This is a genomic window from Streptomyces sp. NPDC048269, assembly GCF_040652395.1.
Taxonomy (GTDB): Bacteria; Actinomycetota; Actinomycetes; order Streptomycetales; family Streptomycetaceae; genus Streptomyces.
The window spans coordinates 1-57137 of the sequence record NZ_JBEZLW010000036.1; the positions used below are offsets into that span (position 1 = coordinate 1).

The 57137-nt window shown below is 71.9% G+C and carries 46 protein-coding genes, 2 tRNA genes and 4 pseudogenes; 30 read left to right on the plus strand and 22 right to left on the minus strand.

The features are described from left to right. Positions 1–149: 149 nt before the first annotated feature. The gene (locus AB0D48_RS28510; RefSeq protein WP_362402987.1) at positions 150–515 is read left to right on the plus strand and encodes an MmcQ/YjbR family DNA-binding protein; all 366 of its coding nucleotides are present in this window, start codon (positions 150–152) and stop codon (positions 513–515) included. 64 nt (positions 516–579) lie between these two features. Here the strand turns inward: AB0D48_RS28510 and AB0D48_RS28515 are convergent, their stop codons facing one another. Together AB0D48_RS28515 and AB0D48_RS28520 are read right to left on the minus strand one after the other, a co-directional pair. Then, positions 580–1497 carry a transketolase gene (locus tag AB0D48_RS28515; protein WP_362402990.1) on the minus strand — a complete coding sequence of 306 codons (918 nt, stop codon included), beginning with the start codon at positions 1495–1497 and terminating at the stop codon, positions 580–582. 14 nt (positions 1498–1511) lie between these two features. Continuing rightward, a pseudogene (locus AB0D48_RS28520) lies at positions 1512–2215 on the minus strand (transketolase). 147 nt (positions 2216–2362) lie between these two features. Here AB0D48_RS28520 and AB0D48_RS28525 point away from each other — a divergent pair. The 6 genes from AB0D48_RS28525 (at position 2363) to AB0D48_RS28550 (ending at position 9772) form a co-directional block, all read left to right on the plus strand. Then, positions 2363–2436 (plus strand) — tRNA-Pro (locus AB0D48_RS28525). A gap of 261 nt (positions 2437–2697) precedes the next feature. Continuing rightward, positions 2698–3039 (plus strand): CU044_2847 family protein, encoded by a 342-nt coding sequence (locus AB0D48_RS28530; RefSeq protein ID WP_362402993.1) that lies wholly within the window; start codon positions 2698–2700, stop codon positions 3037–3039. Then, complete coding sequence (locus AB0D48_RS28535) at positions 3039–4790, plus strand: trypsin-like peptidase domain-containing protein (RefSeq protein WP_362402996.1); 1752 nt, start codon at positions 3039–3041, stop codon at positions 4788–4790. Before AB0D48_RS28530 ends, AB0D48_RS28535 begins: the two co-directional genes overlap by 1 nt. A 29-nt stretch (positions 4791–4819) precedes the next feature. Further along, positions 4820–5848 carry a MoxR family ATPase gene (locus AB0D48_RS28540; protein ID WP_362402999.1) on the plus strand — a complete coding sequence of 343 codons (1029 nt, stop codon included), beginning with the start codon at positions 4820–4822 and terminating at the stop codon, positions 5846–5848. Further along, on the plus strand, positions 5838–9161 hold the full coding sequence (locus AB0D48_RS28545; RefSeq protein ID WP_362403002.1) for a NaeI family type II restriction endonuclease: 3324 nt from the start codon (positions 5838–5840) through the stop codon (positions 9159–9161). Before AB0D48_RS28540 ends, AB0D48_RS28545 begins: the two co-directional genes overlap by 11 nt. Before the next feature lie 275 nt (positions 9162–9436). Beyond that, positions 9437–9772 carry a hypothetical protein gene (locus AB0D48_RS28550; RefSeq protein ID WP_362403005.1) on the plus strand — a complete coding sequence of 112 codons (336 nt, stop codon included), beginning with the start codon at positions 9437–9439 and terminating at the stop codon, positions 9770–9772. A 74-nt stretch (positions 9773–9846) separates the two neighbouring features. Here the strand turns inward: AB0D48_RS28550 and AB0D48_RS28555 are convergent, their stop codons facing one another. After that, complete coding sequence (locus tag AB0D48_RS28555; RefSeq protein WP_362403008.1) at positions 9847–10893, minus strand: NUDIX hydrolase; 1047 nt, start codon at positions 10891–10893, stop codon at positions 9847–9849. A gap of 76 nt (positions 10894–10969) precedes the next feature. Continuing rightward, positions 10970–11593 (minus strand): LysE/ArgO family amino acid transporter, encoded by a 624-nt coding sequence (locus AB0D48_RS28560; RefSeq protein ID WP_362403011.1) that lies wholly within the window; start codon positions 11591–11593, stop codon positions 10970–10972. A gap of 69 nt (positions 11594–11662) precedes the next feature. Between AB0D48_RS28560 and AB0D48_RS28565 the strand changes: the two genes are divergently transcribed. From AB0D48_RS28565 to AB0D48_RS28595, 7 genes are all read left to right on the plus strand, one after another. Next, entirely contained in the window at positions 11663–12580 is a 918-nt protein-coding gene (locus AB0D48_RS28565; protein WP_362403014.1) for a LysR family transcriptional regulator ArgP, read from the plus strand. A 196-nt stretch (positions 12581–12776) separates the two neighbouring features. Then, positions 12777–13859: a magnesium/cobalt transporter CorA gene (corA, locus tag AB0D48_RS28570; RefSeq protein ID WP_362403017.1), complete on the plus strand. Its 1083-nt coding sequence runs from the start codon at positions 12777–12779 to the stop codon at positions 13857–13859. Between the two features lie 61 nt (positions 13860–13920). Next, complete coding sequence (locus tag AB0D48_RS28575; RefSeq protein WP_362403020.1) at positions 13921–14196, plus strand: GNAT family protein; 276 nt, start codon at positions 13921–13923, stop codon at positions 14194–14196. A gap of 71 nt (positions 14197–14267) precedes the next feature. After that, on the plus strand, positions 14268–15107 hold the full coding sequence (locus AB0D48_RS28580) for a chitosanase (protein ID WP_362403023.1): 840 nt from the start codon (positions 14268–14270) through the stop codon (positions 15105–15107). Between the two features lie 114 nt (positions 15108–15221). Next, on the plus strand, positions 15222–15617 hold the full coding sequence (locus AB0D48_RS28585; RefSeq protein WP_362403127.1) for a DUF805 domain-containing protein: 396 nt from the start codon (positions 15222–15224) through the stop codon (positions 15615–15617). 194 nt (positions 15618–15811) lie between these two features. Beyond that, positions 15812–18034 carry an NADP-dependent isocitrate dehydrogenase gene (locus AB0D48_RS28590; protein WP_362403026.1) on the plus strand — a complete coding sequence of 741 codons (2223 nt, stop codon included), beginning with the start codon at positions 15812–15814 and terminating at the stop codon, positions 18032–18034. Positions 18035–18246: 212 nt separating this feature from the next. Further along, on the plus strand, positions 18247–19023 hold the full coding sequence (locus AB0D48_RS28595; protein ID WP_362403029.1) for a hypothetical protein: 777 nt from the start codon (positions 18247–18249) through the stop codon (positions 19021–19023). 18 nt (positions 19024–19041) lie between these two features. Here the strand turns inward: AB0D48_RS28595 and AB0D48_RS28600 are convergent, their stop codons facing one another. From AB0D48_RS28600 to AB0D48_RS28615, 4 genes are all read right to left on the minus strand, one after another. After that, the gene (locus AB0D48_RS28600; RefSeq protein WP_362403032.1) at positions 19042–19512 is read right to left on the minus strand and encodes a hypothetical protein; all 471 of its coding nucleotides are present in this window, start codon (positions 19510–19512) and stop codon (positions 19042–19044) included. A 157-nt stretch (positions 19513–19669) separates the two neighbouring features. Beyond that, positions 19670–21982, minus strand: coding sequence for a germacradienol/geosmin synthase (locus AB0D48_RS28605; RefSeq protein ID WP_362403035.1), 2313 nt, complete (start codon positions 21980–21982; stop codon positions 19670–19672). 14 nt (positions 21983–21996) lie between these two features. Further along, complete coding sequence (locus AB0D48_RS28610) at positions 21997–23409, minus strand: family 2B encapsulin nanocompartment shell protein (RefSeq protein WP_362403038.1); 1413 nt, start codon at positions 23407–23409, stop codon at positions 21997–21999. Between the two features lie 139 nt (positions 23410–23548). After that, positions 23549–24574, minus strand: coding sequence for a polyprenyl synthetase family protein (locus tag AB0D48_RS28615; protein ID WP_362403041.1), 1026 nt, complete (start codon positions 24572–24574; stop codon positions 23549–23551). Positions 24575–24830: 256 nt separating this feature from the next. On the opposite strand from AB0D48_RS28615, the gene AB0D48_RS28620 reads away from it, so the two are divergent. Next, positions 24831–26168 carry a hypothetical protein gene (locus tag AB0D48_RS28620; RefSeq protein ID WP_362403044.1) on the plus strand — a complete coding sequence of 446 codons (1338 nt, stop codon included), beginning with the start codon at positions 24831–24833 and terminating at the stop codon, positions 26166–26168. A gap of 16 nt (positions 26169–26184) precedes the next feature. Here AB0D48_RS28620 and AB0D48_RS28625 read toward each other — a convergent pair whose 3' ends face one another. Beyond that, positions 26185–27354: a family 2 encapsulin nanocompartment cargo protein terpene cyclase gene (locus AB0D48_RS28625; RefSeq protein WP_362403047.1), complete on the minus strand. Its 1170-nt coding sequence runs from the start codon at positions 27352–27354 to the stop codon at positions 26185–26187. Between the two features lie 274 nt (positions 27355–27628). Between AB0D48_RS28625 and AB0D48_RS28630 the strand changes: the two genes are divergently transcribed. From AB0D48_RS28630 to AB0D48_RS28640, 3 genes are all read left to right on the plus strand, one after another. Beyond that, positions 27629–29047: a family 2B encapsulin nanocompartment shell protein gene (locus AB0D48_RS28630; RefSeq protein ID WP_362403050.1), complete on the plus strand. Its 1419-nt coding sequence runs from the start codon at positions 27629–27631 to the stop codon at positions 29045–29047. Positions 29048–29187: 140 nt separating this feature from the next. Beyond that, a complete protein-coding gene (locus AB0D48_RS28635; protein WP_362403054.1) occupies positions 29188–30900 on the plus strand; it encodes an endo-1,3-alpha-glucanase family glycosylhydrolase in 1713 nt (570 codons plus the stop codon). Between the two features lie 111 nt (positions 30901–31011). Continuing rightward, positions 31012–32157, plus strand: coding sequence for an aminotransferase class V-fold PLP-dependent enzyme (locus AB0D48_RS28640; RefSeq protein WP_362403057.1), 1146 nt, complete (start codon positions 31012–31014; stop codon positions 32155–32157). A 6-nt stretch (positions 32158–32163) separates the two neighbouring features. Here AB0D48_RS28640 and cobF read toward each other — a convergent pair whose 3' ends face one another. Next, on the minus strand, positions 32164–32916 hold the full coding sequence (gene cobF / locus AB0D48_RS28645; protein ID WP_362403059.1) for a precorrin-6A synthase (deacetylating): 753 nt from the start codon (positions 32914–32916) through the stop codon (positions 32164–32166). Between the two features lie 18 nt (positions 32917–32934). Here cobF and AB0D48_RS28650 point away from each other — a divergent pair, with 18 nt between their 5' ends. Genes AB0D48_RS28650 through AB0D48_RS28665 form a run of 4 tightly spaced genes read left to right on the plus strand, consistent with a single transcriptional unit; the run spans position 32935 to position 36197 of the window. Further along, entirely contained in the window at positions 32935–33690 is a 756-nt protein-coding gene (locus AB0D48_RS28650; protein WP_362403061.1) for a (Fe-S)-binding protein, read from the plus strand. After that, the gene (locus AB0D48_RS28655) at positions 33687–35171 is read left to right on the plus strand and encodes a lactate utilization protein B (RefSeq protein ID WP_362403064.1); all 1485 of its coding nucleotides are present in this window, start codon (positions 33687–33689) and stop codon (positions 35169–35171) included. The genes AB0D48_RS28650 and AB0D48_RS28655 overlap by 4 nt, the downstream gene beginning before the upstream one ends. Beyond that, positions 35168–35800 (plus strand): LUD domain-containing protein, encoded by a 633-nt coding sequence (locus AB0D48_RS28660; protein WP_362403067.1) that lies wholly within the window; start codon positions 35168–35170, stop codon positions 35798–35800. The genes AB0D48_RS28655 and AB0D48_RS28660 overlap by 4 nt, the downstream gene beginning before the upstream one ends. A 4-nt stretch (positions 35801–35804) precedes the next feature. Next, complete coding sequence (locus tag AB0D48_RS28665; RefSeq protein WP_362403070.1) at positions 35805–36197, plus strand: VOC family protein; 393 nt, start codon at positions 35805–35807, stop codon at positions 36195–36197. On the opposite strand, the gene AB0D48_RS28670 is transcribed toward AB0D48_RS28665, so the two are convergent. Then, positions 36177–36659, minus strand: a complete 483-nt coding sequence (locus AB0D48_RS28670; RefSeq protein WP_362403073.1) for a DUF309 domain-containing protein — start codon at positions 36657–36659, stop codon at positions 36177–36179. The genes AB0D48_RS28665 and AB0D48_RS28670 overlap by 21 nt on opposite strands. A gap of 118 nt (positions 36660–36777) precedes the next feature. Here AB0D48_RS28670 and AB0D48_RS28675 point away from each other — a divergent pair. Further along, positions 36778–36854 (plus strand) — tRNA-Pro (locus AB0D48_RS28675). A 28-nt stretch (positions 36855–36882) separates the two neighbouring features. On the opposite strand, the gene AB0D48_RS28680 is transcribed toward AB0D48_RS28675, so the two are convergent. Next, the gene (locus AB0D48_RS28680; protein ID WP_362403076.1) at positions 36883–38286 is read right to left on the minus strand and encodes a site-specific integrase; all 1404 of its coding nucleotides are present in this window, start codon (positions 38284–38286) and stop codon (positions 36883–36885) included. A gap of 498 nt (positions 38287–38784) precedes the next feature. Here AB0D48_RS28680 and AB0D48_RS28685 point away from each other — a divergent pair, with 498 nt between their 5' ends. Then, positions 38785–39561, plus strand: coding sequence for an alpha/beta hydrolase (locus tag AB0D48_RS28685; protein ID WP_362403078.1), 777 nt, complete (start codon positions 38785–38787; stop codon positions 39559–39561). A gap of 684 nt (positions 39562–40245) precedes the next feature. Beyond that, positions 40246–41046, plus strand: coding sequence for a class I SAM-dependent methyltransferase (locus tag AB0D48_RS28690; RefSeq protein WP_362403081.1), 801 nt, complete (start codon positions 40246–40248; stop codon positions 41044–41046). Positions 41047–41348: 302 nt separating this feature from the next. Here AB0D48_RS28690 and AB0D48_RS28695 read toward each other — a convergent pair whose 3' ends face one another. From AB0D48_RS28695 to AB0D48_RS28710, 4 genes are all read right to left on the minus strand, one after another. Then, complete coding sequence (locus AB0D48_RS28695; RefSeq protein WP_362403083.1) at positions 41349–41711, minus strand: hypothetical protein; 363 nt, start codon at positions 41709–41711, stop codon at positions 41349–41351. Between the two features lie 20 nt (positions 41712–41731). Next, on the minus strand, positions 41732–43240 hold the full coding sequence (locus tag AB0D48_RS28700) for an amidase (protein ID WP_362403086.1): 1509 nt from the start codon (positions 43238–43240) through the stop codon (positions 41732–41734). Beyond that, positions 43237–44238, minus strand: a complete 1002-nt coding sequence (locus AB0D48_RS28705) for a nitronate monooxygenase (protein WP_362403089.1) — start codon at positions 44236–44238, stop codon at positions 43237–43239. The genes AB0D48_RS28700 and AB0D48_RS28705 overlap by 4 nt, the downstream gene beginning before the upstream one ends. Positions 44239–44316: 78 nt before the next feature. Next, positions 44317–45600, minus strand: coding sequence for an NAD(P)/FAD-dependent oxidoreductase (locus tag AB0D48_RS28710; protein ID WP_362403091.1), 1284 nt, complete (start codon positions 45598–45600; stop codon positions 44317–44319). 118 nt (positions 45601–45718) lie between these two features. On the opposite strand from AB0D48_RS28710, the gene AB0D48_RS28715 reads away from it, so the two are divergent. Beyond that, complete coding sequence (locus AB0D48_RS28715; RefSeq protein WP_362403094.1) at positions 45719–48373, plus strand: AAA family ATPase; 2655 nt, start codon at positions 45719–45721, stop codon at positions 48371–48373. Between the two features lie 312 nt (positions 48374–48685). Here the strand turns inward: AB0D48_RS28715 and AB0D48_RS28720 are convergent, their stop codons facing one another. Next, complete coding sequence (locus AB0D48_RS28720) at positions 48686–49552, minus strand: NmrA family NAD(P)-binding protein (RefSeq protein ID WP_362403097.1); 867 nt, start codon at positions 49550–49552, stop codon at positions 48686–48688. A gap of 373 nt (positions 49553–49925) precedes the next feature. Between AB0D48_RS28720 and AB0D48_RS28725 the strand changes: the two genes are divergently transcribed. Continuing rightward, positions 49926–52031, plus strand: coding sequence for a SpoIIE family protein phosphatase (locus tag AB0D48_RS28725; protein WP_362403100.1), 2106 nt, complete (start codon positions 49926–49928; stop codon positions 52029–52031). Between the two features lie 126 nt (positions 52032–52157). Here the strand turns inward: AB0D48_RS28725 and AB0D48_RS28730 are convergent, their stop codons facing one another. The 3 genes and pseudogenes from AB0D48_RS28730 to AB0D48_RS28740 form a co-directional block, all read right to left on the minus strand. Then, positions 52158–52433, minus strand: a complete 276-nt coding sequence (locus tag AB0D48_RS28730) for a hypothetical protein (protein ID WP_362403103.1) — start codon at positions 52431–52433, stop codon at positions 52158–52160. A gap of 338 nt (positions 52434–52771) precedes the next feature. Beyond that, positions 52772–52931, minus strand: a pseudogene (locus AB0D48_RS28735) (serine hydrolase); the annotation flags it as partial. A gap of 84 nt (positions 52932–53015) precedes the next feature. After that, a pseudogene (locus AB0D48_RS28740) lies at positions 53016–53801 on the minus strand (NAD-dependent epimerase/dehydratase family protein); the annotation flags it as partial. A gap of 20 nt (positions 53802–53821) precedes the next feature. Between AB0D48_RS28740 and AB0D48_RS28745 the strand changes: the two are divergent. Further along, entirely contained in the window at positions 53822–54391 is a 570-nt protein-coding gene (locus AB0D48_RS28745; RefSeq protein ID WP_362403130.1) for a CGNR zinc finger domain-containing protein, read from the plus strand. A gap of 14 nt (positions 54392–54405) precedes the next feature. Next, on the plus strand, positions 54406–54849 hold the full coding sequence (locus tag AB0D48_RS28750) for an SRPBCC family protein (RefSeq protein WP_362403106.1): 444 nt from the start codon (positions 54406–54408) through the stop codon (positions 54847–54849). A gap of 9 nt (positions 54850–54858) precedes the next feature. Here AB0D48_RS28750 and AB0D48_RS28755 read toward each other — a convergent pair whose 3' ends face one another. Beyond that, on the minus strand, positions 54859–55140 hold the full coding sequence (locus tag AB0D48_RS28755) for a TfoX/Sxy family protein (protein ID WP_362403109.1): 282 nt from the start codon (positions 55138–55140) through the stop codon (positions 54859–54861). Positions 55141–55499: 359 nt separating this feature from the next. On the opposite strand from AB0D48_RS28755, the pseudogene AB0D48_RS28760 reads away from it, so the two are divergent. Then, a pseudogene (locus tag AB0D48_RS28760) lies at positions 55500–56731 on the plus strand (SulP family inorganic anion transporter). Positions 56732–56762: 31 nt separating this feature from the next. Here AB0D48_RS28760 and AB0D48_RS28765 read toward each other — a convergent pair. After that, positions 56763–56960, minus strand: a complete 198-nt coding sequence (locus tag AB0D48_RS28765; protein WP_362403112.1) for a hypothetical protein — start codon at positions 56958–56960, stop codon at positions 56763–56765. Positions 56961–57137: the final 177 nt, after the last annotated feature.

The following is a 57137-nucleotide window of genomic DNA, read 5'->3' on the forward strand; positions in this document are numbered from 1 at the left end:
AGCCGGACGGTACAACGGGAAGACAGCCCAGCAGGGCGTCAGTCAGTGGCAGAGCCACGACCACCGGAACCCGCTACGAGTATCAATGTCAGTGGCGGGGTCTACGGTCGTGGACGAGGGTTCACCGGTGGCCGGAGAGGAGTCGCGGGATGGGCACCACCGCGCAGGACGTCCGTACGATCGCCCTGTCGCTGCCGGACAGCAGCGAGAAGCTCGCCTGGGGCATGCCCACCTTCCGGGTGGGCGGGAAGGTCTTCGCCGCGCTGGGCGACGACGACACCTCCATAGGGGTGAAGTGCCCCAAAGAGGACAGGGCCGAGCTGATCGCTGCGGAGCCGGAGAAGTTCTTCGTGCGCGAGGGCCACGACGACAACTACGCCTGGCTGCGGGTCCGCCTCGAGGCGGTGGAGGACGAAGGCGAACTGCGCTCGATCCTCATCGACTCCTGGCTCCAGGCCGCCCCGAAACGGGTGGCGGCGGCCCATCCGGAGCTGTCCGAGGGCGGCGCGGGCTGAACGCGCGCGGCGGCACGGAGATCGTGCCGCCGCGGGTGGGCGGGCGGGAGGCAGGCCGCGGTGTTCAGTTCGGCGTCCGGAACCCCGTGATGCGTTCCCGCAGGGACCGCGGGTCCAGGCCGTGCGCCGCCGTGTGCTCGTCGATGGTGCCGTAGCGGCGCAGTTCGGCCCGTGTCACGCCCAGGCCCAGCACCCGGTGGGGGGTGTCGGCCAGGGCGTCGTTGGCCGCGGCCGTGGACGTGCCCGCCAGATAGGGCTCGACGAGGACCACGTCGGCCGCGGCGCGGCCGGTCGGCCCGCGCAGGGCCGCCGCGCGCAGGCCGGCGTCGTCGAAGGGGCGCACGGTGGGGGCGTACAACACCGTCAGGTCCAGGCCCTCGGTCGCCGCCAGGACGTTGTCGAGCAGCGGGCCGACGGCGACCACCACACCCGCCCGTCCTTCCCGTACGGTCTGGAACCGCAGGCCATCCACCGGACGCGGGGCCGTGTTCGACTGCTGGGAGAGCCGGACGTACACCTTGTCGTCACCGGCGGCGTACGCGTGGCGGAGCAGCGCCTCCGCCTCGTCCGGATGGCCCGGGACGTGCACCGTCCAGCCGTCGAGGGTGTCGAGCAGGGCCACGTCGCCCGGCGCCATGTGTGTGAATCCGCCGGCCGGCCAGTCGTAGCTGGCGCTCGCGCTGACGAGCACGCCGCCCGTGCCCTGGTGCCCGAAATCCAGCTTGACCTGCTCGAACGGCCGCTCCACGAGGAAGCTGGCGAAGGTGTGGACGACCGGTCGCAGGCCGGTGAGGGCCAGGCCGCCGCCGACGCCGACGAGGAGCTGCTCCCTGATCCCGACGTTGATCACCCGGTCCGGATGCCGCTGCTGGGCGGGGCGGAAGCCGTCCATGGTGATCTCGGCGAGCACCAGGGCCAGCCGGGGATCCTCGTCGAGAAGGTCCGACGTGACCGAGATGAAGCGTTCCCGCATGGTGTCCATGGCTCTCCCCGCCCTCAGAACTTCTTCTCGACCCGGGCGACCACGACATGCGGCCGGCCGGGATGCGGCTCGGTGAACGCGGCGTGCAGCGCGGCGTGGTCCCGTCCGTCCACGGTTGCCGCGGACCAGCCGGCCGCCTCGAAGCGGGCCGCTATCCCGCCGGGCCAGCCGTGCGTCGCGGAGTCGTTGTCGATCACCACCGTGTGCAGCCGCTCCAGCCCGGCGGAGCCCGCGTAGGCGAGCGCCTCGTGGTTGCTGCCCTCGTCCAGCTCGGCATCGCCGATCAGCACCCACACCGCCGGCTCGTCCAGCCCCTGGGCGCGCAGCCCGAGCGCGCTGCCCACGGCGAGCGGCAGCCCGTGCCCCAGGGACCCGCTGCCGATCTCCACGCCGGGGATGAGGGTGCGGTCCGGGTGGTGCCCGAGCGGCGAGTCGTACGAGCCGAAGCCGGGCAGCCACTCGGCCGGGAAGAAGCCCTTGGCGGCGAGGACGGCGTAGTACGCCATCGGCCCGTGCCCCTTGGACAGCAGGAACCGGTCCCGCCCGGCGTCCTCGGCGGTCCCGGGCGCCACCCGCAGTACCCGGTCGTAGAGCACCCACAGCACGTCGAGCGTGGAGGTGGCGGCGGGCCCCCGTGTTTCTCGGCCCCGGTCATGAGGCCGATGAGCCGGCCCAGATCCTCGTAGCGGAATCCCGTGTCCGCGATTGCCTGCGTCATGCATGGATCATGCAACCTCAAGTGCGGTCGAGGTCAAGAAGCTGCCCGCCCCGTGCCGGGGAGCGAAAGGTGCGCGCGACCACCCCGCGAAGTGCGGTATTGTTCTCCTGCGCGTTCAGCCAGGGTAAACCCCAGGTCAGCGCGCATCGGGACGTGGCGCAGCTTGGTAGCGCACTTGACTGGGGGTCAAGGGGTCGCAGGTTCAAATCCTGTCGTCCCGACTCGAAAGAGTCGCAGGTCAGAAGCCGTGTTGGAGAAATCCGACACGGCTTTTGGCCGTTTCTGGGGGCCGGGTGGGACCAGAGTCCCGTGTCGGCGGGTGTCCGCTTGTCAGGGAGGGGTTCAGCACCGCGTCGACGCAGGTGTCGTGGCCCGGGTGGGCGCCGTGGAGGTGGGAGCCGGCCGTGACGAGGAGGCGTGAGCCGGGGGTTGGCGGGGTCATAGAATGATGTTGCTGTTTCGAGGTTAGTGCGGGGGGACATGTGGACGAATTGCTCGAGTTCAAGACGGACAGTGGCGCTTCGGTCGTGGTTGCCGTCGACGAAGAGAGCCGCGGCGCCCGGCCCGTGTCCCGCGGGGACGGTGTGCTGCGGCAGGCGGGGCAGACCTTCAACGGCGCGCTGGAGAGCATCCACACCGCGGCCGAGTCGGCGCTGCGCGTCTTCCGCGACGGACAGCTCAAGCCCGACGCAGTCGAGATCGAGTTCGGCGTGAAGCTCACCGCCGAGGCCGGGGCGGTCATCGCCAAGACCTCCATGGAGGGGCATCTCGTGGTGAAACTCAGCTGGACGCCAGGCGCCGATGGGGGAACCCCGGCCGGCTGATGGGCTCGCAGTCCTGGCAGGTGCAGGTTTGTGCGGGCGGTATCGGCTCCGGGTTTCTGGTGACCGACCGTCATGTGATGACCTGCGCACACGTTGTGGACGGCGCGGAGCGCGCCCAGGTGAGGTTCGCCCAGCACCCGGACCTCGGCGCGCTCGAAGCAACCGTGATCGCCGGAGGCCATTGGCCCAGGGCGGACCAGGCCCGGGGCGATGTCGCGGTGCTGGAACTCGATCGGCCGGTGAGCGTGACGCCGGCCCGGTTCGCCGCCGTCGACGCGGCGTACACGCATCCGGTGACCAAGCTGACCGCGTACGGCTTTCCCCGCGGCTACGACGAGGGGATCCTCGGCGAGTTCCGGAGCACCAGCGACCAGCTGATCGCGGGGGAGTGGCTCCAGCTGGAGGCCTGGACGGGCCACGGCCAGCCCTTGGAGCAGGGATTCAGCGGAGCAGCGGTCGTGCGGGAGGACACCGGCGAGGTGGTGGGCATGGTCACCGCCAGGTACCCGGCGGGAGGGGGAGGAAGGATGCTCCCCTCCCGGGCGCTCGTCCGGCACTGGCCAGGTGCAGCAGGACTGGTGCCCGTGCCCGGTCACGCTCCCGAGGCGGTGGCCCGGCTGCGTGACCTCGTCGAGGGGTGCGCGGACGACTGCGCCCCGGAGGCCGCGTACCGGAGCGTCATGGAACCGCTGACCCCGTTGCCGCCGCTCCCGCCCGCCGGCGGGTTCCTGTCCTTGTGGGACGTCGCCTGGTTCCTGCTGACAGAGGTCAGCCCCGTCCCGGGGACCTCGCCCTGGGCGGACCTCGCCGCGTTCCTCGCCGACCGAGCCCAGGACCTGGCCGTCCGCCGTGCGCTGTACACGTGGGCGGGAGACCACCTGAAGGGAACGGCGCCGCAAAAACCGAAGCCCCGCCCGGTGGAGGACTCGGACGTGAAGTGGTCCCCGGTCCTGGTCGAGATCGAACGCAGCGGCGCCGACCACGACGCGTACCTCGTCTCGATCTACGCGATCCGCGACGGGCGCGCGCAACTCGTGGCCACCAACACCCTCGCCAGGCGGTACGTGCAGGAGTACGTGAGGGAACGCCTCGACCATGCCTTCCGGCAGATCGATCGCAGCGGGGACGAGCTCATAGCCTTCGCGCTTCCCGGAGACTGGCTCGGCGAGCCCGTCGACGAGTGGCACACGAGCGCAGACGACCCGACTCCGCTGGGATGTTCTTCGCCCGTCGTGGTGATGGATGTCGGCCGACGCCGGCAGTCCAGGCTCCAGTTCAAGCTGGAGAAGGTCTGGCAGACCCTCGACCGGCGTGCAGGCACCGCGTGGCACCGGGTCGAGTGCGGGAGCCTCGAGGACCCCGCCAAGCTCACCGTCCGGCTCAGGGGGCAGCACACGGCCGTGGGATACGGGTCGCCCCCCGACACCGATCAGGCGCGGAGTCTGCTGCAGGCGGGCCTGAACGCGGCGGTGCCCGTCATCGTCTGGCCGCGGTCGGTCTGTACGTGCCGACGCGACGGGGGTCCCACGGCTGAACACTTCTGCGCCGGTACCCGGTTCCTTGATTCCCTGGAGGAGCGTCTGGCTTCGCTGCCCCCGGCAGACCTCCCCCGTCACGTTCGTGAGTTGCGGAGCGAGGCGTACATGGCCGAGGAGTCCGAACCGCACTGGGCCGCCGGCCTCACCCTCGTCTGGGAGGATCCGCGGTGCTTCCCGGAGGCGAACATCTACCCGCAGTCCCCGGTCAGTTGAGCGACAGCCGAGCGATCTGGAGAACTCCCATGTCCACGTGGCCCGTGTACACCGGTACGGAAGAGCCACACGACGGCGTGTCCCGCCTGCCCGGCCCCCCGCCCTGGCGGGCCTTCGACGGCGGACCGGCGCTGCCCCTTCCTCTGCAGGAGGACGACTCCGCATCCCCCGACCGGAAGCACCGGGCGAGCACGTACCGGGCCACGCGGGAAAGCATCGAACTGGTGAACGCGGCCCTGGTCCTGCGCAGGCCGCTGCTGATCTCCGGGCCGCCCGGCAGTGGCAAGTCGTCCCTGCCCTATGCCGTGGCCAGGGAACTGAAGCTGGGGCCCGTGCTGCGCTGGAACGTCACCAGCCGCAGCACCCTCCAGGACGGCCTGTACCAGTACGACCCGATGGCCCGCCTCTACGCCGCCAGCAAGGCTGCGGGGCGGGTGCGGCCGGCGGAGTCCGGCGACGGGGACCCCGCGGGCGACGCCATCGAGGACCACCTGCGGCTCGGACCCCTGGGGACCGCCCTGCTCCCCTACGAGCGGCCCCGCGTGCTGCTCATCGACGAGATCGACAAGAGCGACCTCGACCTGCCGAACGACTTGCTCAACGTGCTGGAGGAGGGGCAGTACGAGATCCCGGAGCTGGTTCGTGCCGCCCGGCACACGCCCACGGCGCGGCTGATGGTCTCGGGCAGCGAAAGCCGTGTCGCCGTCGACCGGGGGCGCGTGCGCTGCCGCGCCTTCCCGTTCATCGTGCTGACCAGCAACGGCGAGCGGGAGTTCCCGCCCGCGTTCCTGCGCCGGTGCGTGCCTCTGCACCTCCGCCGGCCCGAGCCGGACCATCTGGAAGCGATCGTGCGGGCGCATCTCGGGGAAGGGGACGGGGAGACGAAGCGGATGATCGAGACGTTCCTGGAGCGCAGCAGCACGGGTGAACTGGCCACCGACCAGCTGCTCAACGCCATCTACCTCTCCAGGATCCCCGGTTTGGAGGCCGAGTCGCGCCAGGCCCTGGCCGCCAGCCTCATGACCCATCTCGGCCCGGCGGAGTTCCATGACTTCTGAGCCGGCTCAGCCGTCCGCCTCTGAACTGAAGCGGCTCCTCGACGTCCTCGAACGGGCGGGCGGGCGCGGCGCGACCGCGACCGAGCTCGCCGAGCTGATCTGGCTGGCGGGTCATAGCGGCACGCCCCCGCACGCCGCGCAGGCAGGCTCCGGCGAGCCGGTGCGTGAAGCATCCACCTCCGCACCTGCTGACGCCGCGGATTCCGCGGTCGCCGGCGGTGAACCGGCGCCGCCGCAGGTCCCGGGCCGTCCTGGCCTTCCGCTGTCGCACCGGTCCGACGCTGAGACGGGCGACGGCGGCCAGTACGCGTCGTTGTCGGCCCCACTGCCGCCCATGCTGGGGCACCCCCTCCCGCTCCAGCGGGCCCTGCGCCCGCTGCGCCGCCGGGTGCCCTCGCCCCTGGACACGGAGCTGGACGAGCGGAGCACGGCATACCGGATCGCCCGCCAGGGCGCGTTCCCCGGTACCTGGCTACCCGTACTCCGGGCCAAGCCCGAGCGCTGGCTCACCCTCTACCTCGTGTACGACGCGGGGCCGACGATGCCCCTCTGGCGCCCGCTGTTCCGGGAGCTGCACCGCGTCATCGGGCAGACAGGCGCGTTCCGGGGGATCCGGCCCCTGGAACTGACTCGGGGCGGGCGGCTGCGCCAGTCGCCCGGGGGGCGGCCGGCCGCTCTGCCGCCGCGCGACGGCCGCGCCGCGGCCCTCATCCTCAGCGACTGCAGCGGCCCCCAGTGGTATGCCGGGAGCGAGGCGGCCGCGGACTGGTACCGGACGTTGGGCCGCTGGGCGCGAACGATGCCGGTGGCGGTGGTCCAGCCCCTTCCCGAACGGCTCTGGCGGCGCACCGCCCTCCCCGGTTCAGCGGGTCTGCTGACGGCACGCGGACCGGCCGCTCCCAACTCGGCCCTGCGGTTCGCGCCGTTCGACACGCCGGGGGAAGGGCCCGCCGGGCTGCCGCTGCCGCTGCTGGAACCCTCCGCCCGCTGGTTCGAACACTGGGCGAAACTCGTGGCGGGACCACCCGGGACCGAAGTGCCGGGGGTGGTTGCGACACTGCCCACCGACCCGTCGGCCGTCCCTCTGGAAACCGGACGGGCCGTCCCCCGCGCCCTCTCCCCGGAGGAACTGGTCCTGGGCTTCCGTGCCCACGCCTCGCCGCAAGCCCTCCGGCTCGCCGCACACCTGGCGGTGGGCGAACCGAGCCTTCCCATGATGCGGCTGGTCCAAAGGGCCACGGAAGCGCGGCCCGAACCGCAGCACTTGGCCGAGGTGGTCCTCAGCGGCCTGCTCACGGCGCCCCCCGGGAGGACTGCCGTCGCGGGCCACTACGCGTTCCGCCCAGGGGTACGTGAGGTGCTGCTGCGCACCCTGCCCCGCTCGGCGGCCGCGCGCATCGGCGCCGTCATCCAGCACTACGCCGGGTCCCGGCCGGGGGAGTTCCCCGTCGTGGTGCCGACCGGGGGCACCGAGGGGGTGCGGGGCCGCCCGGACGGGGAACCCCTGGTGGCGGTGACCGAGGAGACCGTACGCAGGCTGGGCCGTGGCCCGAGCACGCTCGCAGACGGGCCGGGCACGCTTGTCGACGGACGCTACCGGCTGGACCAGCGGCGGCACGGCCGAGCGACGTCGGACATCTGGCGGGCGACGGACGAGCAACAGGGCCGGGAGGTGGGCCTCAAGCTGTTCCACACACCCATCACGAGCAAAGCCGGAAGGCACAGGTTCCTCGCCGACGCAGATCGGCTGGCCACACTCGACATCCAGGGGCTGGCGCGTGTCGGCGGCTCCGGGTTCCACGACGGTCGTCCGTACCTCGTGACGGATCCGGTCGACGGGGAGGAGAACTTCGGGCAACTGCTGAACCTTGCCCCCGGAAAACTGCCCCTGGAGGTGATCAGAGCGGTCGGCGGACAGATCGCCGGGGTCCTCGCCCAGCTCCACCTGAACGGCCTGCTCCACCTGGATCTCAGCCCTTCGGCCCTGGTGGTGCGCCGCGACGGGCGGATACTCGTCACTGATCCCGGGCTGGGTGCCCACGGAATGCCGGGCACCGACGGCGACGGGCACCGGGGGAGCACCCCCGAGCTGTCCGGTCCCCTGCCCCCGTACCGGTCGCCCGAGGAACTCTTCGAGAACACGGCCGACCACCGCAGCGACCTGTACGCACTCGGCTGCCTGCTCTACGCGATGGCCACGGGTGCGGCTCCTGCCCGGGACGCCCGCGCAGTGCGCAACGCCTGGGTGCACGGAGGCCCGCATCTCCACCCGGGACTCCGCACCGGCGCCCCTCCCGCGTTCGACGCGCTCGTCACGGAACTCCTGGCCACCTACCCCAAGAACAGGCCGGCCCACGCCGCCGAGGTACTGAACCGGCTTACGGACACGCGAGCGGACGACCCGGAACTCACCGCGGTGGCCCGCGCCGTGCTGGCCGCGGACCCGGACGGCACGCGCATGGGACGTGTCCTGCGGGACGCCATTGACGAGGTGCTCGACGGCCCTCGGACCGGCCGCTACGACGTGAAGGACCTGTTCAAGACGGAGAAGACGCACCTCGGGACCCTGGTGGACATCGCGATCCAGCGTGAGTTCCACTTCGAGGACGGTCACGATATGGACTTCCGCATCGCGGGGGTCGACGTCGACTGCAAGTTCAGCGTCGTATTCGGCGGCTGGATGCTCCCTCCCGAGGCAATGGGCCACCTCTGCCTTCTGGTCTGGGCGGATGACAACCTGAGCCGGTGGAGCGCCGGCCTGCTGCGGTTGAATCCCGAGTGGCTCAACTCCGGCAACAACCGGGACCTGAAGCGCACGGTCAAGGCCGAGCACCGGGACAAGGTCCGCTGGCTCTGGCACAGCGCGCAACTCCCGGAGAACATTCTGCTGCACATGCCCGACACCGACCGCGAGGCCGTCCTCGACAAGCCTTCCGGCCAGGCGCGGCTCAACGAACTGTTCCGGCGGGTCCAGCAGCGTCGGATCGGACGCAACGTGGTCCGCAGCGTGGCTCAGCAGAAGGACTACATGAAGCGCATCCGCGGAAACGGCGGGTCCCGCTCGGCACTGCGGCACGAGGGGATCATCATCATGGGCGACTACCGTTCACACCAGGACTTCGCCCGTCAGCTCGGCCTCCCCGTTCCCCAGGAAGGAGAGTTCGTCAGCGCTCGGGTCGCACCGGCCGTACCCGGGAGCGGCAAGCCTGCCGCGGAGATCGACGGCGGTCTGTGGTCCGTGGCCTCCCCGGGAGACCCTGTGGTCACCGCGCCGGTACTCCGCTTCACCTCGGCCGCCGGTGGCAAACACTGAGCATGGAACGGCCGCCGCGGGAGGGGTTGTGGGCCTGGCCTGGTGCCCGCCGGACCGTACGGGCGGCCCGGAACCGGGACACCGAGTTCTTGGGGTCCTTCTCCATGCCCACAGGCCCGGGACTTCCTTGCTGCATATCACCGCCCGGGAGGACCCGCACGACAGGCGCAGCCATGTGCGGGAAAACCCCGCCTCCGATTGCGGCGGTCATCGAGCGTACTGAGACTGGATGCGCGTGTGACCTGTCAAGCAACGAGTAGACGAGGGGAGTAGCCATGTCTGAGCCCACGAACGACTTCGCCTGCGACGCCGGCGCTCAGGACTTCACTGCCACGGCATACCGGGACGGCAAGGGCGGGCGCCGGGTTGCGGTGAAGGGCACGTGCTCGTGCCACACACCGGGTTTCAAGCTCAAGTTGGAACTTGCGTCCCCACCGCTCGTCCCCACCCCTGACGAGCTGCACCTGAACCTGACGGAAGACGAGCCCAGTGGGCTCGTCGCGCAAGTCATCACGCCCACGGACGTGGAAGGCACGTTCGAGATCGGCGATGAGGTGGAGCGCGTCCTGATCCGCAACAGAGGATTCAGCGTGCCGGTCAAAGAGGGCTGAACGTCCAGGGAGCTGGGCCCGTCCGAAGGCTGCTGCCCCCGTCCCCGGTGCGACGAGGCCGGGGGCAGCAGCGGTCAGTCGGCCTGGGCCGGGCGGCCCGCGTGGAGTTCCAGGGGGCCCGTGCCGGTGGCGCGGGCGGTGAGGCAGGCCTTGACGCGGCGGCGCAGTGAGGGTTTGAGCAGGTCGCGGAGTTCGACGGGGGAGGCCGTACGCCATTCGAGGTGCTCGCCGGGGTTCAGCCGGATCCGGGCGAGGGCCCGGGCGTCGAGGACGCCGCCGTCGTAGACGAAGCGGACGCGGGCCAGCCGGCCCGGCTTGTGGGACCAGTCGACGGCCAGGAGGCGTCCCGGGGCGACGTCGAGGGCGATCTCCTCGTGGACCTCGCGCCGGGCGGCCGCGCGCGGAGTCTCGCCGAGGTCGCTGTCGATGCCGCCGCCCGGCAGCTGCCACCGGCGGGTGTCGCCGTACGCGGGCCGCACCAGCAGGATCCGGCCGTCGGCATCGGTGAACAGCACGCTCGCCGCGGTCAGCGCCTTCGGGCGGCTGGCGCGGTGGCCCGCGGCGTCGAGGGTGCCCGCGTGTTCCAGGGCGGCGCGGTCGGCCGGGTCGAGGCCGGCCGGGGAGCCGGGCTGGGGCACCCCCTCGACCAGGTGCGCCACGGAGCCGGTGTGCAGGGCGGCCAGGCCGGCGCGCAGCCGGGGTGCGATGCGGGCGGGGAGGGCCGCGCAGGCCTCGTCCGGCCCGAGCCAGCGCGCCTCGGTGATCTCGCCGTCCGGGAAGGAGAGCGCGGCGGCCTCGGCCGGCGGCAGGGGACCGACGAGGTGGACGTGCACCACGAGTGAGCGTCCGAGCGGGCCGGGCGGCCGGGAGTCCACCGCGAGCAGCCGGCCGACGGGCACGGTGAGGCCCAGCTCCTCCTCCAACTCGCGCGCCAGCCCCGCCTCCGGGGTCTCGGTGTCCTCCACCGTGCCGCCGGGCAGTTCCAGATCCGCCTTGTACGAGGTGGTGAGTACGAGTACCCGCCCGTGCGTGTCCACGATGATGCCGGTGGCGGCCACGAGCGGGGCGGGCTGGGTGGCGTAGTACGCCCGCACCTCGTCGGGGGAGGGGCGGTCGGGCACGGTGGGCTCCAGGGGGCGTCGGTACGCGGCGTTGGGCGTGCCCTGGCACTATCGCGTACGGCCCGGCATGCGGACGTCAGGCGCGGGCCAGGAGCAGGCCGCCCATCGTGACCATGGTCGCAGCGACCAGGCCGTCCAGCACCCGCCAGGCGGCCGGGCGGGCCAGCAGACCGCTGAGCAGCCGGGCCCCGTACCCCAGGGTGCCGAACCAGGTCAGGCTGGCCAGGCCGGCCCCGATGCCGAAGGCCCAGCGCAGGTCGCCCCGGTCTGCGGCGAGGGAGCCGAGGAGCAGGACGGTGTCCAGGTAGACGTGCGGGTTGAGCCAGGTCATGGCCAGGCAGGTCAGTACGGCCCGGCGGCCGGACCCGGCGGTGGCCCCGTCCGTACTGAGGGCGGCGCCCGGGGTAGGCCGCAGCACCCGGCGGGCCGCGAGGACTCCGTAACAGATCAGGAATCCGCCCCCGGCGATCCCGACGAGGGTGAGGGCGGCGGGCCAGGCGGTGACGAACGCGCCGACCCCGGCGACGCCGAGGGCGATCAGGAGCGCGTCGGAGACGGCGCAGATGGCGACCACGGCGAGGACCGCGTGGCGGCGCGCGCCCTGGCGGAGGACGAAGGCGTTCTGCGCGCCGATGGCGACGATGAGGGAGAGTCCGGTGCCGAAGCCGGCGAGGGCCGCCGTGATGATGCCGTGTGTCATGCCTTCGACCGTAGGCAGCGCATCGGGTTCAGTACAGCTAAAGATTTTTACGTACCATTAGCACTCGTGATGGATGAGCTTCCTCTCGACCAGGTACGGACACTGCTGGCGGTGGTGGACGAGGGCACCTTCGACGCGGCGGCGGCCGCCCTGCACGTGACGCCCTCCGCCGTCAGCCAGCGGGTCAAGGCGCTGGAACAGCGCACCGGGCGGGTGCTGCTGATGCGGACGAAGCCCGTGCGGGCGACTGAATCCGGGGAAGTGGTGGTCCGCTTCGCCCGGCAGCTGGCCCGGCTGGAGCGGGACGCGCGGGCCGAGCTGGGCATGGCCGAGGGGCTGGGACCGGTGCGGCTGCCGATCGCGGTGAACGCGGACTCCCTCGCCACCTGGTTCCTCACGGCGCTGGCGCGGGTACCGCAGGATCCACCCGTCTGCATCGAGCTGCACCGGGAGGACGAGTCGTACACGACGGCGCTGCTGCGGGAGGGCCAGGTGATGGCCGCGGTGACCTCCTCGCCGGACCCGGTCGCCGGCTGCAGCGTACGGACGCTGGGCCTGGCCCGGTACCTGCCGGCGGCGAGCCCGGGCTTCGCGGCGAGCCGTCTGGCGGGCTCCTTGGCTCAGGACCTGAGGCGGGCGCCGGTGATCGTCTTCGACCGGAAGGACGAGCTCCAGGACCGCTTCGTACAGTCGCTGACCGGGGACGCGGCGAGCGGGGCCGGGCCGGTGCGGCACGCCGTACCGACCTCGGAGGGGTTCCGTGACGCGGTGGTCGCGGGGCTGGGGTGGGGGATGGTTCCGGAGCAGCAGGCGAGGCCGCTGGTACGGACGGGGGAGCTGGTGCTGCTGGCGCCGCGGCGGCCGTTGGACGTGCCCCTGTACTGGCAGCAGTGGAAGCTGGATTCGCCGGCGCTGTCCATGGTGGCGCGGGTGGTCGCGGAGACCGCCGGGGAGGCGCTCCGCAGGCCCTCGCGGGCGACCCCCTGAGGACCCCCTAGGCTGCGGAGCATGGAGTTTTACACGATCGGCCAGGCCGCGCCACGGCGCGGGTGAAATCGACCAGCGTGTTCATCGACCGGACGTGAGCGCGCAGCTCGATCCGCGGCATGACCGCAGCCCAGGGGGCGTCTGGGGTGATGGCAGACTGGCCGCTGATCAGCCGAAGAGGAGCACGCCGTTGTCCATGTTCAGCAACCTCCGCCGGGTCGTCCGCCGCGGCTACCGGCGCGCCGTCGACCTCAGTCACCCGGCCCGTTCGCCGCTCGGCAGTGCCGTGGTCAACTGCGTCGTCTACCAGGACGGCGTGCGCCAGGACGGCTGCGCGGAGGCCGAGGAGGCGCTGCGCCGGGTCCGCAAGACGGGCGACGGCTTCGTCTGGATCGGGCTGCACGAGCCGGCACAGTCGGAACTCGCCGGGCTCGCCGAGCTGTTCGGCCTGCACCCGCTCGCCGTCGAGGACGCCGTGCACGCGCACCAGCGCCCCAAGGTGGAGCGGTACGACAACACGCTGTTCTCCGTCTTCAAGACCGTGCGCTACGTCGATCACGAGGAGCTGACCGCGACCAGCGAGGTGGTGGAGACCGGCGAGCTGATGGCCTTCACCGGCGAGGACTTCGTCATCACCATCCGGCACGGCGGCCGCGGCACCCTCGGCCCGGTCCGCGAGGCCCTCGAAGCCGACCCGGGGCAGCTGGCCAAGGGGCCGGCGGCCGTTCTGCACGCCATGGCCGACCACGTGGTCGACGACTACGTGGCCGTCACGGACGCGGTGCAGAACGACATCGACGCCGTCGAGACGGCGGTGTTCAGCGAGGACGGCGGACGCGGCGACGCCGGCCGGATCTACCAGCTCAAGCGTGAACTCCTGGAGCTGCGGCGGGCGGTGGCGCCGCTGAGCCGCCCGCTGGAGCAGCTGGCCACCCAGCCGATACCGGTCATCCCGCCGGAGGCGCGCGCGTACTTCCGGAACGTGGCCGACCATCTGACCCGGGCCACCGAGCAGATCAGCGCCTACGACAACCTGCTCGACTCGATCCTGCAGGCACACCTGGCGCAGGTGACCGTCGCGCAGAACGAGGACATGCGCAAGATCACGGCCTGGGCGGCCATCGTCGCCGTGCCGACCATGGTCTGCGGGGTCTACGGCATGAACTTCGACCACATGCCCGAGTTGCACTGGACGTACGGGTACCCGCTCGTCCTCGTCCTCATGGCCGTCGCCTGTTTCGTCATCCACCGCGGTTTCCGGCGCAACGGCTGGCTCTGAATCCCTCGCGAAAACCCGGTGAGGACGGCCGGGAGCCGCCGGTAGGGTCCGCCCGTCACTGATGATCACAGGGAACAGGCGGGCGGAGGCCAAGCTGCTCATGCTCACCCACGCCTTCGAGGTGATGGGCATGAACCGCGTCGAGCTCCTCACCGATGTACGCAACACCAGGTCGCGGGCGGCGATCGCGCGGCTCGGCGCCACGCACGAGGGGGTGCTGCGCCACCACATGGTGATGCGCGACGGCTGGATCCGCGACACCGCCGTGTACAGCATCACGCGCCCCGAATGGCCGGACGCCGAACGCATGCTGGAGGCCCGCGTGTACGGGTCTTGAGGATTCACGAACTCTGGTAGTAAAGTTTCCTAACCAAACCAGGGAAGCCTCAACTACCCCACGGAGGCCTTGTGTTCGCCCCCCACCGCAAGACACTGGTCATCAGCGCCCTGCTCGGCAGCGCACTCCTCGCCGTACCGGTCGCGGCGCACGCCACGGCCGCCGACGCAGGTTCCACCTCCGCGAAGGTGACGGCGGCGGCCGTCGGCCTGGACGATCCGGCGAAGAAGGAAATCGCCATGAAGATCGTCTCCAGTGCGGAGAACTCCTCGCTGGACTGGAAGGCGCAGTACAAGTACATCGAGGACATAGGCGACGAGCGCGGCTACACGGCCGGCATCATCGGCTTCTGTTCCGGCACCGGCGACATGCTCGACCTCGTCGAGTACTACACCCAGGTCAAGCCGGGCAACGTCCTCGCCAAGTACCTCCCCGCCCTGCGCGAGGTCGACGGCACCGACTCGCACGCCGGCCTCGACCCCAACTTCACCAAGGACTGGGCGAAGGCGGCCCAGGACGCCGAGTTCAGGAAGGCCCAGGACCACGAGCGCGACCGGGTCTACTTCAACCCGGCGGTCAAGCAGGGCAAGTCGGACGGGGTCGGCACCCTCGGCCAGTTCATCTACTACGACGCCATCGTCATGCACGGCGACGGCGGCGACTCCACCAGCTTCCGCAACATCCGCAAGCGGGCGCTGTCCAAGGCGAAGCCCCCGGCCCAGGGCGGCAGCGAGACGGCCTGGCTGAACGCCTTCCTCGACGCCCGTGTCTGGGCGATGAAGCAGGAGGAGGCCCACAGCGACACCAGTCGCGTGGACACCGCACAGCGGGTCTTCCTGAAGAAGGGCAACCTGAACCTCGACACCCCCCTCGACTGGAAGGTCTACGGCGACTCCTTCCACATCGGCTGACGCGTGCGCCGTCGGGGCCCCGGGTCTCGACGGCGGCGCCGCGGGGCCGATCGGGCGATGCGGGAAGGAACCTTGACCGGCCGGTAACCGGGGCATAAATTCTGCCCCGGCTTGATCCGCCAGGACGGGCCCACCATCCGTCCTCCGGGGGGAATCGTGCACCACTACACCGATGTGCTGAAGAAGTACGCCGTCTTCACCGGGCGCGCCCGCCGCCAGGAGTTCTGGATGTTCGTCCTGTGCAACCTGGTGGTCGAGGCCGTCATCGTGACCTTGGACGTCACGCTCGGCACCCACGGCATCCTCGCCGGGGCCTACACCCTGGCGATCCTCCTGCCGTGCATCGGCCTCACCGTGCGCCGGCTGCACGACACGGGCAGGTCCGGCTGGTGGTACCTGCTCGTCCTGATACCCCTCCTCGGCTGGATCTGGCTCATCGTCCTCATGGCCACCGAGGGCCGGCCCGCGCCGAACGCGCACGGCCCGAGCCCCAAGGCCGTCTACGCCTGACCGGCCCGCGCACCCGTACACCCGGGCGCCGCCGCCGACGCCACACGTCGGCGGTGGCGCCCTCGCGTGACGGGCGTGACACGCGTCTCCCGAGGCTCGTGGCAGGGGGCTGTCCAGACCGGCCCGATCACGAGATATCTTGATGTCGAGCAATGTTGCAGACGAGAGACGCAGACTGTGGAGCGGAGCATCCGGTGACTGACTCGACCATCATCTACACGCACACTGACGAGGCCCCGGCCCTCGCGACGTATTCGTTCCTGCCTGTGATCCAGGCGTACGCGTCGACGGCCGGTGTGAATGTCGAGACCCGTGACATCTCCCTGGCCGGTCGGATCATCGCCAGCTTCCCGGAGTACCTCCAGGAGAGCCAGCGGATCGCCGACGCCCTGGCCGAGCTCGGCCAGCTGACGAAGACGCCGGAAGCCAACATCATCAAGCTGCCCAACGTCTCGGCCTCGATCCCGCAGCTGAAGGCCGCGGTCGCCGAGCTCCAGGGCCAGGGCTACGCCCTCCCGGACTACCCGGACGACCCGAAGACCGACGAGGAGCGCGACATCCGCGCCCGCTACGACAAGGTCAAGGGCAGCGCCGTCAACCCGGTCCTGCGCGAGGGCAACTCCGACCGCCGCGCCCCCGCCTCGGTCAAGAACTACGCCAAGACGCACCCGCACCGCATGGGCGCCTGGACCTCCGAGTCGAAGACGAACGTCGCCACCATGGGCGAGAACGACTTCCGCTCCACGGAGAAGTCCGCCGTGATCGCCGAGGCCGGCACGCTGCGCATCGAGCACGTGGCCGCCGACGGCGCCACCACCGTGCTGCGCGAGTCCGTACCGGTCCTCGCCGGTGAGGTCGTGGACGCGTCCGTCCTGCACGTCGACGCGCTGCGCACCTTCCTGAACGACCAGATCGAGCGCGCCAAGGCCGAGGGCGTCCTGTTCTCCGTGCACCTCAAGGCCACGATGATGAAGGTCTCCGACCCGATCATCTTCGGTCACGTGGTCCGCGCCTTCTTCCCGAAGACGTTCGCCCGCTACGGCGACGTCCTCGTCGCGGCCGGCCTGTCCCCGAACGACGGCCTCGGCGCGATCCTGAAGGGCCTGGACGGCGTCCCGCACATCGGTGACGAGATCAAGGCCTCCTTCGAGGCCGAGCTCGCCCACGGTCCGGCCCTCGCCATGGTCGACTCGGACAAGGGCATCACCAACCTGCACGTCCCGTCCGACGTCATCGTCGACGCCTCCATGCCGGCCATGATCCGTACCTCCGGCCACATGTGGGGCCCGGACGGCAACGAGGCCGACACCCTCGCCGTCCTCCCGGACAGCAGCTACGCGGGCGTCTACCAGGTCGTCATCGACGACTGCCGCGCGCACGGCGCCTTCGACCCGTCCACGATGGGCTCGGTGCCGAACGTCGGCCTCATGGCCCAGAAGGCCGAGGAGTACGGCAGCCACGACAAGACCTTCGAGATCGCCGCCGCGGGCACCGTCCGCGTCGTCGACGCCGCGGGCAACGTGGTCCTGGAGCAGGAGGTCGCCGCCGGTGACATCTTCCGCGCCTGCCAGACCAAGGACCTGCCGATCCAGGACTGGGTCAAGCTCGCCGTCACCCGCGCCCGCGCCACCGGCAACCCGGCCGTCTTCTGGCTGGACGAGGGCCGCGCGCACGACGCGCAGCTGATCGCCAAGGTCAAGACGTACCTCGCCGACCACGACACCGAGGGCCTGGACATCAAGATCCTCTCCCCCGTCGAGGCCACGGCCTTCTCCCTGGAGCGCATCCGCCGCGGCGAGGACACCATCTCGGTGACCGGCAACGTGCTGCGCGACTACCTGACCGACCTGTTCCCGATCCTGGAGCTGGGCACCAGCGCCAAGATGCTGTCGGTCGTCCCGCTGATGAACGGCGGCGGCCTCTTCGAGACGGGCGCCGGCGGCTCCGCCCCGAAGCACGTCCAGCAGCTGGTCAAGGAGAACTACCTGCGCTGGGACTCGCTCGGCGAGTTCTTCGCGCTCGCGGCCAGCTTCGAGCACCTCGCCAGCACCACCGGCAACGCCCGCGCCCAGGTGCTTGCCGACACCCTGGACCGCGCGACCGGCACCTTCCTCAACGAGGACAAGTCGCCGAGCCGCAAGCTGGGCGGCATCGACAACCGCGGCAGCCACTTCTACCTCGCCCTGTTCTGGGCGCAGGAGCTGGCCAAGCAGACCGACGACGCCGAGCTGGCCACGGCCTTCGCGCCGCTCGCCAAGACGCTGTCCGAGCAGGAGCAGACCATCGTCGCCGAGCTCATCGCGGTGCAGGGCTCGCCGGCCGACATCGGCGGCTACTACCAGCCCGACGCCACCAAGGCCGCGGCGATCATGCGCCCGTCCGCGACGCTCAACCAGGCGCTGGCCATCCTCGGCTGACACCTGAGTCGCACACGCTGACGTCTCCGCCCCGGCCCGGCCCCGTGCCCGGGCCGGGGCGGATCCGTGTCCGGCCGGGGCGGACCCGCGTCCGTACCCCGTACGCCCGCTCGGGATCACCCCGCGGCGGGGAACGGGATCATCCTGGTACTGCCGCCCGAGGAGCCCACCCTGCGCTAGCGTTCACGGGTCGGTGACCTATGGGGGGTTCTGTGGCACGCGGCTCCAACACGTCCTGCGCCGGTGGCGGATGCGCGGCGGTCCTGTTCCTGATGTTCGTCCTGCCCACCGTCGGATACCTGCTGTCGCTTCCGCTGACGCTGCCCGACCTGATGGCGGCGCAGACGCCGCCGCAGCAGCTGCACGGCTTCGTCCCGTACCTCATCACCTACGCCATCCCGGTTGTGGTGGCCCTGGGCCTGGCGTTCTTCGCCGGCAGGCGCCGCCCCTTCCTGTGGTGGCTGCTCCTCGCGCGGGCCGCGGCCCTGCTGGCCCTGGTCGCCCCGGCCCTGTGGTGGACGGAGAGCAAGGTCGGGGACCAGCCGCTCTGGAACGTCCGGGCGACGGCCGAGAGCCTGGCCGCCGGGCTGGTCGCGCTCGCCTTCGTCGCGGCCGTCCGCCGGTGGGACGCCTCCCGGGGCGGTCCGATCGCCGTCAAGAGCTCCCGGCGGCCGGCCCCGGGCGAGGTATGGCTGGCGATGGTGCCGCTCCGCGAGGATCCCGGGCGGCAACTGCGCCACTACTGCGTGGTGCTGGCCTCTCACGCCGACCACGCGGAGGTCGCCCAGATCACCAGCCAGGACAAGGACGGGCGGTCCGACCACATCCGGATGCCGAACGACGGCTGGGACAAGGTCTCCGGCCGCGCCCACTGGGTGGAGATCGGCCGGCCGCCGCGCCAGGTCGACTACCGGCTGTTCCTCAAGACCCGGCCCCAGGGGCATTGTCCGGCCCCCGTGTGGCGCCAGCTCAGCCGGCAGTCGGACTGAGTCCGGCGGCCGACCGCCTCAGAGCCGGTGGACCCACTCCTGCTCGAACGCCAGCGGGCAGCGTCCGGACGCGAGGATCCGCAGTCCCGGGGCCACCGAGAGAAGGCAGCGCAGCCAGGCCAGAGCCTCGGGGCCGAGCTGCTCGGCGCCGTCCAGGACGAGCAGCATGTCCCGTTCGGCCAGCCACGAGGCGGCGATCGCCGTCCCGCAGGGCAGGAAGCGCATGCCCGGTAAGCAGCCCAGCTCGGCCGTCAGTTCGCGGACTCCGTAGCCGCCGCGGCGCGGCTCCAGGGCGATGACGGCCACCCCGTCGTAGAAGTTGGATGCGAGCCGCCGGGCGATCTCCCGCACCAGCAGGCTCCGCGGCTCGCGCAACCCTCCCGTGACCGTCAGTACGCGCCCCCGCCGGACGGCGGTGAGCAGCCGGGACATCTCGGTGGACGTCGCGGGCAGTGTTGTTCCGGGCGGCCCGGATTCCCTCATCGGCACGATGCCCCCCATTGCATGCGTGACCAAGCGCGGCAAGAGGGTTGTTTCGAGCCGCACGAGGACGATTATCCGCCGCCTGCCTCACGAGACCAGGGGAATGTCGCATTCCGGAGAGAACGGGCCGCGCCGTGGCGAGCGCGCCGGGCGAGCGAGCGCGTCAGGCCCATCCGGCGCGGTGCGGAGCCGCCGGCAACAGGCGCCCCCCGCTCGGCGGGGCAGGCGGGGCCGGCGGGCCCGCCGGGTCCGGGACGGCGGCGGCCGCCACCGCGGCCGGGCGGTGCGCGTGATGGCGTTTGAGGTCCTCCTCCCGGTAGCGCCGCGTCCCGACGTGCCAGACGTAGATGGCGGCCATCCACCGCTTGAGCTCCTCGGCGTTGCGGTCCAGGGCTGCGCGGGCCGCCGCGTCCAGGCCGAAGTCCTCGTACATGACGGGCAGTTCGTTCTCCACCACGTGCTCGAACTGCTTCATCCGCGAGGTCATCAGGTCGTTCACGATCCGCAACGCGGTCGGATGGTCGCAGTCGAAAAAGTTCTCCACGACGATCAGACAGTTGTGCAGCTCGCCCTCGTACTCGGCCTCCTTCTGGTAGGAGAACACGTCGTTCATCAGGGCCGAGTAGTCGAAGGCCGCGGCCTCCAGCGACTGCATGGCCGAACTCGCGTAGACCTCCCGCGGGACGACGTCCATGTGCGCCATCCGCCCGAGCGCGATCGTCATCGGCGAACCGAAGGTCACCCGCCGCATCTCCAGGTAGTCCACCGGGTCCGGCACCCGGTTGGCCGCCTGGTTCTCCAGCTCCCAGTGCCAGCTGTCCAGCACCTGGTCCATCGCCTCCCGGAACAGTTCCCGGCCGCGCGGGCCCATCGGCGCGGCCGTGCGCCGCCACAGGTCGGCCAGCCCCCGCTCCATGGCATTGGCCGGGGGCGGCGGCGCGGACAGGTCCAGCGGCATGCAGGCGCGCAGCCGTGCGGTCTGAGCCCGGCCGGCGGCCAGGGTCCGGGTGGAGCCGAAGGCCAGCGGATAGGCGTCGTCGGCGTACGTGCCCCAGCTCAGCCAGCCCGCGCTGATGTCCAGGGCCTCCGGCGAGGCCTCCGGGTCGATGCCCGCCGAGCACAGCGCGAAGTCGAAGTCCCGGGCCTTCTCCTCCCACCACATGCCCTCGTCGAAGAATCCCATCTCCCGGTTCCACGTGATCAGCCGCTCCCGGGCGCCCTCCAGGTGCCGGTTGAGCGCGTTCCGCAGCGGCATGTAGAACGCCGGGATCACCGAAGGGCCCACCGGACGCGGGGTGCGGGTGTACCGGCGGACCCGGCGCGCACCGCCGGTCAGGCCCAGCAGCGCCTTGATGTTGGCGCCGGTGGTCCCCAGCCCCGTGGGGCCGCGCAGCCACCCGGGCAGGCCCGCGCCGCCGGGCAGGCCCGCGCTCGTGAGGCCCGCGCCGGTCCGGCCGGGGCGGCTGTTCATGTACCGGCTGGAGCGCATGTGCCACTCGTGGCCGCCGGACTGCCAGTCCTGGAGACCGCGGGCGTACGTGAGGACCGCGAGGACCCCATCCGGGCCGAGGCCCTTCTCCGCGAACAGCAACGGCAGTTCGGTGAAGAAGGTGCTCTCGAACTGCTGGAGCCGGGAAGTGAGCATGTTGTTCAGCTGGTCGGCGGCCTCCTGGGTGGTGCAGCCGAAGAACCGCTCCAGGACCAGCACCCCGTTGCTGAGCTCGCCCTCCCTCCCGGTCTCCCGCTCGTACGAGAACAGGTCGTTGCGGAAGTGCACCGAGTCCGCGAAGCAGTCGCGCAGGACGCGCAGCGCCCGCTCCCCGGAGACGGACGGCGGCACCTCCACGCCCACGGCGTGCTCGACGAGCCCCGCCGACCAGGGCGCGCCGCCCACCTTGCGGCGCTGTTCCACGTACTCCACCGGGTTCGAGACCCGGCCGATGCTGATGTTGTCGAGCTCCCACAGCGACTCGTACAGCAGGTTGCGGGTGCTGAGGGTGAAACGGCCGATCCAGTCCGCCGAGTGGCCGGGCACCGTACGCCGCCACAGGTCGGCCAGGCCCGCCTCCACCGGGTTCGTCGGCTCGGGCACCGTCGCGCGCGGATCGGCGGGCATGAACGGCGCCAGCCGCTCCAACGCCTCCCGGCCGGCCCCGCGGTCGCCGGAGCGCTTGAAACGCTCCAGGAACCAGTCGTCGAAGAAGAACACCCACACGTACCAGTCGGTGACGAGCCAGAGCATCCGGGCGTCGCACTCGGGGTGGGTGTAGGCGCACAGCAGCGCGTAGTCGTGCGCCTCCAGATCGGCCGCGCCCCAGACGCCCGAGCCCTCCAGCATCCCCAGCTCCCCGGCCCACGCACGGGTGTGCGCCCGTGCCTGCTCCAGATGGGGATTGAGGCGCGCGGGATGCGGGAGGTAGAACTCGGGCAGCTCGAAGGGCTGCCGCGAAGGGCTTGTCTCCTGCCGAGCGGTCATGCCGACACCCCCTGTCAGTCGTCGAAACGGGAGATCTCTACGTTCTCCAGCACGCCGACGGCGTCGGGCACCAGGATCGCCGCGGAGTAGTACGCGGTGACCAGGTAGGAGATGATCGCCTGCTCGTTGATGTTCATGAAGCGGACGGAAAGGCCCGGCTGGTACTCGTCGGGCAGCGCCACCGGGTGCAGGCCGATGACCCCGTCGTTGTCCTCGCCGGTGCGCAGGACGAGGATCGAGCTGGTCCGCTCCCGCGTTACCGGGATCTTGTTGCAGGGCAGCACGGGCACGCCGCGCCAGGACGGGACCCGGTGCCCCTGGAAGTCCACGCTGTCCGGGTACAGGCCGCGCCGGCTGCACTCGCGGCCGAAGGCGGCGATGGTGCGCGGGTGGGCGAGGAAGTACTGGGAGCCGCGGCGGCGGCTGAGGAGCTCGTCCATGTCGTCGGGGGTGGGCGGGCCGGTGCGGGCGTAGACGCGCTGCTCGTAATCGGCGTTGTGCAGCAGCCCGAACTCCTCGTTGTTGATCAGCTCGCTCTCCTGGCGTTCCTTCAACGCCTCGATGGTCAGGCGCAGTTGCTGCTCGGATTGGTTCATCGGCTGGTTGTAGAGGTCGGCGACCCGGGAGTGCACGCGCAGCACGGTCTGCGCGACGCTGAGTTCGTACTCCCGCGGGCTCAGGTCGTAGTCGACGTACGTGCCGGGCAGCATCACCTCGCCGGTGTGCCCCGCCGACAGGTCGACGGCGTCGCTGCCCCTGCGGCCGACGCGCTCGGCCTCCAGATAGGCCTCGGCGTGCCGGCGCAGGGCGGCGGAACTGTTCAGCGCCGCGTCCCAGTCGCCTCGGTTGAAGGTCATCGTCACGACGTCCGTCTGCGCCCGGGCCGTGAACTCCCAGCGGGCGTCGGGCAGCGGGTGGTGGCCGAAGTGGTCGCCGTCGCTCAGGACGTCCAGGCTCGCCTCGTCCCCGTAGGCGCTGGCACTCAGCCGTTCGATCCGGCCGTGGGCGATGAGATAGATCTTGTCGACGGGTTCGCCGCGCCGGACGATGGTGTCGCCCTTGCGGAACTCCTCCTTGACGAACCGGTCGGCGATGGCCTTGACCACCTGGTCGTCGGGGAAGTTCCGGAGCATCCCGAGCTCGCGCAGCATCGCCGGGATGACCCGCAGCTCGGTGCCGGTCTTCACGAAGGTGATGCGCCCGTCGCCGAGGGTGTAGCTGACCGTGCGGTTCACCCGGTACGTGCCACCGCCGGTCTGCACCCACGGCAGGATCCGCAGCAGCCAGCGCGAACTGATCCCCTGCATCTGCGGGGCGGACTTGGTCGTGGTGGCCAGGTTCCGGGCGGCCTCGGTGCTCAGGCTCTGCCGGGCGGCGGCGGTCAGGTGCTCGGCGGCGCTCGCTTCGGCGCTGGGGTCGACGGACATGGCGGGCCTTCCTCTCGGTCGGTCTTCCTGGGGGCCGCGGGGTTCGCTGCGCGGCGATACGGGTGTCGTCGCGGTCGGGGAGTGTTCTGCCGGTCAGGCCGGGCTCGCGGCGCGGCCGGCAAGTTCCGGAAGAGAGGGCCTACGCCTCCCGCCGGGTGATCAGCTCGCACAGCGACACCAGCTCGGCGGTAGCGGCCGGGTCGGGGACGGCCTCGGCCAGGCACTCCAGCGCCCGCGCCGCCCGTACGGAGGCCTCGTACTGCGCCCAGTCGCGGCCGCCCGCCCGCTCGACCAGGGCCGTCGCGCGGGCGATCCCGGCGGCGCCGAGCGGCCGGGCGCCGGCGTAGAGATCGGCGAGTTCGGCGGCGGCCTCCGTGCCCGACAGCAGGGCGGCGACCACCGGCATGGACTTCTTGCGGGCCGCCAGGTCGGCGCCGACCGGCTTCCCGGTGATCTCCGGGTCGCCCCAGATCCCGAGCAGGTCGTCGATCAGCTGGAAGCCGACCCCGATGCCGCGCCCGAAGGCGTCGAGGGCGACCGTGACCGCCGGCGGAGCGCCCCCGTAGAGCCCGCCCAGGACGCAGGCAGCGCCCAGCAGGGCTCCCGTCTTGGCCTCCGCCATGGCCATCGCCTCGGTCAGGGCGACTGTCGTGCGGGTCTCGAAGGAACAGTCCTCGTACTGGCCCTCGCACAGTTCGATCACGCAGTCCGACAGCCGGGCCACCGCCTCGGTCCGGTCGGCGACCATCCGCACCGCGAGCGCGGCCATCGCGTCGCCCGCAACGATCGCCTCCGAGCTGCCGAACACCCGCCAGGCCGTGGCACGGTGGCGGCGCGTCGGATCCCTGTCGATCACGTCGTCGTGCAACAGCGTGAAGTTGTGCACGAGTTCGACGGCCGCGGCGGCGCCGAGGGCTTCCTCCTCGCGGCCGCCGACCGCCCGCGCCGCGGCCAGCACCAGGGCCGGCCGTATCGTCTTCCCCGCCCCGGCGGCGGCCGGGGCCCCGGCGCGGTCGCGCCAGCCGAGGTGGTACTCGGCCACCGCCCGCACACCGCCGGGCAGCGAGCGCACCGCCGTGCGCATCAGGGGCTCCACGGCCGCCCGGGTGCGGCCGAGCACGGCGGTGGTGCCGTGGTCCTCCCGGTCCTTCACGTACGGAGTCATGTGGGGGTACGCACCTCCTGCGCATCGGGCCGGGTGGGGGTGGCGTGCGGGAGCGACCGGAAGGGGCGGTCCTGCTCCCGAGTGATCTGCTGTGCTCCCGTACGCCAGGGCCACGCGGTGTGACCGAGTGCCGTCGGGCGCACACGTCTTAGTTAGGGGCAGGACGGTCTCACCCGGTACATCCGTCCCGGTCCCGCCGTGTTGAATGTCCGACCGCGTTGAATGGATGGACACGTGTACGAGCTGGGCGGTTCTGATGGCCAAGCGTGAACCCAACGGACGACTGCGCACTCTCCTCACCGACGCGCGCTGGAGCGGGCAGGACTTCGCGCGCGCCGTCAACGGCGTGGCCGCGGAGACCGGCCTCACCCTGCGTTACGACCGGACCTCCGTCTCACACTGGCTGGCCGGCACCCGGCCTCCCGCACACGTCGTCGCCCTCGCCGCCGAGGCGCTGAGCCGACGGACCGGGCGGCGGGTCAGCCCGGCCGACACCGGGCTGGCCCGGCCCTCCGGCGGCCGGGCGCGCGACCGCCCCGGCGTCGAACCGAACGCCGCGGACGCCCTCGCGGCGGACCCTCCCGACCCGGGCGCCGCGCACGACGCCGAGGCCCTGCTGGGCGAGATCCCCGTCTACTCCTCCGCCTGGCGGCCCCCGGGCTGGCCGCCGCCGGGCGGGGCAGCGGCTGCCGAGCGGCCGTCCGGGCGGATCGGAGCCCAGCAGGTGGAGGCCGCCGAGGCGGTCCTGCCGGTCTTCCGCAACGCCGACATGACCTTCGGCAGCGGCCAGGTCCGGCCCGCCCTGACCCGCTACCTCGCCACCACCGTGGCGCCCTGGCTGCGGACCGGCGCCGCGCCCGCGGTCCGGCACCGGCTGCTGGGCTGCGCCGCGCGCCTCGCGTACACCGCCGGGTTCCTGTGCTTCGACAGCAACCAGCAGGGCGCGGCCCAGGCGTACTACCGGGCGGGGTTGCGGCTCGGGCAGGAGGCGGGGGATCCGCAGTGCTGGGCCCCCGTACTGCGGGCCATGAGCGTGCAGGCCCACCACCTGGGCCACCGCAAACAGGCATGGGAGCTGGCGGAGGGGGCCGCTCGGGAGGCGGGGCGGCTGCCCTCCTTACAGGCCGCGTTCGTCACCGGCCAGCTGGCGGTCGCGGAGGCGGGCTGCGGCGACCGCCGGGCCGCCCTGGCCCATCTGGGCCGGGCCGAACGGCTGTTGGAGCGCTCGACGGGGCAGCGGGCGGCCATCGGCGACTACCACCCGGCCGCGCTCGCCCATCAGCAGGCGGAGGCGCTGGCGGCGCTCGGGGACGGGCCCGGCGCGATCTCCGCGCTCGGCGCCTCGTTGCGGTACCGGCCGCCCGGCGAACGCCGGGCACGGGCCGTGACCCTGGCGCGCCTCGCCGAACTCCACCTGAGCCAGGGCCACGTGGAACGGGCCTGCGCCACCTGGCACGAGATGGTCGACGCGGCGGCGCAGCTGGACTCCGCGCGCGTGGACGACGCCCTGCGCCGCCTGCGCGCCCGCCTCCACCCGGTACGCGGAAACCGCACCGCGCGGGCGCTGCTGGCCCGGGTCCGCGCGCTCACGTAGGTGTGAACCGGACGGGTCAGGTCCCGTCGTGGTAGCGGGGGCTCGTGGCGTGCCACTCCTTCGCCCCGCCCATCCAGTTCCAGACCCCCTCCAGGAAGCGGCCCAGTTCCGGCGAGCCGAGGGCGGCGAGGGCGGCCGACTCCGCCTCGACGGTACGCATCACCTCGTCGTGGATCGCGGCCGTACGGTTCACCGCTTCCTGGAGCGAGCAGTGGTCCTCGGCCGCGATCAGGTTCGGCAGGTTGGTGTCGGCGGGATCCTCCCGCGCCATCGAGTACAAGTCGTTGAGCAGGCAGCTTGCCGCCCCCGCGTACATGTACGTACGCCGCACCCGGGCGTCCGCGAACTCCCGCGCGGGCACCTCGTACCCGCCGACCGGGTCGGTGAGGGCCATGCAGGGGAAGAAGCCGTTCTCGTACCGGTGCACCAGGTACTCCCAGACCGGCGGCCGGCGGCCCGACGTCCGCCACTCGGCCTCGTGGTTGTACCCGACGAACATCACCGACAACTGGTAGCGCAGACGGGTGACTTGAGTGGGGGAGGCGAACTCGGCGAGGTGCTCCAGGCTGGAACGGAAGGCGCGCAGCACCGGCTCGGCCGCCACCCGATCCTCGAACTGCCGCTCGTAGCGGGGCGACAGCCGCACCGGGTCCACGACGGCGTGGGCGAGCGCGGTGCGCAGGCCGATCAGCCCGGGATCGGCGTCCTCGCCCTCGTCGACCCAGTGGTCGTCCACGGACCACTCGGACAGCCCGCACTTGGCGGCCCCCAGCAGCCGGTCGGGGTCGTCGCAGTCCGGGTGCGCGAGCATCATCAGCCGGCCGAAGTGGCAGGACCGGAGCATGTCCAGGCGGCCCGCGTAGATCCCCATCTCGGCGGCCCACCGCACCAGTTCCTCGTTGACGGCATCGGCCAGCGCCGGCGCGTCGCGCACGGCGTCCGGGCAGTACAGCGGGGGGATGACGATCCCCGATCCCGGCTCCGCGCCCGTGCGGGAGGGGCCGCCCGCGGCCGGCTCCGTGCCCGGCCCGGTGCCCGCAGGGACGGGCCCGGCCGCGGCCGGGGCGGCGCGCAACGGTGAGGCGCCCAGGCCGCTGCGGCCGCCGAGCAGCCGGCGCAGCACCTCCGCCGGATCGGCGGCCGGCACGCGGGGGCGGCCCGGGGCGGGAGCGGGGGCGCGGTCCATGGGTCCTCCTGCGGGTCGGCGCACCCACCCATGGAGCGGGGGCCACCCCCGGCGGCGCAAGGTCCCCGGCCCGGTCCGCCTGTTGAAGATCCGGCGGCGTTGAAAGTTCGCACGGGCGTCCGGCCGCCCGGGGGTTCGTACAGAAGTGCAGGCCTTCAACCGCCCGGGATATTCAACAGGCCACCGGGCCGGGGCGGCTACCGCGCGTGAGGCCGGGCGCCCCACCGTGAGCGTGCAGCACGCTCCGCGTGGACCGACTCAGGGAGGAACCCGCATGACCGCAGAGGCGCAGCCACCACCCCTGGACCCCGCCGACGACCGGCAGCTGAGCCTGAGTACCGCCGCGGCCCGCAATCTCGCGACGACCACCAAGTCCGTTCCCCAGATGCAGGGCATCAGCTCGCGCTGGCTGCTGCGCATGCTGCCCTGGGTGGACCTCGGCGCCGGCACCTATCGCGTCAACCGGCGCCTGACCCACGCCGTCGGGCGCGGCCGGGTTTCCTTCGTCCAGGCCGGCGCGGACGACGTCCGCGTCCTCGCCCCCACGCTCACCGAGCTGCCCACGCTCAAGGGCTACCCCGACACCGCCGTGCTGGAGGAGCTGGCCCAGCGCTTCGTCAAGCGCGACCTGCGCGCCGGCGACACCCTCGTGGAAGCAGGTACCCCCGTCTCCGAGGTGTTCATCATCGCCCACGGCCGCTTCGAGAAGCGCGCCGAGGGCAAGTACGGCGGCGCCGAGCTCCTCGGCGTGGTGGCCGACGGTGATCAGCTCGGCGACGACGCCCTCGGCCAGTCCGACCCGAGCTGGACCTACTCCGTACGGGCCGCGACCGCCGGCACGGTGATGGTGCTGCGGTGGAGCGCCTTCCAGGAGGTACTGGGCCGCGCGGCGAGCCTGCGCGCCCATCTGGAGCAGTACGTCGAGAACGGCCGCCGGCCCGTCAACCGGCGCGGCGAGGCCGACATCGAGCTCGCCTCCGGCCACGCCGGCGAGGCCCTGCTGCCCGCCACCTTCGTCGACTACGAGCTGCAGCCGCGCGAGTACGAACTGAGCCTCGCCCAGACCGTGCTGCAGATCCACACCCGGGTCGCCGACCTCTACAACGACCCGATGAACCAGTTCGAGCAGCAACTGCGCCTGACGGTCGAGGCGATGCGCGAGCGCCAGGAGTCCGAGCTCCTCAACAACCGGGACTTCGGGCTCCTGCACAACGCCGACTACGGACAGCGCATCAGCACCTGGTCCGGCCCGCCCACCCCCGACGACATGGACGACCTGCTCAGCATGCGCCGCGGCACCAGGTTCTTCCTCGCGCACCCCAAGGCCATCGCCGCCTTCTTCCGCGAGTGCAACAAGCGCGGCCTCGCCCTGGACACCGTGGAGGTGCACGGCAAGCAGGTGCCGTCCTGGCGGGGTGTCCCGGTGCTGCCCTGCGGCAAGATCCCGGTCGTCGGCGGGCACACCAGCTCGATCCTGGCCCTGCGCACCGGTGAGGACAACGGCGGCGTCATCGGACTGCGCCCCGCCGCGATCCCGGAGCAGATCGAACCGGGCCTCAACGTCCGCTGCATGGGCATCGACCAGAAGTCGGTCATGTCCTACCTGGTCAGCTCCTACTACTCGACGGCCATCCTCGTCCCCGACGCCATCGGGATCCTGGAGAACGCCGACATCGCCGCCGCGCGCTCCTGACCCGCGTCAGGCGTATTCGCCGTGGTCTCCGTGACGTACGCGTCCGGGCGAGCGCTCCGTGAACGGTTGTCCGACGGCCGGTAATGGGCTCTACTGCTGTGCAGCCCCCCGCCGGGGGCATATTCGCGGGAGGGACCAGGATGAGAGCGGACCGGCGATCAGAAGGGCGGGCCGCCCGGCCCGGCTCGCACCGGCACCGGCGCCGATCCGGCTTCCGGGGCCGCAGGCCGCTGCTCGCGCTGCTCATCTCCGGTTTCCTCCTGGTCGGGGTGTGCGCGGCCACGGGGATCGCCTGGGACCCCTTCAACGGCGCCTCCGCCCAGGCCGGTCCGGCCCCCGGAGCCCCGCAGTCCGCCGGGCCGGGCAGCTCCGCGCCCGGCGGCTCCGCGCCGGCCACCGGGCAGCCGTCCGACAGCCCGCCGCCCACCAAGGGCGCGGCCGCCAAGGGCAACCCCAAGGGCGCGGTGGACACCGGGGCCGCGCGCCCCTCCGGCGCCCTGCCCTTCGACATGCCCCAGCCGGCCGCCCTGCGCTCCGGAGCGGCGGGCAAGAAGCTGGTGTTCGCCCACTACTTCACGCCGTACCCGCTCTCCCTCGACAACGCGAGCGCAAACGGCGACTACTACACCCGTCACTACCTGAACCCGGACGGCGAGAGCGGCAAGCACGAGAGGTACGGCGGCCTGCTCCGCGACCGGCCGCTGCCCACCCCGCCCAAGGCCGGCGACTGGGAGTACGCCAACCTCCAGCAGGAGGTCCGCACCGCCCGCGCGGCGGGCATCGACGGGTTCACCCTCGACATGCTCTCCCTCTCCGGCAAGAACTGGGACCGCTCCAACCTCCTGATGGCGGCGGCCCGTTCGGTGGACCCGGCGTTCAAGATCATGCTGATGCCGGACATGACCTCGCTGAAGACCGACGACCCGGGCGTACTCGCCGACGCGCTCGCCACGCTCGGCGACGCCCCCGCCGCCCACCGCCTCCCCGACGGCCGGCTCGTCGTCTCCCCCTTCAAGGCGGAGGCGAAGAGCGCGGCCTGGTGGACCCAGGTCATGGAGGTCCTGAAGAGCAAGCACGGCATCCGCACCGCCTTCGTCCCGCTGTTCCTCGACTTCGGCGCCCACAACGGTGCCTTCGCCCCCATCAGTTACGGGTTCTCCGAATGGGGCAGCCGCAGCTACGTCGGCCAGGAGAGCAGTACCCGCGACGTCCGGCGGGCGCACGACATGGGCAAGATCTGGATGCAGCCCGTCTCCGTCCAGGACGCCCGGCCCAACCAGGGCATCTACGACGAGGCCGGCAACACCGCGACCCTGCGCTCCACCTGGACGCACGCCATCGAGGACGGCGCCGACTGGGTCCAGCTCACCACCTGGAACGACTACTCGGAAGGCAGCCAGTTCGCGCCCTCCCTGCACAACGGCCACGCCTACCTGGACCTCACCTCGTACTACCTCACCAAGTTCAAGACGGGCAGCTGGCCGGAGATCGTCCGGGACACGCTGTACCTCACCGCCCGCACCCAGTTCGCGAACGCCGACCCGACGGGCGACCAGTCGCTGCTGATGTCCCTGCGCAAGGGCAGCGCCGCGCCCCGGGACACGGTGGAGGTGCTCAGCTTCCTCGCCGAGCCGGGAGTCGTCCGTACGACCGTCGGATCCACGAAGGGCACTCACGAGGCCCCCGCCGGCATCCACTCCGAGCTGCTCCCGCTGAAGGCCGGCGCGGCCTCGGCGGAGGTGGTCCGGGGCGGGAAGGCCGGCGCGGGGGTGGAGCTGCCGTACCCGGTGGACCGCAAGGTGGAGGTCCAGGACCTCCAGTACTACGCGGCGACCAGCGGACGGGACCGGTAAGGGAGCCGCCGCCCCGGCAGGCCACCCTGTCACGATTGGCCTTGTCGGGCAGTGCGCCGCGCTTGCATGATCCGGAAGCAGCCCCGCCGCACCCGTCACCCGGAGGTACCCGTGACCGAGCCCGCCATCCCCGCCGCCTTCCCCGGCGGTGGTGCCCTCTTCCGGCTGGACCCGGGCGTCGCCCACCTCAACCACGGCTCCTACGGGGCGGTGCCCCTCCCCGTCCAGGAAGCCCAGGAGGCGGTGCGCACCGAGGCCCACGCCGACCCCGACGCCTTCTTCAACGGCGTCTCCGAGCGGCTGGCCCGGGCCCGCGGCCGGATCGCGGCCCGCCTCGGTGCGGACCCCGAAGGCATCGCCTTCATCTCCAACGCCACCGAGGGCGCCAACCTCGCGCTCGACGCCATCCCGCTCGCCGACGGCGACGAGATCCTGGTCACCGACCACGGCTACGGCACCGTGACCGCGGCGGCCGCCCGCCGCGCGCCCGTCACCACGGTGGCCCTGGACCCGCGCCTGCCCGACGAGGACGCCGTACGCGAGGCCGTGCTGGCGGCGCTCACACCCCGCACGAAGGTGGCCCTGCTCGACCACGTCAGCTCGCCGACCGCCCGCCTCGTCGCCGGCCCCCGGCTCCTCGCGGACCTCGCGGCGCGCGGGATCACCACCGTCGTCGACGGCGCGCACACCCCCGGCACGCTGGCCGAGCCGATCGCCGCGGGCGCCGACTTCTGGTTCGGGAACCTCCACAAGTGGGGCTACGCCCCGTCCGGCAGCGCGCTCCTCGCCGTGGCGCCCGCCCATCGGGCCCGCATCCGGGCCCTGGTGCCCTCCTGGGAGGACCACCGCGGCTTCCCCCGGTCCGTCGAGTACCGGGCCACTGCCGACTACACCGGCTGGCTGGCCGCACCCGAGGGCCTCGACCTGCTCGACCGCCTCGACGCCGCCAAGGTGCGGGCGCACAACAGCGCGCTCGCCGCCTACGGCGCGGACCTGCTCGGCCGGCTCCCCGGCTTCGCCGCCCTCCCGCACACCCCGGGCCTCCCGATGCGCTCCGTGCTGCTGCCGCCCGGAATCGCCGAGACCCAGGACGCGGCCCGGGCCCTGCGCGAGGAACTCGCGGCGAAGCTCCGGATCCGGGTCCTGGTCTGGCCCCGGCAGGGCGGCGGGGGCCTGCGCGTCTGCGGGCAGGTCTACAACCACCCCGAGGAGTACGAGCGCCTCGCCGCGGCCCTGCCCGCCTTCCTGTCGAGGTGACCGCGCTCAGCCGCGCCGGAGCAGGTACGTGTCCATGATCCAGCCCTTGCGGGCGCGGGCCTCGGTGCGCAGCTCCTCGATCCGGCCGGCGACGTCCGACAGCCTGCCCTGGACCAGGATCTCGTCCGGGGTGCCGACGTAGGCCCCCCAGTAGATGAAGAGGTCCTGGTCCAGGTGGGCGGTGAAGGCGTGCCGTGCGTCCAGCATCACCACCACGTCGTCCACGTCCTGCGGCCAGCCCTCGGCCAGCCGCCGCCCGGTGGTGATCTGGACCGGGCGGCCCACCCGGTTCAGATTGGTCCGGTGCCGTGCCAGCAGGGCCGAGACGCTGCTGATGCCGGGTACCACCTCGTGCTCGAACGCCACCCGGCCCCGCTCCAGCACCTCGTCGAGGATGGCGAGGGTGGAGTCGTAGAGCGAGGGATCGCCCCACACCAGGAACGCCCCGGTCTCACCGTCCGCCAGATCCTCCGCGATGAACCGCTCGAAGAGCTCGGCCCGCGCGCTGCGCCAGCCGTCCACCGTCGGTGTGTAGTCGGTGGGGGTCCGGTCCCGGTCCGGGTCCCGGCCCTCCACCAGCCGGTGGCCGGGGCGCGCGTGCTCGTCGAGCATCGCGCGCCGTAGCCCGGTCAGGTCCGCCTTCTCCTCGCCCTTCTCCAGGATGAGGAATGCGTCCGCCGCGCCGATCGCCTTGACCGCCTGGAGGGTCAGGTGGTCCGGGTCGCCCGCGCCTATGCCGATCACTGAGAACTTCTTCACGGCGCTATTCTGCCCGTCATGCGCGTCGCCCTGTTCGTCACCTGCGTCAACGACGCGCTGTACCCGCGGACCGGTGTCGCCGTCGTACGGCTCCTGGAGCGGCTCGGCGTCACCGTGGACTTCCCGGCGGCCCAGAGCTGCTGCGGGCAGCCGCAGTACAACACCGGCTACCGGCACGAGACCGAACCGCTGATGCGGCGCACGGCCGAGGCCTTCGCGGGCTACGCGTACGTGGTCACCCCCTCCGGGTCCTGCGCCGCGATGATCCGCGAGCACTATCCCCGCATCGGCCGGAAGGCGGCGGCGGAGGGGCGCGGCACCGCGCTCGCCGAGGCGGCGCGCTCGCTGGCGCCCCGCGTGTACGAGCTGACCGAGTTCCTGGTCGACGTGCTCGGCGTGACCGACGTCGGAGCGTACTTCCCGCACACCGTCACCTATCACCCCTCTTGTCATGGCCTGCGGGGTCTCGGGCTCGGGGACCGGCCGCGACGGCTGCTCGCCGCGGTCAAGGGCCTGGAGCTGATCGAGCTGCCCGGCGCCGAGGAGTGCTGCGGTTTCGGCGGGACCTTCGCGGTCAAGAACCCGGACGTGTCGGCCGCGATGGGCGGCGACAAGATCGGTAACGCCCGGGCCACGGGCGCACAGGTGTTGTGCGGTGCCGACAACTCCTGCCTGGCCCACCTCGACGGCCTGCTGCGCCGGGCCGGAGCTCCGCTGCGCGCCCTGCACCTCGCCGAGATCCTGGCCGCCACCGAGGAGGAACCGCTGCGATGACAGGGGAGACCGGCACGGGTACGTACCTCGGCATGCCCGCGTTCCCCGACGCGGCCCGCGAGGCCGTACGGGACGACGTGCTGCGTGCCAACCTCCGGCACGCCACGCACACCATCCGCGACAAACGGGCCCGGGCGGTCGCCGAGCTGGCCGACTGGGACCGGCTGCGCGCGGCCGGCAAGGCCGTCAAGGACCACACCCTGCGCCATCTCGACCGCTACCTCCTCCAGTTGGAGGGGGCGGTCACGGCGGCCGGCGGCACCGTCCACTGGGCGGCCGACGCCGAGGAGGCGAACCGCATCGTCACCGGCCTCGTCATGGCGACGGGCGAGCGGGAAGTGGTCAAGGTCAAGTCCATGGCCACCCAGGAGATCGGCCTCAACGAGGCTCTGGAGGCCGCCGGGATCGCCGCGTACGAGACCGACCTCGCCGAACTCATCGTCCAGCTCGGCCACGACCGGCCCTCGCACATCCTGGTCCCTGCCATCCACCGCAACCGCGCCGAGATCCGCGACATCTTCCGGGCGGAGATGGGCCGCCTGGGCCGGGCGGCGCCCGACCCGCTCGGCGACGACCCGCGGGAGCTCGCCGAGGCGGCGCGCCTGCACCTGCGCGAGAAGTTCCTGCGGGCCAAAGTCGCCGTCTCCGGCGCCAACTTCATGGTCGCCGAGACCGGCACTATGGTCGTCTTCGAGTCCGAGGGCAACGGCAGGATGTGCCTGACCCTGCCCGAGACCCTGATCTCGGTCGTGGGCGTGGAGAAGGTCGTCCCGACATTCCGGGACCTGGAGGTCTTCCTCCAGACGCTGCCGCGCTCCTCGACGGCTGAGCGGATGAACCCGTACACCACGATGTGGACGGGCACGACCGACGGCGACGGACCCTCCGCCTTCCACCTCGTCCTCCTCGACAACGGCCGCACCGACACCCTCGCCGACGAGGTGGGCCGCCAGGCCCTGCGCTGCATCCGCTGCTCGGCCTGCCTCAACGTCTGCCCCGTCTACGAACGCGCCGGCGGCCACGCCTACGGCTCCGTCTACCCGGGCCCCATCGGCGCCATCCTCAGCCCCCAACTGCGCGGCACCGGCAGCGAGATCGACGCCTCGCTGCCGTACGCGTCCACCTTGTGCGGGGCCTGCTACGAGGTCTGCCCCGTCGCCATCGACATCCCCGAGGTCCTCGTCCACCTGCGCGAAAGGGTGGTCCAGGGCGGCCCGGTGACCCGGAACGGCATCCGCGTCACGGTCCGGCCCGCGCACGGCCACACCGCCGAACGGGCCGCCATGCGCGCCGCCCGGCTGCTCCTGGACCGCCCCGGCGCGCTGCGGGCGGGCGAACGCCTGCTGGCCAGGGCCCGCCGGCTGCGTCCGCGCCGGCTGCCGGGACCGGGGCGGGCCTGGACCGACAGCCGCGAACTGCCCGCACTTCCGGCGGAGTCCTTCCGCGACTGGTGGAGCCGGGAACGGGAGGCCTCCCGATGACGAGCAGGGACCGCGTCCTGGCCCGCATCCGCCGGGCCGTTCCGGGCGGCCCCGAGGTGGACGTCCCCCGGGACTACCTCCGCGTGCACGGCACCCGCACTCCGGCCGAGAGCGCCGACCTGCTCGCCGCCAACCTGGCCGAGTACCGCGCGAAGGTCCACCGCACGGCCGAGGACGGCCTCCCGGAGCTCCTCGCCCGCCTGCTGAGCGCCCGCGGCGCGCGGACCGTCCTCGTTCCGCCCGCCCTGCCCCCGCACTGGCTCTCGGCCGCCGCCGGCCCGGCCCGCGTCCACGACCGCGCCGATTCCACCCCGTACGAACTGGACGCCGTCGACAGCGTCGTGACGGGCTGCGCCCTGGCCATCGCCGAGACCGGCACGATCGTCCTGGACGGCGGCCCGGACCAGGGCCGGCGCCGCATCACGCTCGTCCCCGACCACCACGTCTGCGTGGTCCGGATCCCCGGACAGCTGGTGGACTCCGTGCCGCAGGCCCTCGAACGCCTCGACCCCACCCGCCCGCTTACCTGGATCTCCGGCCCCTCCGCGACCAGCGACATCGAACTCGACCGGGTGGAAGGAGTCCACGGCCCCCGCACCCTGGAGGTGATCCTCCTCGGCGCACAATAGGGCCATGCCCTCCCACATCGCCCTCACCGCCCTCGTGGTCCACGACTACGACGAGGCCATCGACTTCTACACCCGCGCCCTCGGCTTCGACCTCGCCGAGGACACCGAGCGCCCCGACGGCTCCCGCTGGGTCGTGGTCCGCCCGCCCGGCGCCAAGGAGACCGCGCTGCTGCTGGCCCGCGCCAAGGACGAGGCGCAGCGCTCCCGGGTCGGCGACCAGACGGGCGGCCGCGTCGGCTTCTTCCTCTACACCGACGACTTCGCGCGCGACCACGCCCGGATGGCCGCCGAGGGCGTCCGCTTCCTGGAGGAGCCGCGCCACGAGGCGTACGGCTCCGTGGCCGTCTTCGAGGACCTCTACGGGAACCGCTGGGACCTACTCCAGCCCGCCCGCTAGCCGCGGCGCCTCCCGCGCGGCATCGACGGCCGGGCCGCCGTCCGCGACCCGGCCGGCCAGCTCCCGGGCCCAGCGCACCAGGCCCGGCACGTCGATCCCGTACGGCCGCCCCTCCAGCCCCTCGATCCCGTCCGCCCCGCGGCGCAGCAGCCGCGCCCCGCCGACCGCGTTGCCGCGCGCGCTGTGCGTCAGCCCGACCGCGAGCTGCGCGAGCCCCCGCCAGAGCGGGGCTGCGACCTCGGGCCCGGACTTCCAGGCGTCCTCGAACACCTCGTGCGCGTGGAACGGCATCCCGGCGTCCAGCAGCCGCTGCGCCTCCCGGACGGTCTCCGCGGGGGAGCGGGCGATCCCCTCGGGCTGCCGCTCCACCCCGGGCGCCCCGTAGGGCAGCGGCCGCCCCAGTCCGTCCCTGGGCCGCGCACTGCGCGCCCGCCCTCCGGCATCCCGATCGCGTGTGTTCACCACCCCATCCTCTCCCCCGTCGATTACCGGTGCATGCACACCCTTCTGCGTGGGGTAATGTTCTGCATGTGCCGCCGAGACGGGGGAAACCCGGTCGAAAGTACAGTCGGAAGCACATCGGGACGTGGCGCAGCTTGGTAGCGCACTTGACTGGGGGTCAAGGGGTCGCAGGTTCAAATCCTGTCGTCCCGACCATGCTTTTAGCAGGTCGGAGGCCGTTCTCTCATCCACGAGAGGACGGCCTTTCGTGCATTCGGGGCCATGGTGGTCGCAGTGTGGTCGCACGTCCAGTCTGCGGTCGGTCGGCCGTGGCGCTGAATCCGGCTACGGCGGGGGATCGGAGTCGGCGGAGGGCTGCGCGGAGCCGGTGGAAGTGGTCGCGTGGTGGTCGCAGCCACGCCATGTGGTCCGTTTGGCGGCTGGCGTTCTCGGCTTCGGTGAGGGTGTGGTCGATGGTGTCGACGGCTTCTCGGGCTGCCTGTTGGGTGAGGTGGCTGTAGAGGTTGGCGGTCGTCGAGAGGGTGGAGTGCCGCAGCGTCTTGGAGACGACGGTGAGGGGGACGCCGGCGGTGATGGTGATCGTGTCGGCCATGTGTCGCAGGTCGTGGACCGTGACCCTGGGGACACCGGCTTCGGCGGAGAGACGACGAAGTCGTTCCAGAACCTGATGAGGTCCGAGCGGTCGGCCGTCGGGTCGACAGAACACGAGTCCGGCGAACGGATCGTCAGGATCGCCGCGGGTTCGAGGCATTGTTAGCGCGCGGTGCCGGAGGGCTGTGGCGACGCGGGGCGAGATGGCGACCCAGCCGCGGCTCGACCGGGTCTTCGGTGAGGTGAGGACGAGGTGGTTGTTGTCGATGGCTGAGAGGGTGCAGCGCACGTAGAAGACGCCCTGGTCGAGGTGGACGTCATCCCAGTGCAGGCCGAGGGCTTCGCCCTTGCGCAGGCCTGTGCCGATGAGGAACTCGAACAGGTCGGCCATCTCGGGATCGGCATGGTGGCAGTAAGCGAGGAAGCGGGCGGCTTCCTCCGCCGTCCAGATGCGACGCTCCGGCGACGGAGGGCGGCGCAGGACCGGGGGACGGGCCGGGTTGTGGGGCAGACGGTGCTGCCGGACCGCGTCGCCCAGCGCGCTGGAGAGGGTGGCCAGGCACCGGTAGAGGGTGGTGCGGCCGCGGCCGGCGGCGAGCTGGCAGGTGACGTAGGCCGAGATGTGGCGGTGGGCGAGCTGATCGAGCTTGAGGGTGCCGAAGGCCGGGATGAGGTCGTTGCGGACGTAGTCGCGATAGCGGGCCATAGTGGTCGGCTTCAGCACGAGGGCCTTCGCCGCCAGCCACGCGTTCAGATAGGCGGCGGTGACCGTCTGGTTCGGGTCCGCGTTGTACCCGCCCGCCTCGCCCTCGAGGAAGCGGCGCAGGGACTGCTCGGCCGTGTCCTGCGTGGGGAATCCGCCCCGCCGCACCGTGGTGCGGCACCGGTCCGGGGTGGGGACATCGACGGCGAAGCTCCAGGTGCCGTGCTCGCCGTCGGTGACCAGGTGGGGGCAGTGTGCGCCGAGCTGATCGCGATGGTTGTCCCTGCAGCCGCAGCGGCGGTAGACACGGCCGCGGCCGACGCTGGTACGCATGGTGATCGCCTCCGGGAGGCGGAGGGAAGTGGGGTACCTCCAGCCTGCGACCACACGCGACCACGGCGCTGCTCACGAGCGTCGTGACCAGCCAGTTTCCCTTGTTGCCGCGCCAAGGGCCCCATTCCGGAAAGCGTCCGCAGGTTCTTCGTCTCATGGTGGTATGGCAGCCGAGTGCCGTTGACCAGCGCAGACGTTGGTCTTGGAGCCCCCAGGTTCGCAGTCTGGTCCGGGAAGGTCCGAATCTTGGCGGTGTCGGCTCCTGGAGGCTCTCGCCATGTCGTGGATGGCGGATTGCAGCGATGAGCGCTGGCGAATGCGTCTATCGCTTCCGTCAGGGACAGACTTCCTGCAGTCAGGGGGTGCTCGGCGGGGACGGGCACGCTAGCCCTGCTGCGCGCCCATGCCTTGGTCGCTCGCTCACGCTGCTACGCCGTCGGAGCGAATCCACAAGCCGACGGGATTCCGGCCCCGGCCCGGAGGGGGACACCCAGCATTGTGACAGGCCATGTAGCAGGACCCGTAATTCCGTATGAGGTACAGGGCAACGGTCCGGAGCGGGTCATCGCACTCCACCATTGGCTGAGCGACAGGTCGAGTTTCGGCCATCTGCGGCGGTACCTGGACGGGAGCGCGTTCAGTTACGCGTTCGTGGACTGCCGTGGGTACGGCGAGGCGATGGACACCCCCGGCACGTACACGATGGAGGAGGTCGCGGCGGATGCCCTCGCCGTGGCTGACGACCTCGGCTGGGACACCTTCTCGGTCATCGGTCACTCCATGGGCGGCAAGGCGGCCCAGCAGCTGTTGCTGGACGCCCCCTCGCGGGTCCGCTCGATCGTCGGCATCTCGCCGGTGCCCGCGTCCGGGTTCCCGCTCGAAGGGGAGATGTGGGAGCTGTTCGTCGGGGCCGTGGAGGATTCCGGCAACCGCAGGACGATCTTTGACGTCACCACCGGCGGTCGGCACAACGATGCATGGCTGGATGCCAGGGTGAGCGGCTCGGAACGCTCCTCGCCGGTTGCCCTGCGCTCCTACCTCGAATCCTGGACTCGCGGTTCCGACATCCACGAGCGGCTCGAGGGAAATCCGACCCCGGTGCTTGTCGTGGCTGGTGCGAACGACCCGGCGATGGGCCCTGACACCATGCGGTCCACCTGGCTGCGGTGGTATCCGAACGCCGAGCTCGAGGTTTTCAGCGACGCCGGCCACTTCGCCCCGGATGAGAGCCCCGAGACACTGGCGACAGTGGTCGAAGGATTCCTCGGCCGCTAGCCACCGCCTTTCACGTGCGGCGGCGTCCGGATCCCGAGCGGAATCGCGAAGGTGCCTCCTGGGCTTGGGATGATGAGGCTTGTCTGGGGTTTCTGTCACCACAGCAAGAAGGAACTTTCTGCGTGCACCTACCGGGTTGCGTCCCAAGCTCGTCGTCTCGGCCGAAGGCCGCGGGGTGGTCAGCCACGCCGGGTCCCACCTGCTGGCCGATCTCGCCGATGTCACTGGCCTGACTGGCGCATTCACGGACGCGCTGCACAGGCTGCGACCGCGTGGCACTGGAGACGACCCGGGCCGGATCGCGGTCGATGGCAGGCTTTCGGAGCGAGGGCTCGGGTCTGAGGAGTTGCGACCCGTTTCTGCACAGGCTGGCGCGGAGGTGGATGGCGCTTCCGATTCCCCGATCTACGAGGCATTGGAGCGGTTGTGCTCCAGCGCGACCGGAACTGCCCCGGCGCCGCCCGGGCCCTCCGCATGCGAGGAATCTCTTCGGCCCGGGTGACATCCGTCCGTGCTGAGGCCGGGGGCGGATCCGGCCGCGGCGGACGTGCGGCCCGCATTTGCTCTCGTCTTGACTGGTGCTCCCGGCCGAGCTGCGAGCGGGTGGGGCCCCGGGCATGCTGGTCCGAGGCGGTAGGTGTCGGGCCCGCCGGGCCCTGCCGTCCGGGATGAGGGTGAACGCCGGTGTGGGGCGAAGGGGAAGCGTACGAGCCGTACATCGGGCGGTGGAGCCGGCAGGTGGCGGTGGAGTGCGTCCGCCGGCTGGGCGTTGCGGAGGGCAGTGACTGGCGGGACATCGGCTGCGGGACGGGTGCCGTCACGCGGGCGGTCCTGGACGTGGCCGGTCCCCGGCGGGTGGTGGGAGTCGAGCCGTCGGACGGCTACGTCCGGTACGCCCGGCAGCACGTCACGGATTCCCGGGCCCAGTTCGTACGCGGCGATGCGATGAGGCTGCCGTTCCCGGATGGCCGGGCGTCGGTGGCGGTCAGCGGCCTGGTCCTCAACTTCGTCCCTGCTCCTGAGCGGGCGGTCGCCGAGATGGCCCGCATCGTTCGCCCCGGCGGCACGGTCGCCGCGTACCTCTGGGACTACACCCAGGGGGGCATGGAACTCATCCGCCACTTCTGGAAAGCCGCCCTCTCCCTGGACCAGGGCAGCCGGGAGCTGGACGAGGCCCTCCGGTTCCCCCTGTGCGCGCCCGGCCCGTTGGACGAACTGCTGCGAGCGGCCGGCCTGGCGGACGTGGAGGTCGACGAGATCAAAATCCCCACACGCTTCACGGATTTCGACGACTACTGGGCCCCGTTCCTGGGCGGGCAAGGGCCCGCCCCGTCGTACCTCGCTTCACTGCCGCGGAAGGGGCAGGGCGCGTTGCGGGAGCGTCTGCGTGCCGACGTCCCCGCCGAGGCCGACGGCTCGATCGCCTTCACCGCACGCGCCTGGAACGGCCGGGGAAGACGTCCGAACGCTGAAGTCAGGCCATAGCCCCCTCGCCCGTCGCAGGCAGGCATCGGACGGGTGACGCCCGCGAGCGGAGGCTGCCGCATCCGTGGCGTAACTCCCGGGGGGAGTCTCCTGCGTTGATCACAGCATGGCGGCCGAGGGCTCCGTCGGCGGTGGACGGGCCGAATTCTGGTTGGGCACCGGCTGGTCTGCCGCCCCTCTCGGCGGGGCCGCAGGCCGCGCGCCCGTGTGGCTGCGTCAGCGCGTGCGGTGAGGTCGCGGTTGCACGGGGGCGGCCCGTGGCGACAGTCCTACGGGGCTGGTGTGAACATGAGCGGCCCGGGTCAGCCCTGTGCCTTGATGTGGTCGATGACGGTGGTGAAGGCTTCGGTGGGTGAGAAGTCCACGTATTCGCAGTCCTCGAGTGCCACGGGGGCGTGCCCGGGCGGCCAGTAGAAGGCCTGGCCCGCTTCGTAGATCTCCTCCCCGTCCTTCGTCACCATCTTCAGCCGCCCTTTGAGCATGTAGCCCCAGTGAGGGCAGGCGCAGAGGCCGTCGGGCAGGCCGGTCAGGGCCGGCCTCATATCGGCGCCTTGCGGGAACCGGACGAAGGCCACGGACAGGTCTTCTCCGATCGCTTGGGTACGGAGCTCGACGCCTCCGCCTTCGATCACGACCGGTGTGTCATCCCGTGTCGTCGCCGTCATGGCCGTCTCCATTCGCTGGGCTACGGGGAGTGTCCTTCCTCCAGGCTGGCCCCGGCGGCCGGATCGCGCCACGTCGGCGTGGTGGGTCGGTCCGGGCGGCGGTCGGCCCAGGGGCGGGCTTGTTCGAGCTGGGCTGCGAGGCGCAGGAGGGTTGCCTCGTCGCCGACGCGGCCGAGGAAGTGGACGCCGATGGGCAGGCCGCTGCCGGACCAGTACAGGGGTACGGACATGGCGGGGGCGCCGGTGATGTTGGCGACGATGGCGGGGAAGGCGACGAAGGGGGCGCTCCGCTCGGCGGCGCGCAGTGGTTCGTCCTCTGTGGAGGTCATCTCGCCCAGGAGGATTGGTGGTTGGGCCACGGTCGGGGTGAGCCAGGTGTCGTAGCGGCTGAGGAAGCGGGCGGTGGTTCGGGCGAAGTGCTGGAGTGTGGTGACGGCGAGGAGGTAGTCGCCGCCGGTGAGGCGCAGGCCGCGCTCCCAGTACGCCCGGGTGAGGGGTTCGAGCTCGTCGGGGCCGGGTTCGCGGCCGAGTTCGCGGATCCAGTAGGCGAGGATCCAGGACAGGCCGGCGCCGTAGACGGCGCCGATGGCGTCGCCGACGTCCGGGGTGAGGCCTGGCAGGTCGGCTTCGACGAGTTCGTGGCCCAGTCCGGCGAGGAGCCCGAGGGCGTCGTCCAGGGCCGCGAGACAGTCGGCGTGCACGCGGTGGCCGTCCGCCGGGCGCCTGCTGAACGCGATGCGTAGTCGCCCCGGTTCGTGGTGGACCTGGTCGGCGAACGGCCCCGGCGTCGCCGGGGCCGGGTAGGGGTCGCCCGGCTCGGGCCCGGCGACGGCGTCCAGGAGTGCGGCGGAATCCCGTACCGAGCGGGTCAGGGCGTGTTCGCAGGCCCAGCCGCCGAAGGCGTCCCCGTAGGCGGCGCCGAGCGGCACCCGGGCCCGGTTGGGTTTGAGGCCGAACAGCCCGCAGCAGGAGGCGGGGAACCGGATGGAGCCGCCGACGTCGTTGCCGTGTGCCGCGGGGACCATCCGGGCGGCGACGGCGGCCGCGGATCCGCCGCTGGAGCCTCCGGTGGTCCGGGTGGTGTCCCACGGATTGCGGGTCGGCCCGTACAGGACGGACTCGCAGGTCGGGCTCATGCCGAACTCCGGCGTGGCGGTCTTGCCGAGGATGACGAGCCCGGCGGCGCGCAGCCTTCGTACGAGCTCCTGGTCGTGCGGGGAGACGTGGTCGCGCAGGAAGGCCGATCCCTCGTGGAAGGGCACGCCCTCCTGCTCGGTGATGAGGTCCTTGAGCAGGTAGGGGACCCCGGTGAGCGGGCCCTCCGGCAGACCGGCCTTGACCTGGTTCAGGGCCTTCTCGAACACCGGTGTGACGACGGCGTTGAGCTGCGGGTCGATGGCTTCGATGCGGGTGATGGCCGCCGTGACGAGGTCCTCGGCGGTGGCTTCTCCGGTACGAACGAGCTGCGCCTGGGCGGTGGCGTCGAGCGCGGTCAGGGCTTCCACGTCTCCGGGGCTGAGGGCCGTCATGGCCTTGGGACGATGGCGCGGGCCGCTGCCGCCAGCGCCGCCTCGGCTTCCCTTACGGTCCGGCGGACGATCTCGCCGGCGGGCAGGATCTCGTGCACGAGGGCAGTCGACTGGCCGGTCAAGGGGAGGTACTCCTCGCCACCGCCGGCCCGGATCGCGGCCATCACACGGGGCACGATCTCCGCGGGGTCCACCTGTTCGGGGTGCTCGCGCAGCGCGTCCACCAGGGGGGTGCGAAGGCAGCGCGGCACCCCCGCACTGCCGGGGAGGGTGAACGGCGGCAGGATCCGCTCACTGCCCACGGCCTTCACCGCGTCCGAGGCGGCGGACTCGACGATCCGGCTCTTCCAGGCCTGCGACACGCTCATCTCCTGCGACGCGAGGAAGCGTGTCCCCATCGACACCCCCTGCGCCCCCAGGGTCAGCGCCGCGGCCAGGCCACGGCCGTCGGCGATCCCGCCGGCCGCGAGGACGGGTACCTCACCCGCCATGTCGACGACATCGGGGACCATCACCATCGTGCCGACATCCCCGCCCTGCCCGCCGGCCTCGCCGCCCTGCGCGACGATCACATCCGCTCCGGCCCGGAGAGCCTCGTCGGCCTGACCGCGGCTGGAGACCTGCTGGATCCAGAGGATGCCGGCATCGTGCGCCCGGGCGATCAGGCCGGGCGGCACCGCCACGTGGAAGGAGATCGCTGCCGGGCGCTCCTCGATCGTGGCCTGGAACGCCTCCTCGTCGAAGGGGCGGCTCGTGTGATTGATCGCGAAAGGACGGTCCGTCAGCCGCCGCAGCCGAGCCCACTGCTCCCGCAGTTCCGGGAGGGGCCGCACCGCCGTGCCGAGGCCGCCGAGGCCGCCGGCTCCGCACACTGCGGCCGCGAGATCGACCTCGTCCCAGGGGCCGAAGGGCGCGCAGACGATCGGGGCATCGATACCGAGAAGGCGGCATACCGGGGTGGTCAGCATCAGGACCTCCAGGGAGCTCGCGAGGATCATGCTGCGAGCGGCCGTGGCACGGGCTTCTCCGTCCCATCATCGCGTACGCCGCGCTCCCGGGCCTCGTGAAGGAACCCGTCATGCTCGGCCGGAAGGATCGGGAGCAGCCGCCGGGCGCCGTCCCCACGGCCCGGGCGCCCGGGATCCGACCGCGGCCCGGATCATGACCTTGGGGTTCAGCAGTACCGAGGGGGGCGCTGCCCGCATCGCGAACGCCGCGAGCCGACGGGAGATGTCCGGTTCGGACACGGCTGCCGCGCGGATCGCCCGCTGGAGCCAGCTGGGTGGCCGGGCGAGTGCTTCCCGCCGGCCCAGGGCGTCGTACGTGTCGATGAACCTGTGTGCCCGGCGGTAGTCGCGCAGCGCGCGGTGCAGGTCCCGGCCCTGGGCCAAAGGCTCGGCGGTCGCGTCGGCCAGCCACGCGGCACTGCGGAACGCCCAGCCGCAGCCCACGGCCGGAACCGGGTCCGAGGCGGTGGCCGCGTCGCCGATCAGGGCCAGCCCGGGCCGCGGTGTGGGGTCCCGGCGTATGCACGGGTAGTCGGTGGTGCCGATGAGGTTCGACACCTGCCGGGCGCCGACGAGGGAGGGCCCGTCCGGCAGGCACGCGACGAACCGGTCGAACGCGCCCTGCCGCTCGGCGGTGAACTCGGGCAGCCGGTCCTTCGCCGGGAAGACACCCACCTGGGTGAGCCCGTCGTCGACACGGATACAGACGGCGACGTCCCGGCCCACGGGCCAGACCTGGCCGTCGCCGGGGCCGTTCATCGTCGCGCCCTCGTAGTACGTCCAGAACAGGAAACGCTCGTTCGGGGCCTGGTCCTCGGGGACCTCCGCGAGCCGGGCGACGGTGGAGTGGTGGCCGTCCGCGCCGACGACCAGACGGGCCCGGAATTCGGTGCGCCCGGCCTCGCGCCCGGGCTCGCCGCTCACGGTGACCACACCCCGTATGCCGCCGGCATCGTGCTGGAGGAGGTCGACGACGCGGTGTCCCAGCAGGAGGTCCACGCCCGGGGTCGCAGCGGCGATCTCCCGCAGCAGCGGGTCCAGCTTGCCGCGGCGCAGGCTGATCGCCGGCGGAACCGTACTGTCCGCCCGGGGAACGATCCAGCCGTGCTCCGTCCACATGCCCAGTCCGCTCGTCACGGCCGCACCGTGCGCGACCATGGGCTGCCAGAAATCGAGTCGCCGCAGGACGTCGTGCGTGCCGCCGAGCACGAAGTGGCCGCACAGTGTCTTGTGCGCCTGGGGGCTGCGATGCCGTTCGACGAGTGCCACGCGCAGCCCGGCCCGGCCGTACGCCGTGGCCGCCGTGCAGCCCGCGATGCTCGCGCCGACAATGATCACGTCGTAGTCGTCCATGACTGCCTCCGCCGCTGCGTTCCGTTCCGTTCCTTCGGTCATGACGCAGCATGCGCAGCCGGGCCGGCCGCGGACCTCGGTAGTCGCTACCCAACCTCGTGGCGGCGCCCTGCCTACCATGGGCAAGGTGACGGTCGGCCCCTGCACGCTCGAGGAGCGGGACGGCGAGATCGAGTCGCTGACCCGCTGGTGGCGTCAGGCGTGCGCCGGCACCGGACGGCTCGTTCTCGTCGGCGGTGACGCGGGGGCGGGCAAGACCGTCCTGGTCGAGGAGTTCGGCCGGAGGCTGGGTGATGTGCGCCTGCTCCGTGGCAGCTGCGAACCCCTCACCACGCCGATTGCGTTCGGTCCGCTGCGCGACATGGCCCACAGCCTGTCGCCGCCGCTGCGGCAGAAGCTCACCGGCCCGGCCGATCCGGTGGAGGCACGCCACCTGATGCTCGACGAGTTGCGGGGCGGCGCAGGCCCCACCCTCGTGGTGTTCGACGACGCGCACTGGGCCGACGAGGCCACGCTGGACCTGCTGCGTTTCCTGGGCCGCCGCATCGAGGCCTGCCCGGCCATGCTCGTCGTGGTCTACCGGCAGGACGAAGTGGGGGCACGCCACCCCCTGCGCGTCCTGGCCGGGGACTTCGCGGCCCTTCCTGTCGTACGCCGGCTGACCGTGCCGATGCTGTCCGAGGCGGCCGTGGCACGGCTCGCCGAGGGAACGGACATCGACCCGGCCGAGCTGTACCGCCGCACGGGCGGCAACGCGTTCTTCGTGACCCAGGTACTGGGGGACGGCCGGGCCACCGTTCCCCCCACGGTCCGGGACGCGGTGCTCGCGCGCGCCGCCCGCCTGGGGCCGGGTGCACGGGAGGCGCTCGATGCCCTCGCCTGTCTCGGGAACCGGGCAGCCCCATGGCTGGTGGAGGCGGTCTCGGGCCGGGCGGCTGACGACCTCGACGCCTGCGTGGACCGCGGGCTGGTCGCCGCCGATGACGGTGCGGTCACGTTCCGCCACGAGCTGGTCCGTGTCGCGGTCATGGAGGCGATCCCGCCGGGACGCGCGGCGGCCTTGCACCGGCGCGCACTGGCCGTCCTCGGGGCACGGCCGCCCGGCGAAGTGGAACCGGCGCGGCTCGCCGATCACGCAGAGCGTGCCGACGACCGGGCCGCCGTGCTCGCCTACGCACCCCTCGCGGCACAACGGGCATCCACGCTGGGGGCTCACACGGAGGCCGCGGCACACCTCCGCCGCGCACTCGAAGTGTTCCCGGGCAGCCCGGACGCGGACCGGGCCGGGCTCCTGGAGGAACTCGGCCGGCAGTGTCATCTCGCCGACGACCTCGACGGCGCCCTGCGCGCCCGGCAGGAGGCCGTCGAGGCGTGGCGGGAGGTCGGCGACGACCTTCGGCGGGGCGGGGCGCTGGTCGGGCTGGCGATCACCGCGGCGCACCTGGCCCGGGAGATCCCGCTCGGCGAGAAGGCCTGCGACGAGGCACTCGCACTGCTGGCGGGGCAGCCACCGGGACCCGAGTACGCGCTCGCCTGCGCCATCCGCGGCAAGCTCTCCGCAATGGCGTTCCGCAACGCCGACGCGGTCGCGTGGGGCGAGCGGCTCCTCGCGATGGCCGGCGAGGGCACCGGACCGCTGGAACGGGCGCTCGCGCTGCTGCCCATCGGCATCGGCCGCGCCCAGGACGGCGACGTGTCCGGCCTCGACCTGATCGCGGAGAGCGTCCGCCTGGCGCGCGAAGCATCCGCAAACGATCAGGCCGGCCTCGGCTACTTCTGGCTCCAGCTGATCTGCGTGACCCGCCGCTGGTACCGGGAGGCCGAGCGGTGGTACGCGGAGGCCCTCTCCTTCACCGAAGAACACGGCCAGGAGGTGTGGCGCCAGTGGCTGCGTGCCTTCCGGTCGAGGGCGCTCCTCGACCAGGGCCGGTGGGACGAGGCCGAGGCGCTCGCCTCGGAGGTGCTGCGCACGGCTGGCGTGGACGACGGGCGCAGGATGATAGCCATGGTGGTGCTGGGCCGGCTGCGCTCCCGCCGAGGTGACTCCGATCCCCGCCCCCTGCTGGCCCGGGTCCGTTCGGTCATGGTCACCGCCGAGCCGGTCGTCGGCTGGATCATCGGATCCACTCCGGCGCTGGCGGAAGCCGCGGCGTACACCGGCGACCTCGATCAGGTACGCGCGGTGGTCACCCCGGCCCTGGCCACCGCCGAGGAGCAGGGCGAGCCATGGCTGCTTGGCGAGCTGGCCTACTTGCTCTCGCGCGCCGACCGACCGGGCGAGGTCCAGGCGCGGGCAGCAGAACCGTACCGGCTCCAGCTGTCGGGCCGCCCGCGCGAGTCGGCAGAGCGTTGGCAGGAGATCGGCTGCCCCTACGAGGCCGCGCTCGCGCTCGCCGACACCACCGACGAAGGGATGCTGCGCGAGGCACTTGCGGCCTTCGACCGCCTGGGAGCCCGCCCGATGCGCGACATCACAGCCCGCCGCCTGCGCCGGCTCGGCGTGCGCGACATCCCCAGGCGCCCGTCCCGCGGTGCCGGCCCAGACGGGCTGAGTACCCGCGAGCGGGAGGTGCTCACCCTCTTGGCCGACGGACTCCGCAACGCAGAGATCGCCGACGAGCTGATCTTGTCGCGGCGCACCGTGGAGCACCACGTCGCCGCCGTGTTGCGCAAGCTCGGAGTGGCGAACCGGTCGGAAGCCGCTCGATACGCCCGGCGAAACGACGTGACCGCTCGCCGACCCGTCGTGCCCCCATCGCCCCTGACACCGTGATCGTCTTCTACCGGAACGCCAACGTCACCCCCGTCGCAGCCTGACATGCCGTCACGCGTGAGGCCCCGGCGACCTCTCGGTGGCCGAGGGGTTTCGTCCGTTCACTGCTCCGAGTGGGTCCGGTCGGTCAAGGCCCACGGTGTCCTTGCGAAGGCGCCGTGGGAGAGGGGGTGACCCCGGGCCCAGCCCCGGCGAGTGCCGCAGCGGCAACACCATCAGGTCGGCCACGTCGGTCCCCGGTGCTGATCCCGAATGCGGCGAGGCCCTGTGCCTGGACCCACTCTGCCGCGCGGGCTGCGTCCTGCTGCGGCATCAGCGGGTCAGGAGCGGTGCCATGAGGTCGTGGGCGAAGTCGGCGACGGGCCGTGGGTCGTGCCCGGTCAGTTGGCGCACGGAGTCGGTGGTGTCGGCAGCGATGCCTTCCCTGAGCATCTGGAAGGTGCCCATCACCCCCTCGGCGAGCCACGGCGGCAGGCCCGCCTCGAGCATGCCGGCCAGGGCCGCCTCGTCGGGTACGGCGACATACTCGACCGTCCGTCCGAGGGCGGTGGAGAGCTGGCGGGCGACCTCGGTGAAGGTCATGGCCTCCGGGCCGGTGATCAGGTGGGTCTCTCCGTCCCCCCTCTGCCCGCAGAGCGCCGCGACCGCGCAGGCGGCCACGTCACGGGGGTCGATCATGGCGACGCGGGCGTCGTCTGCGGGCAGGAAGATCCGCCCGGCCTGCCCGATCGTCGGCAGTGAACCGAGGAGGTTCGACATCAGGAAGCCGGACCGGAGAATCACGAAGGGGATCCCCGCCGAGCGCAGGCGGTGCTCGATGCGGCCGTGCTGATCGGCGAACGTCTGCGCGGCCCCCACTTCGGCGCCGACCGTGGACAGCAGGACGATCTGCCGGACACCGGCCGTCGCTGCGGCCTCGATCGCGTTTGCCGCGTTCTCGACCTGCCGCGGGTCGTTGGCGCAGCTCAGGAAGGCCTGCTCGGCGCCAACGAAGGCGGCACGGAGCGAATCGCGATCGCTGAAGTCCCCCTGCGCAAGGTCGGCGCCGGGGCCGAGCACGGCAGTGGCTCGTTCCAGGTTGCGGGTGAGCGCGCGGTAGGGGATGCCGCGCCGGCCCAGTTCGCTCACCACGTGTCGCCCGACGTTCCCGGTCGCGCCGGTCACCACTACGGTCGTCATCTCGTCGCGTCCTCACGCCGGTACGGGGCCTTCCACCCACGTTGTGCGCCACGACCGTCCTGAGCCCCTCAGGACACGCGCGGGTTCACCCGTCAGGACCCCTGGGCGGGCTACCCCGCCGGAATGGGAGGCCTGGTGCTGCTCCAGGCTGCCTCGGGCATTCCGGTCTGGTTCGGGTCGCGCTGAATCGGCCGGCTTCGCCCTCGAGGAAGCGGCGCAAGGACATCCAGCCACGGAAGGATCTCGTCCTATGGTGCGGTCGGCCAATCCGGGGGGACCATGGAACCCGAAGCGCCCACAGACGCAGGAGCCAGGCAGGGCCGGCGTCAGCGGACGGCCCGCGCGATGCCGGCAGGCGGAAGGAGAGCCTGCGATGAGCGCAGCCGAGGCACGTCGGGCCGATGCCGGCCGGCCGGAGGAGGGTGCGCCGGAGCCGAGCGGGCTGATGGACCTCCTCGGTGTCGCCGCCGTGCTGCTGAACGCTGATGGGCGGATCGTCCTGTGGAGCCCGCAGGCCGAGGACCTCTACGGCTACTCCGCCGAGGAGGCGCTCGGGCAGTACGCGGCGCCACTGCTCGTCCATGAACAGCACTGGGAACTGATGAGCAAGCTGTTCGCCCATGTCATGGGGACAGGCGAGAGCTGGGCCGGAGCGTTCCCCGTTCGGCACAAGGACGGCAGCACTCGACTGGTCGAGTTCCGCAACATGCGCCTGCTGGACGACCGCGGCAACTTCTACGCCCTCGGGCTCGCCGCCGACGAGACGACGTTGCGCGAGCTGGAGCGGGACGTCGCCCTGTCCACGCGGCTGATCTCACAATCCCCCATCGGGCTGGCGATCCTCGACACCGATCTGCGGTACGTGGCGGTCAACCCGGCCCTGGAGCGGATGCACGGCCTACCCGTGAAGGACCACCTCGGCCGGCACTACCGCGAGATCATGACCGCCGCGAAGTTCGGGGTGCCCGAGGCCGCGATGAGGGAAGTCCTGAAGACCGGGATTCCGATGGTTGACCAATCCACCATCGTCGGCCGCACACCCGGCGACCCGGATCAGCACGCCTGGTCGATCTCCCTGTACCGGCTGGAGGACCCCCAGGGCCGGGTCCTCGGCGTGGCCGACCTGGTGGTCGACGTCACCGACCGGTATCAGGCGGCCATGGAGGCCGCAGAGGCCCGGCGGCGCCTGGCCCTGATCGCCGACGGCTCCGCCCGGATCGGCACCACCCTGGACGTGGAACAGACCGCCCGCGAGCTGGCCGAAGTCGTCGTTCCCGAGCTCGCCGACGTCGTCGCGGTCGACGTGCTTAACTCCGTCCTGGACGAACACCGCCCAGGCCCTGCTCCCCGAGACGGCCCGGAGCTCTTTCGCGCGCTCGCGGTGAAGGCCGCCTACCCCACGGAAGCGTTCCAGGCCGCCGACCCGCCCGGCGAGATTGCCGCCTACGCCGCCGACCGCGTGGCCACCGAGACCGTACGCACCGGGCAGCCACAGCTCATCGCCCACGCCGACGACACCGACCTGGCACGCATCGCCCGGGACAGCCACGCCGCCGGCCTTCTGGCCCGCGCCGGCGTGCACTCCTACATGTCGGTCCCGCTCACCGCACGCGGCCACGTCCTCGGCTTCCTGGGCCTCACTCGGGCCCGCAACCCGGCGCCCTTCGGCGAGGACGACCTCTCCCTCGCCGCCGAACTCGCCGCCCGCGCCGCCGTGTGCATCGACAACGCCCGCGCACACCAGAGCGTGCGCAACGCCGCCGAAACCCTGCAGCGCAGCCTGCTCCCCAGCCACCCGCCGCACCTTCCCGGACTGCAGATCGCCTCCCGGTACCGGCCCGCGCAGGCCACGTACGAGATCGGCGGCGACTGGTACGACGTCTTCCCCCTCGACCGCGACAGGACCGCACTCGTCGTGGGCGACGTCATGGGCAGCGGCATCGACGCCGCCGCCGCCATGGGCCGCCTACGCACCGCCACCAGCGCCTTCGCCGACCTCAACCTCGACCCCGACCAGCTCCTCCAGCACCTCGACAAGATCACCTCAGGGCTGGAGCACTACATCGCCACCTGCGTCTACGCCGTCTACGACCCCCACCGTGCCGAATGCCACATCGCCAACGCCGGCCACCTACCGCCCGCCCTCGTACGCAGCGGCAAGCACCCCGAACTCCTCGACCTGCCCACCGGCACCCCGCTCGGAGTCGGCGGAGCCCTCTTCGAGACCACCACCTTCGGCCTCGGCATCGGCGACCAGCTGGTCTTGTACACCGACGGACTGGTCGAAACCCGCCACCATCCCATCGATGAACGACTCGAAACCCTCCTCGCCCTGCTCGACGTGCCCGACGATTCCCTGGAAGAGACCTGCGACCGGCTCCTACGCGAACTCCGGCGTCCCGACGACCCAGATGACGTCGCCCTGCTCATCTGCCGTACGCAACCCTTCACACGTGGTGCTGATCCCCCACAGAGCTGATCCCGGAGCCACCACCTTGCGGCTGGTGATGCCCAGCTCGCCCGGACATCGCTCCACTTGCGCACCACGCAGACACTCGGCGGCCAGCACCCCGACGACACACGTCGGCACGGAGATCTAACGGTCCTACTGGCGGGGGAGCCGGGCCTTGATCAAGTACTCGGCTTCCTCGGACAGTCGCGCACGCCGGCCTTCTTCGTCGGCGATCTCGATCTCCCCCCGCAGGGCCAACTCCGTGCGCAGTACGGTCGTTCCCGGGACAGGTACCCGCTGACCTGGCTTCTCCGTGAACGGCTGCAGCTCTGCTGCCAGGGCCTTCGCATCGTCCGATGCGCTCCGGCGCAGCGAAAGGAAGACCCGGGCCAGCCAGTCCGCGGGGATCTGCACCATGAAGTCGGTCATGCAGGTGTAACGACCAGCCCAGGTGGTCCGTGTCGCTCGACCGCCCGAGCGGCCCAAGGGTGCCGAGGGGCCGGTGGTCCCACACCGTCTCCCGCCCCCCGGGCGACGTGACTGAGGCTTCGAGGGGCGAGGAGTCGGCGGATGCCCGCCGTTCAGGGAGGGCCGCGATGCCCTGGCGGGCGCCTCCATTTGACACCACCCGAGCCATCACAACGCTCACCCTGTGGTCTGAGTGCTGTATTTGCACCTGATCGGATGATCTGTGCCTGGGCGGGGATCTGGGCCAGCGGGCCTTGACCCCGGATTTCGAACACGTCTATCCGGCTTGGGCCAGCGTGCGGGGTTAGGGCTCCGGTTCGGACGCGGAGGGAGTCCTTGGTCCAGGTGGGACCGAAGGCGGCCTGGGCGGGGGCGAGCATGTGGCGGAGGGAAGAGGGCGAGGTCGTCGAGGGCGGAGAAGGCGCCGGCGATGCCGCAGTCGCCGCCGAGGAGGCGTGCCCGGCGGCTGCCGCTTCGAACTCACTCTCCCCGCACCTGTGTAGGCCTTGCCGCTCCGGCCGACGACGTCGACCGGATCCCGGCTCAGCCGGTCGCAACCGCCGAAGCACGCTGGCCGGCCCGCGCGAACTCGGCCATACCGTCGGTGAAACCGACCATCGGGCGCCAGCCCAGCTCCATGCGGAGGCGGGCGGAGTCGGCGGTGATGTGCCGTACGTCGCCGAGGCGGAACTCGCCCGTCACCACCGGGGCGGGTCCGCCGTGCGCCGTGGCCAGCGCGGCAGCCATCTCGCCGACCGTGTGGGGCTCCCCGCTGCCGGTGTTGTACACGGCGAGCACGCCCGCCTGTCGGGCACCGACCGCCTCCAGTGCCACCGCATTGGCCGCGGCCACGTCCGTGACGTGGACGAAGTCCCTTCGCTGCGCGCCGTCCTCGTAGACCCGGGGTGCCTCGCCCCGGGCGAGGGAGGAGCGGAAGAAGGAGGCCACGCCGGCGTACGGGGTGTCGCGCGGCATGCCCGGCCCGTACACGTTGTGGTAGCGCAGCGACACCGCACGGCCCGCCACGCACCGGGCCCAGCTCGCCGCGAGATGCTCCTGAGCCAGTTTCGTCGTCGCGTACACGTTCCGCGGATCCGTCGGGGCGTCCTCGGCGACCAGGCCTGGCGCGAGTTCGGCCCCGCAGTCGGGGCAGCGGGGTTCGAACCGGCCGGCCGTCAGGTCCTCGGTCCGACGCAGCCCGGGGCGTACCGTCCCGTGCCGTTCGCAGGTGTACCGGCCCTCCCCGTTGACCACCATCGATCCGGCGAGCACGAGTTCCCGCACCCCGGCGGTCGCCATCTCCGCCAGCAGCATCGCCGTCCCGAGATCGGGAGGGCGTACACGACGCGATCGCCGACCCCGACGCGGCCGTCGCGTGGCTGCGGGCCGTCAGCCCCCGACTGACACCCGCCGCCCCCGCGGTCGGTGCCTGGCTCGACGCCGAACGGCCTGCGGGAGCGGAAGAGACCGCTGTTCTGCTGCGCGGCTTGAGGGACGCATTGCGCAGACTCGCCGCCGAGGCGACCGAGGACCCGAGGTCGGACGCGCAATCGGCCACCGGCACCCGGGACGCAGCCCTCGCGGCACTGAACGAGGCGTGCAGCGTGACACCGGTGTGGGCGACGCTCCACTGGCCTTCGGGTGGGGACCCGGCCCGCATCGTGCGCACCAGCGACCTCGCGGGGCAGGCGGTGGTCGCCGTGCTCGCCGTGCTCGCCGTGCTCGCCGGACAAGCCGTCGACCTGTTCACCGGCGACATGCGACCGCAGCTGCGTGCCTGCCTGGCGCCGGGCTGCGTGCTCTACTTCGTGAAGCAGCACCCCCGCCGCGAATGGTGCTCGGCCGGCTGCGGCAACCGTGCCCGTGTCGCCCGCCACTACCAGCGCCACCGGGGCACCAAGACCGCCCCCGAGTCCTGAGCGGAGGCTCTCCGATGAAGGTCGACGTGCTGACCGAGGCCGTGATCGCCGCCCCGTCCGACAAGGTCGCCGCCTACGCGGCCGACCCCACGCACGCACCCGAGTGGTACGCGAACATCACCTCCGTCGACTGGCGGACGCCGCCGCCGTTGGCTGTCGGCTCCAGGGTCGCGTTCGTCGCCCGCTTCATCGGCAGGCGGCTGGCCTACACATACGAGATCACCGCGTACGAGCCCGGGCGCCGACTGGTGATGCGCACGGACGAAGGCCCCTTCCCCATGGAGACCACCTACACCTGGGAGCCGTACGGGGAAGGCTCGAACCGCACGCGCATGACGCTGCGCAACCGGGGCGAGCCCAGTGGGTTCGCCTCCCTCGGCGCCACCGTGATGGCGGCGGCCATGCGCCGCGCCCAGCACAAGGACCTGGCGGCACTCAAGGCGCTGCTGGAGCAGTGAGTACGGATCTCACTTGGGCGGCAGCGTGTCCGCGAACGCCACTGCCGTCGTGAGCCAGTGGTCCAGCACCGCATCCTCCGCCAGGGCCCGGCCGCTGACCGTCACCCAGCCGCGCATCGGGCGACCGGTGAAGTCCATGGGCCGGGCCTCCGGGCGGGCGAGAGCCTGTTCGGTCCCGTCCGGACCCACACGGGCGATGACCTCGTCGCCGGACACGCCCACGGTCATGTTGCCGTGCAGCAGGAACGCGAGACCGCCGAACATCCGTCTCGGTGACGGCGGGCTGCTCACCGAGCCGCTCCCGGATCCGCTGGGCCAGTCCTTCGTCGTACGTCATGCACCCACTGTCCTGAGCGGTACGGGTGCCCGCGCGCCGGGCACCGCCGCGACGTGCCGGTGCGGGCGGTGCTCGGCCCCGCCGAGCAGGATGATCCACGGGGTAGGGTTTCCGGAGGCAGGGTGGTCATCGACCTCCCTGCCGTTCCACGTCGCGGCCGCCGGTGATGCCAGCCGCCCGGAGGCATCCGGAGGTGCCTCGGCGGCGCCTCCGCCCCCTGCCGCGCACCCCGTTCTGTCAACGAGGTGCCCCAGCCCGACAGGCCCTGACCCTTGCTCGCTTCCCCGATGTCCGCCGTCGCGCGCATCGTGACCTGCGTCCCGACTGGCTGTCCGATCCCCGCGTGTGGCGTACGGAGGTGCTCGCCGGCCTCGTCTGGCGGTCGGGCTGGCGCTGATTCCCGAGGCGATCTCTTTCTCGATCATCGCCGGTGTGGACCCGGCCGTCGGGCTCTTCGCCTCGTTCGCGATGGCTAGGGTCATCTCCGTCGTGGGCGGTCGGCGCGCGATGATCTCCGCCGCCACGGGTGCCGTGGCGCTCGTGATCGCTCCGCTGAACAGGGAGCACGGCTTCGGCTACCTGATCGCGGCGGTAATCCTGGCAGGCGTCTTCCAGATCGTGCTGGGGGTCCTCGGCGTGGCCAGGCTTATGCGGTTCGTCCCCCGCTCGGCCATGGTCGGCTTCGTCAACTCCCTCCTCGCCATTCTGATCTTCATGGCGCAAGTGCCTGAGCTGAGCGACGTCCCGTCGCCGGTGTACCCGCTCGTCGAGGCCGGTCTCGCGCTCATGGTGTTCCTCCCGCGGCTGACCACGCTGGTTCCGGCACCGCTGGTCTCCATCGTCATCCTCACGGTGATCACCGTGGCCGCCGGGATCGCGGTGCCCACCGTGGGCGACAAGGGTGACCTGCCGAGTTCCCTTTCCGTGCCGGGCCTGCCCGACGTCCCGTTCACCCTGGACACGCTGACGACCATCGCCCCGTATGCCTTCGCCATGGCGCTGGTGGGCCTCATGGAGTCGTTCATGACGGCACAGCTGGTCGATGAGATCACCGACAGCCGTTCCTCGAAGACTCGCGAGTCCGTCGGTCAGGGCGTGGCCAACATCGTCACCGGATTCTTCGGAGGCATGGGCGGCTGCGCGATGATCGGACAGACAATGATCAACGTGAAGGTGTCAGGCGCACGCACCCGGCTCTCCACGTTCCTCGCCGGTGCGTTCCTGATGGTGCTGTGCGTCGTGTTCGGCCCGGTCGTCTCCCACATCCCCATGGCCGCTCTGGTCGCCGTCATGGTGATGGTCTGCTTCGCCCTCTTCTTCGCCTCGGCCAACGACCTCGTCGGTCGGTTCGACTACGCCGGGGACCCCGACAGCGTCGTCATCGACCTCTCGGACGCGCACGTCTGGGACGCGTCCTCCGTCGCTGTGCTCGACGCCGTCGAGAAGAAGTACGCGGCGCGCGGCAAGACGGTCGAGATCACGGGTCTCAACCCCGCCAGCGCCGACCTCCACGCCCGGCCCACGGGCTCGGTCTCCGGTCCCTGACCCGACGGACGAGGAATGAGGCTCTTGCGGCTCAGCGCTTCCCCGTGCCCGACCCCAGCATGACCAGGCCGGTGATCAGGAAGGCCAGGCCGGCCACCAACTCCGGGAAGCCGTCGTGGCGAAGGGCGTACGTGGCGCCGCCCGCCACGGTGAACGCGGATCCCGCGAGAACCGCGGTGACGGCCATGCGGAACTCGGTGAGGGCGCGGAACGCCGGGTTTCTATTCATTCGTTCCTTTCTGGGGACCCGCTCAGACCAGAGCGCGGTGCATCCGATTTGTATGCCGGAGTCCGGCAGGGAGCAGACGGACACGCTTCTGTCGGGGACCCGTTAAAGAGCCGTAAGGAATGTATAAAGTAGCCGCTGGTGTGCCGGGAAGCCTGGTCGGCGAACAGGGATGACTCT

Coding starts and splice junctions, on each gene's coding strand:
- AB0D48_RS28510 (WP_362402987.1), top strand. CDS start 150: ATGGGCACCACCGCGCAGGACGTCCGTACGATCGCCCTGTCGCTGCCG.
- AB0D48_RS28515 (WP_362402990.1), bottom strand. CDS start 1,497: ATGGACACCATGCGGGAACGCTTCATCTCGGTCACGTCGGACCTTCTC.
- AB0D48_RS28535 (WP_362402996.1), top strand. CDS start 3,039: ATGGGCTCGCAGTCCTGGCAGGTGCAGGTTTGTGCGGGCGGTATCGGC.
- AB0D48_RS28540 (WP_362402999.1), top strand. CDS start 4,820: ATGTCCACGTGGCCCGTGTACACCGGTACGGAAGAGCCACACGACGGC.
- AB0D48_RS28545 (WP_362403002.1), top strand. CDS start 5,838: ATGACTTCTGAGCCGGCTCAGCCGTCCGCCTCTGAACTGAAGCGGCTC.
- AB0D48_RS28550 (WP_362403005.1), top strand. CDS start 9,437: ATGTCTGAGCCCACGAACGACTTCGCCTGCGACGCCGGCGCTCAGGAC.
- AB0D48_RS28560 (WP_362403011.1), bottom strand. CDS start 11,593: ATGACACACGGCATCATCACGGCGGCCCTCGCCGGCTTCGGCACCGGA.
- AB0D48_RS28565 (WP_362403014.1), top strand. CDS start 11,663: ATGGATGAGCTTCCTCTCGACCAGGTACGGACACTGCTGGCGGTGGTG.
- corA (WP_362403017.1), top strand. CDS start 12,777: ATGTTCAGCAACCTCCGCCGGGTCGTCCGCCGCGGCTACCGGCGCGCC.
- AB0D48_RS28575 (WP_362403020.1), top strand. CDS start 13,921: ATGATCACAGGGAACAGGCGGGCGGAGGCCAAGCTGCTCATGCTCACC.
- AB0D48_RS28605 (WP_362403035.1), bottom strand. CDS start 21,982: ATGACCGCTCGGCAGGAGACAAGCCCTTCGCGGCAGCCCTTCGAGCTG.
- AB0D48_RS28610 (WP_362403038.1), bottom strand. CDS start 23,409: ATGTCCGTCGACCCCAGCGCCGAAGCGAGCGCCGCCGAGCACCTGACC.
- AB0D48_RS28615 (WP_362403041.1), bottom strand. CDS start 24,574: ATGACTCCGTACGTGAAGGACCGGGAGGACCACGGCACCACCGCCGTG.
- AB0D48_RS28620 (WP_362403044.1), top strand. CDS start 24,831: ATGGCCAAGCGTGAACCCAACGGACGACTGCGCACTCTCCTCACCGAC.
- AB0D48_RS28625 (WP_362403047.1), bottom strand. CDS start 27,354: ATGGACCGCGCCCCCGCTCCCGCCCCGGGCCGCCCCCGCGTGCCGGCC.
- AB0D48_RS28630 (WP_362403050.1), top strand. CDS start 27,629: ATGACCGCAGAGGCGCAGCCACCACCCCTGGACCCCGCCGACGACCGG.
- AB0D48_RS28635 (WP_362403054.1), top strand. CDS start 29,188: ATGAGAGCGGACCGGCGATCAGAAGGGCGGGCCGCCCGGCCCGGCTCG.
- AB0D48_RS28650 (WP_362403061.1), top strand. CDS start 32,935: ATGCGCGTCGCCCTGTTCGTCACCTGCGTCAACGACGCGCTGTACCCG.
- AB0D48_RS28655 (WP_362403064.1), top strand. CDS start 33,687: ATGACAGGGGAGACCGGCACGGGTACGTACCTCGGCATGCCCGCGTTC.
- AB0D48_RS28660 (WP_362403067.1), top strand. CDS start 35,168: ATGACGAGCAGGGACCGCGTCCTGGCCCGCATCCGCCGGGCCGTTCCG.
- AB0D48_RS28665 (WP_362403070.1), top strand. CDS start 35,805: ATGCCCTCCCACATCGCCCTCACCGCCCTCGTGGTCCACGACTACGAC.
- AB0D48_RS28680 (WP_362403076.1), bottom strand. CDS start 38,286: ATGCGTACCAGCGTCGGCCGCGGCCGTGTCTACCGCCGCTGCGGCTGC.
- AB0D48_RS28695 (WP_362403083.1), bottom strand. CDS start 41,711: ATGACGGCGACGACACGGGATGACACACCGGTCGTGATCGAAGGCGGA.
- AB0D48_RS28700 (WP_362403086.1), bottom strand. CDS start 43,240: ATGACGGCCCTCAGCCCCGGAGACGTGGAAGCCCTGACCGCGCTCGAC.
- AB0D48_RS28705 (WP_362403089.1), bottom strand. CDS start 44,238: ATGATCCTCGCGAGCTCCCTGGAGGTCCTGATGCTGACCACCCCGGTA.
- AB0D48_RS28710 (WP_362403091.1), bottom strand. CDS start 45,600: ATGGACGACTACGACGTGATCATTGTCGGCGCGAGCATCGCGGGCTGC.
- AB0D48_RS28715 (WP_362403094.1), top strand. CDS start 45,719: ATGGGCAAGGTGACGGTCGGCCCCTGCACGCTCGAGGAGCGGGACGGC.
- AB0D48_RS28720 (WP_362403097.1), bottom strand. CDS start 49,552: ATGACGACCGTAGTGGTGACCGGCGCGACCGGGAACGTCGGGCGACAC.
- AB0D48_RS28725 (WP_362403100.1), top strand. CDS start 49,926: ATGAGCGCAGCCGAGGCACGTCGGGCCGATGCCGGCCGGCCGGAGGAG.
- AB0D48_RS28730 (WP_362403103.1), bottom strand. CDS start 52,433: ATGACCGACTTCATGGTGCAGATCCCCGCGGACTGGCTGGCCCGGGTC.
- AB0D48_RS28750 (WP_362403106.1), top strand. CDS start 54,406: ATGAAGGTCGACGTGCTGACCGAGGCCGTGATCGCCGCCCCGTCCGAC.
- AB0D48_RS28765 (WP_362403112.1), bottom strand. CDS start 56,960: ATGAATAGAAACCCGGCGTTCCGCGCCCTCACCGAGTTCCGCATGGCC.